A 55,287-nucleotide genomic window follows, 5' to 3' on the forward strand; every position below is an offset into this window, starting at 1 on the left:
GTTTGATGCCGTCATCACCATGGGGTGTGGCGATCAATGTCCTTGGGTGCCGGCGAAGCAGCGCATGGATTGGGCGCTGCCTGATCCCAAGCACATGGAGGACGAAGCCTATCGAGGCGTTCGCGATGACATCGCTCGCCGCGTCCGCGCCTTGTTGGCAACGCTGTGATGAGCCTGGCGCGGAAACTTCTCGCCGAATTCATCGGCACGGGGCTGCTGCTGGCCGTCGTGGTCGGCTCAGGCATCATGGGGGCGGAGCTTGCGGGCGGAAATAGCGCCATCGCACTTTTCGCCAATGCCGCCGCCACGGCAGGCGGCCTCTACGTTCTCATCGCGCTATTCGCGCCGATTTCCGGGGCTCACTTCAATCCGCTGGTCACGCTTGCCATGCGCATCCATGGCGAGATCACCCATCGCGAGGCGGCGACCTATATTGCAGTGCAAGTGATTGCGGCGATTGCCGGAGTCATGCTTGCTCATGCCATGTTTGGCATGCCGCTGATCCAGCCTGGCACGCGTGTCCGCACCGGGACGCCGCTATGGATTAGCGAAGGCGTGGCGACCTATGGACTTCTATTGACGATACTCCTGGGTCGCGCGCATCGTCCGGCGGCGGTCCCCGCGCTGGTGGCGGCTTACATCTTTGCCGCGTACTGGTTCACGGCGAGCACGTCCTTCGCGAACCCGGCGGTGACTTTGGCGCGTTCCCTGACGCAGACGTTTGCCGGCATACGTCCCCAGGATGTCACGGGCTTCGTCTTTGCTCAGTGCAGCGGTGCGCTGCTGGGATGTGCCACGGCGCACGTCCTTCGGGCTGGCCCGCGGCGATCTTTGCCGGCGCCTGACGAAGTCGTTGCGCCGACCGCATAGGGCTTCCCATGAATTGCCCATCAAGTGCCAGGTTCACTTGCCCCGGGTTCAAGCTGGTTACGTCAGGCAAGTGTCGGACTCAAGGCTGCTTCGAGCCTACCTCTTCCATGGGCGGGGAGTGACATTGCGCCCGTTACAGCATGTCTTGCGACGCGGGACGATTTTGGCCCACGTCTCAGTCAATGGCACCAACGCCTACCTTCTTTCCAAGGCGGCTCTCGCTCGCAAAACGTAAATCAGCCGCGGTGACTCTCGGACGGGTCATTCGCCTGGGCGAAGGCGAATTCACGCGGCGATGAAACGGTGCTGGCTAGACTGAGCATTCGGTATCGAACCGCCGATCGATGTGCTGCGCCATTCCATGCGAAGTGGTACTTCGATATGCAGCTTCTTCGAACTTGCGGGCAAGCACATCGCCAGCAAGAAAATGAGCGTGTCCACGAGGGTCAAGCGAGGATCAGCCATGAAGCGCCAGAGAAAGCTCTTTATAGCGGTGGCCACGGCATCGTTCGCCGTCCTGGGCGGCGCGGCGCTTTACGCGCAAGAAAAGAACAATGACAAGTACTCACTGGTGTCGCCGGGTGGCATCGCGTTCGCTGACTTCCGAGGATACGAGGACTGGTCGGTGGTCTCTTCCGCCCGTACCGACGAAGTGCTCAAGGTGATCGTTGCCAACCCGACCATGATCAAGGCATACAAGTCGGGTATTCCGGGCAACGGCCAGCCTTTCCCGGAGGGCTCCAAGATCGTGAAGCTGCAGTGGAAGCCGAAGAAGAGCACGGATGCCCCCTTCGTGGTGGATGTGCCGGACGTCTTCTCGCAGGCGTTCGTTATGGAAAAGGACAGCAAGCGATTTCCGAAGACCGGCGGATGGGGGTATGCGCTGTTCAACTACGAAGTTGCATCCGACACGTTCAAGGTCGATCCCACCGCTCTCGCAGACTGCGGGCACAAATGCCACGTGAAAGTGGAAGCGAAGAACTACATCTTCCACCCCTACCAGAAGCGTTGAGCCACGCTCACCAAAGACGTTCACGGGATCTCAAACCCTGGCTATCGCATGCTGAGATGCGGACCGGCCAGCACGGGGAGCGCCCGTTCTGCCGAAGTGGTCGTAAGTGCATCGCGCGGGGTCCACTCCCGATCCCAGGCGAACTATCTACATCAGCTGTGCAGGGGTTGGCGACATGACAGACATCAACGCACTGATCACCCGCACGATCGCCTCAACCCGCCGCTGCACTACCAGCATCACCGAAGCCATCCGGCATGTGCATCAGGCACGCCAGCTCGCCATCGAGGCAGGTTGCGCGCCCAAGATCACGGCCGCCCTGGAGCGCGCCGAACGGAATCTGCACGACGCGCAGCATGACACCCGGAACCATCGCAGGCATCTGCTTAGAAAAGCCGACCGGATGACGAAGCCCCATGCCTGACTGACAAGCTTTGACTTTCGTAGGCAGCTGGGGATTCGATTGGATGCCTTTGAGCTGAAGACGTTCATGGGGCCCGAGGCCGCGGTGGGGCGCGGCAGGCCCGTCTCAACGGAGCCCTTGATAGGCGAGCCACACTGCGTGATCGGCAGGTGTGTCGATATCGAAGGCGGCTGCAGGAAGGTCGTGACCATCGACGCGGTCGAGATAGTGTTCGAGCAATCGCCGGGCGCCTTTTGTTCCTTGCAGCGAGGCCAGCTCGCCGAAGTAGGCGCGCGGGAACAGGCAAGGCGGTCCCAGATGGCCTTCGAAGCGGGCGGCCCGGATGCGCCCGGGCGCAGAGGCATGCGCTTTGGCCAAGCTTTTTAGGTCCGCGGCACGGATGCCTGGCTGATCTGCCAGCAGTACCAGTAACGCATGCGGCATGGCTTCCATGGCCATGGCGGTTCTGACACCAAGCCCCAGCGAACTGCCCATGCCGGTTGTCCAGTCGGGGTTCTCGGTGAGTTGCACCGGCAAGCCGGCGAGGCATGTCTTGACCGCCTCAGCGTAAGCGCCGGTCACCACGATCACCGGTGATAGGCCGGCCTCGAGTGCGGCCATGGCAGCGCGGCGCACCATGGGAATGCCTTCAATCGGCAGGGTCTGCTTGGCCGCCCCGAAGCGGCTGGCGTTTCCCGCGGCGAGCAGCACGGCGGCTATGCGCTGTCCGTGGCCGGTCATGGATGTATCGGGGACTGGGACTGGGACAAGGGCCCGCCGTTTCGGCCGTTACGCACAGCCAGGATTTCCGCGGCGACCGCCAGGGCAATTTCATGGGGTGTTTCCGACCCCACGTCCAGCCCTGCGGGCGCATGCAGCCGTGCCTGTGCCCGCGGGAAAGCCTCCCGCACACGTGCGGTTCGCTGACGCGATCCGATCACGCCGAGGTAGCCCACTGGCGTTGCCAGCAGGGCTTGGAGGTACGCGATGTCGCGCTCCAGTCGGTGCGTCATCACCACGGCAGACGTGGCGTTGTCCAGCGGTACTTGCGCGATGAGTGCCTGCGGCGACGCGTTGATGCGGTGAATACCATCGGCCTCATCGGTGGTCTCATGCGTGTAGTCGACCAGCGTGGTTTGCCAGCCCAGTCGCACCGACAATTCGGCGAGCGATCGCGCGCTGGCGCCGTCGCCAACAATGACTAGGGCGTGCAGCGGGCGCTGCGATTCGACGAGGACGTCGTAGTGTTTTCCGCCCGTCGCGACCTGCCGGGTGACTGCCGCGATCGCTGGTGTCGCCCCGATCGAAGGCAGCTCAGCAGCGATGCGGTCGCGAAAAGACAGGTCTTCAATATTGCTCCAGTGGATGCCATCTGCCTGTACAAGTCGAAGCGGACGGGGAGCGAGTACTTGCTCATCTACCGCGTAAACGGTGGCCATGACGCCGGCGACACGGCGGGCATGCACTTGCGCGACCGTTTCAAGGAATACGAGGTCGCGCGGCTCTCGTAGCGGCTCGATGAGTACTTCCAGCTCGCCGCCGCAACCGGTTTCAAGCATGACGTCCAGGTTGGCATGGCGCCCGTACTCCACCAGGGCCGGGTGACCGCTTTCGATGACCCGTTGCGCACGCAGCGCGATGTCCCGTTGCGGACATCCACCGGACAACTCGCACACCATGCGCCCGTCGGGCAGCACCAGCATGCTCGCGCCTGCGCGACGGAAGGTGGACCCGCGCGTCTGCGTGATGGTGACCAGTGCCGCACCGTCGCGGCCTGGCCCCAGGGCCAGCGCCCGGGCCGCGCGGTACAGAGAGTCGAACTCTTGGGCGACGTTCATGACTCGAGGCCAAGGAGGGTCTGGGTATCATGTTCCGTCATAAGGCCCGGCCAATGCCAGCGGCAACGGTGGGTGTCGATCGCGCCGACGATGGGCCATGCAGGTGGCGCCGTCTGTGCGACTGCCGCGTCTTCACTTGTCTTTTCTTTCCGCAGGAGGAAGATTTGACGGTGTTTTCACCCGGCACGGGCCGCTTCGAGCGTTGCTGACAGCGCCTTGATGACGCATGGCGGTGGTTCACGTATCCACGGTCCGGGTGAGCCGTGACGACACGACCTCGCAGGGAGATTTGCATGATCGTCCTTTCTATCAATGGTCAGGAATCGCAGGTTGATGTTCCCGATGACATGCCGTTGCTATGGGTGTTGCGTGATGTCATTGGCCTGAACGGCACGAAGTTCGGATGCGGTATTGCCCAGTGCGGTGCCTGCACCGTGCATCTGGACGGCCAGCCGGTTCGCTCCTGTGTATTACCGGTGAGCGCTGCGGTAAGCAAGAAAATCACGACCATCGAAGGCATCGGCGCCACGGAGGTCGGTAAGCGTGTGCAGCAAGCGTGGCTAGGTATCGAAGTGGCGCAGTGCGGCTACTGCCAATCGGGCCAGATCATGTCGGCGGCTGCGCTGCTCACGCAGACGCCGCAACCGACCGATGCGGACATCGATACGGCCATGTCCGGCAACCTGTGTCGCTGCGGCACCTACGTGCGCATACGCGCGGCCATCAAGCAGGCTGCCACTGGAATAATCACGTTGCCGCAGACCATCGCCTGAGATCTTGCAGCGCTGTTGCGTGGACGTTGTTACTGGCTTCAGACACCGACCGAGAGCTAAGTCATGGTTATTCGCGCTACCCCTGTTCAAGACGACGATGGACTGCAGGATCCGTCCCGCCGCGAGCTCATCAAGCGCGGCGGTCTGGTGGTGGCGTTCATGTGGCTGAGTGGTCCCATGCGTGCCTGGGGACTGGCGGACACGGCGCGCATCGACCAGGGCCAGCCGTTGTTTGCACCGAACGCCTTCGTGCGCGTCGGCAACGATGGCAGCGTGCAACTCGTGATGCCAAGCATCGAGATGGGGCAGGGAGCGTATACGGGCCAGGCCACCTTGCTGGCCGAGGAGCTGGACGTGGGGCTCGACCAGATCACCGTCGAGCACGCGCCGCCTAATCGCAAGCTCTATTCCAACCCGCTACTGGGCGAGCAGGCGACCGGTGGTTCGACCACCATTCGCTATTGCTGGTCGGCTCTGCGCAACGCGGGTGCCGCCGCGCGCTTCATGTTGGTGAGTGCCGCTGCGCAGCGTTGGAAGGTGGACCCCGCGCAATGCACGGTAGCGCGCGGGGTGGTTACGCATGCGCCTAGCGGCCGCACGCTGCGCTATGCGGAGCTGGCCGATGCGGCGGCGCAGGTGGCACCTCCCGATAAGGCACCACTTAAGAGTCCCAGCGATTTCCAGCTCATCGGCAAGCCACTGCGTCGCGTGGATACGCCAGGCAAGGTGGATGGCAGCTTGCCCTTCGGCATCGACATACGCGTACCAGGCATGAAGGTGGCCACGGTGCAGGCCTGCCCCACGTTTGGCGGGCGGCTGGACTCGGTGGACGATACGCGCGCTCGCGCCGTGCCCGGCGTGCTCAAGGTGGTGAAGCTGGACAATGCGGTGGCGGTGATCGGTGAGCACTTCTGGGCGGCCAAACAAGGCCTGGACGCGCTGGATATTCGCTGGGATCGCGGTGCCAATGGCAGCTTTACCACGGAGCAGCTGTTCAAGGACATGGCGCAGGCATCCGAACATGGCACGCCGATCGTGGCGCGCGATGTCGGGCATGTAGACGGCGTCAGCGGCAAGCTGGTCTCCGCTACCTACCAGTTGCCGATGCTCGCGCATGCCACGATGGAGCCGATCAACACGGTGGTCCACGTACGGCCTGACGCCTGCGAAATCTGGGTCGGTTCGCAGGTGCCTGCGCGGTGTGTCGATGTCGCTACCAAGATCACCGGCCTGCCGGCCGAGCGCATCATGGTGCACAACCAATACATGGGTGGTGGCTTCGGGCGGCGCCTGTTCGAGGATTCTGTCGAGCAGGCCGTGGCCATCGCCAAGCAGGTGGACTATCCCGTCAAGGTGATCTGGACCCGCGAGGAAGACATTGCGCAGGACCGTTACCGTCCCGCCTATTACGACCGCATCTCTGCCACGCTCGACGGCCAGGGTAAGCCGGTGGCGTGGACACATCGCACCACGGGCGCCTCGGTGTTGGCGACCTTCGCTCCCCCCGCCATGGGTAAGAACGGGCTCGATCCGGACCTGGTGGAGAACGCGGCGGACCTTCCCTACGAAGTGCCGAACATGCGCGTGGAATGGGTGCGGCATGACATGCCCGCCGGCCTGGCGGTCGGTTGGTGGCGTGGTGTGGGGCCAACGCATACCGTGTTTGTCGTCGAGAGCTTCGTCGATGAGCTTGCGCATGCGGCTGGCAAAGACCCGGTGGCCTATAGAAAATCGATGCTCGGCGACCATCCGCGCGCCCTGGCCGTATTGGAGTTGGCCACGCAGAAAGCGGGTTGGGGGCAGGGCACGCTGCCGCCGCGACACGGGCGAGGCGTCGCCCTGGCCGCGCCGTTTGGTAGCTACCTGTGTGTGGTGGTGGACGTGGAGGTGTCGCCGCAAGGCGAGATCCGCCTGCTACGCGCGGTGACCGCCGTCGATTGCGGCATGGTCGTCAACCCGAACACCGTGGAAGCGCAGATCCAGGGTGGACTGGTGTTTGGCTGGAGCGCGGCGCTCTACAGCGGCATCACCTTGAAGGAAGGCGCGGTGGAGCAGCGCAACTTCAATGACTATCGCGTGATGCGCCTCAACCAGACCCCGCCCATGGAGGTGCACATTGTCCCCAGCACGGAGCAGCCGGGTGGCATCGGCGAAACCGCCACCGTCATGTCCATGCCTAGCTTGTTGAACGCGGTGTTTGCGGCGACCGGCGTGCGCATCAGGACCTTGCCGATCGACACCTCGGCGCTGGTGTCGGACCCCAATGCGCTCAAGGCCGTATTGTCGGCGGCGACGCCGTCGCAAGTCCCCAGTGATGCTGCCTCGGTCGCGAGGATGCTTGTATGAAGATCGGTCGCCTCATAGCTGTGCTTGTCCTCCTGATCCTCCTGGGTGTGGTCGGTTTCAGCGCCTATGCCTTGCTCACGGTGCGCAACGGCGGGAACGATCAGGCACTTCAACCCCTCAGCGCCGGTGCCCCGGCCAGCATCACCGACCCGTTGGCGCGCGGCGAATACCTCACGCGCGCAGCCGATTGCGCGGCATGCCACACGGCGCCCGGCGGCCACGCCTTCGCCGGTGGCGTGGCCTTCACGTTGCCGATGGGTACCATCTATTCCACCAACATCACCGCCGATCTCGAGACGGGCATTGGCAGCTGGAGCGACGACGATTTCGTCCGTGCCCTGCATGCGGGCGTGAACAAGGCAGGCCAGCCGCTGTATCCCGCGTTTCCTTACACGTCCTATACGGCGCTCAGCCGCGCGGACATTCTGGCCATCAAGGCTTATTTGTTCAGCCTACCCCCGGTTCACGCGCCGGCGCGGGCCAACGACCTCTCGTTCCCCTTTAACCAGCGTTGGACCCTTAGCCTCTGGAACGCGTTGTTCCTCAAGAAGCAGCGCTTTGTACCAGAGCAGGGCAAATCCGAAGCATGGAATCGCGGCGCCTACCTGGCCACCGCGCTGGGTCACTGCAGCGAATGCCATACGCCCAGAAACAGCGCCTTTGCGCGAAAGGCTGGCGAGGACCTTGCCGGCGCCGAGTTGCAGGGCTGGATGGCCTACAACATAACCTCGGACAAGGATCACGGCATCGGTGCATGGAGTGAGCAGGAGCTGGCCGACTACCTGGCCAAGGGGCATGCCACAGGACGCGGCACCGCGTCCGGCCCCATGGCCGAAGTGATAGAAAACAGCCTGCAATACCTGACGCCGGAGGACATATCCGCCCTCGTGACCTACCTGCGCGAGGTGAAGCCACAGCAGGTCGGCGTCGCACTTCCGGCAGTAGCCGCCGCGGGCAATAAAACGCCGAATGGCACGGCGGGCCTTGGCGAACAATTGTTCGTGGGCGCTTGCGCGGGTTGTCATCTCGACAACGGACAGGGTCGCCAAACCGACTATGCATCACTCGCCGGTCTACGCTCCGTCAGCGATCCTCATGCGAACAACCTCACCCAGGTGATCCTGCATGGGTCGCAGCTGCGCGTGGGTGCTCAACATGTCTTCATGCCGTCGTTTGGTCGCGCGTATTCGGATGCGGAAATTGCTGCGTTGTCCAACTACGTCGTTAGCCATTTCGGCGGGAAGCAGGGCACGCTTAGCGTGGAAGACGTAGCGAAGCGTCGATGAAGCGCCTGCAGCAGTAGCGGGCGCGGCTGGCACAGGGCGTCTGATGCGCCGTTCGATCAGAAGGGCGGCAGAAGGGCGGCTATCACCGCGCATGGATCTTCACTTCGTCTCCATGCGACCGCGGAGTTCGGTGTCGGCACTTTCGTGGCACGCGTTTGGAATGCCCTCTTTGATCCAGGGCAGACGTTCTAAAATGGTATCGGATCGGCTTCGCCCCCAGGTCAACCCCCCAATGAGTCTTGTGTGATCAGGAAGAACCCATGAGCGAGATCGACGCCCGGCTGGCGACCTTGGGCTTGACGCTGCCGCCGCCCTTCACGATACCCGCCGGACTGAGCTTGCCGTTCGAGTTCGTCCAGGTGATCGGCACGAGAGTACTCATCTCGGGCCACGGACCCCAGGGTGGGGATGGCTTGATGGCAGGACCTTTTGGCAAGGTGGGGGCCGAACTCTCGGTCACTGAGGGTTACCAGGCAGCGCGATTGGTCGCGCTCTCCATGCTCGCCAGCCTCAAGCGCACGATTGGCGAGCTGGATCGGGTGGATCGTTGGCACCGTGTCTTTGGCATGGTCAACTCGGCGCCCGGATTCACGCAACAGCCGCAGGTCATCAATGGATTCTCGGACCTCATCCTTGAGCTGTACGGACCTGCGCGGGGCGCCCATACCCGCAGTGCCGTTGGCATGGCGGAGCTCCCATTCAACATTCCGGTGGAAATCGAAGGCGAACTTTCGCTGCGCCCTTGAGGTACGACGGTTGTCGCCTGGCAAATCCTGCGGCCAGCACGACCTCCGCAGGGCATCGTGACTGAGACAGACAGGGATTACATCGCTGGTGTGCGAGCGTCTGAAGGCGAGATCCACCCATGGCTAAAATCATTCATTCCATCAACGCGACGCTTAACGGCAGTTGCTCACACCACGATGCGATAGCTGACGCTGAGCACCACGGCTATGCAGCCGATCTGCTCAGCTCCGCGGATGCACTGCTTTTTGGAAGAACGACCTTTGATCTCTTTGCTGGGTTCTGGCCTCAAGCAGCATCGAGTACCGAGCTTCCGTCGCATACCGTCTCGCTCGGTAGGGCGCTTGGGCGGGTAAAGAAGTACGTACTCACAAAGCGACAGCTGATATCGGACTGGGATAACACATTTCAACTATCGGGCCAGCTTGACCTGGAAATTGAGAGTCTGCGGCGATCGATTGGCGGCACTATTGTGATCTTCGGCAGCCCTGGGCTGGCTTCGTCGCTCGCTGCGATTGATCAGATCGACGAGTATCACATTCTGTTTCAGCCATTCGTCGTCAATTCGCAGCCCAAACTCTTTGAATCGGTTGGCTCGCGATTGTCACTGCGCATGATGAGCGTTACGCCGTTTGCTTCAGGGGTACTGCTCACAAAATTCCTGCGCCAGTGAGTGTCCGCATTCAGACCGACGAAGACATTGCAGATATAGAAAGGGCTTATCGGCAAACCGCATGTATTTCATCGCAGTAGCACGTGGTCGCCTATCTTGAAGCCAGGATCGGTGTTGTGCGTTACGCGCCCCGCAAAGTCGAGGCCCGGAACCAATGCCTCCCTATGCACTCACGTCGGACCAACCCAAGAAGGCAGCCCTCGCGTTGAATTGCGGCTCGGCCACGTTCGCCGGCGGTATCGGCGGCTCGGGTTGCCGTGCGTGAGGTTTGTAAAACGACGGCGTGATGGTAATAAAGCAGTGCCCTTACTGCTGAGCCCGGACATGCACAACCTCCCTCCGTTCCATCTCGCCTTTCCAGTGACCTCGCTGACCAACGCGCGTGCGTTCTATGGCGAGCTGCTGGGTTGTCCGGAAGGCCGATCCAGCGAGAGCTGGGTAGACTTTGATTTCTACGGACACCAGATCGTGGCTCACCTTGCGCCGGAAGAAGCGCGCGCTGTCACCGCGCACGACGTGGATGGCGACGCTGTGCCGGTTCGCCACTTCGGCGTGGTGCTGTCGATGGGCGACTGGCAGGCGCTGGCAGAACGACTGGAAGCCAGGGGCACGCGTTTCGTCGTCGCGCCGCATATTCGCTTCAAGGGACAGCCTGGCGAGCAGGCCACCGTGTTTCTGCTCGATCCCTGCGGCAATGCCCTGGAGTTCAAGGCCTTCGCGGACCGTTCGCGGTTGTTCGCCAAATGAAAGCAGAAGACCTGCAGCGACTGGTGACGATCACCATGCCTTATGGCAAGTACCAGGGCCGCCTGATTGCCGACCTGCCGGGCGCCTACCTCGCATGGTATGCCCGCAAAGGCTTTCCCCCCGGCGACTTGGGCGGCCTGTTGGCATTGGCGCTTGAGCTCGATCACAACGGTCTGAAGTCGCTGCTCGATCCGCTGAGAAAGCGAAAATAAGCCGGACTCGCAAGGCAGGCTTCAACGGGGAATCGTTGCCCAGATCTATGCCGACCGCTTCTGAGCCTTGCTTCGAAGGCGAGGGTGACTCGGGCTTTGCCGTGCTGCCGCGCCTGCAATCCAGGCCCGAGTCTCCGTCAACACTTCATCGGAGAGCTTTGGATCATCGCTCAGCCGGGCCAGGATCAGCGCGCCGACCATAGCCGCCCAGCTACCGATGGCCTGCTGGCGTTTTTCGGCCAACTCCGAACCCGGCGTGCTCTCAGTCAGGCGCTCGATCTGGTGTCGGAGTCCGGCGGTCATCGCCGTGCGAGCCTTGGGCGATTGGCGGATGGTCTCGGCAGCAAGTCCTGCCGTCGCACACCCGCCCGCCAGGTCGTCGCAATGCTGCAGCGACAGGTAGCTCGTGACGTATTCAGCCAGATCAATCTCTTCCCCGGCCCCAGCGGCAAGCGCATACGTCAGGGTCTCGGCAATCAGGTCGTCCTTAGACTTGAAGTACCCATAAAAGCCGCCGTGGGTGAGTCCCGCGGCCAGCATGACCTCGGCCACCGTGACGGCCTCAAACCCCTTGGCCCTGAAGAGCCGGCTGGCGGCATCAAGAATCCTTTGGCGATTCTCGGCGACCTGCTCGCGACTGACTTTCATCTCGATCTCCGTTGACCTCTTGACATCATACATGATGATCATCATGATAAATTACATGATATATATCATGAATAACTTTTCAGCAGAGGATCAACCCATGGCACGCAAACCCTCCGTGTTAGTTACCGGCGCCTCCACCGGCATCGGCGCCGTCTACGCCGACCGCTTCGCCAAGCGCGGGCATGATCTTGTACTGGTCGCCCGCGACCGCAACCGCATGGAGGCACTGGCCGAACGACTGCGTCGCGAGACGGGGGTGGCGGTCGACGTCCTGCAGGCCGATCTCACCGACGCGCATGACGTGACCAAGGTGGAAGCTCGGCTGCGAGAGGACGAGCGCATCGGCATCCTGGTGAACAATGCAGGCACGTCCGTGCCAGGCGGTTTCGCCGAGCAGAGCCCGGAGGCCGTGAGCAAGCTCATCGGCCTCAACGTCACCGCATTGACGCGCTTGGCGAGTGCCATCACGCCACGCTTCGTGGCGGCGGGCGAGGGCGCGATGATCAATATCGGCTCGGTCGTTGGGCTCGCTCCGGAACTGGGACTGACCGTCTATGGCGCAACCAAGGCCTTCGTGCTCTTCCTCTCTCAAGGTCTTCACCTCGAGCTAGGTCCCAAAGGGGTCTACGTGCAGGCGGTGCTGCCCGCGGCGACCCGCACCGAAATCTGGGCGCATGCCGGGAAGGATGTGAACGCCTTGCCGGCAGTCATGGAGGTGGAAGACCTCGTAGATGCGGCGCTGGTGGGATTCGATCGCCGTGAGACAGTCACCATTCCGCCGCTCCCTGACGCGCAACAGTGGAGCGCTTTCGAAGTCGCCCGACAGGCCATGCTTCCGAATTACGGGCAGAGCCAGGCTGCGGCGCGTTACCGCACCGCGGCCTGAGCCGCTCAGAGGCCGGTATCAGGCAGGCTTCGCGCGGACGATGGTGCAAAGGCCATCGTCCACGACGGATTTCCTTCTCGCAGCCTGCCGACTCGTCATCATGTAGAGCTCTTCGTCAGAGGATTGATCGATGGCGCGCAAACCCTTCGTTGCAACGACCGGTGGTTCCAGCGGCATATGCGACGCCTATGCCGATCGCTTCGCCAGGCGTGGGCATGATCTTGTGCTGGTCTCCCGCGACCGTGCTCGAATGGTTGCGCTGGCCGAACGACTGCATCGCGAAACGGGGGCGGAGGTCGACGTGCTGCAGGCGGATCTCGCCGACGCGGATGAGCTGGCCCGAGTGGAGGCGCGGCTGAGTGAGGACGTGCGCATCGGCATCCTGGTGAGCACGGCGGGCACGACAGCTCCAGGCGGCTTGGTCGAAGAAAGCCCGGAGGCGGTATTGGTCTTCAACACGATGCAGGATCGCATCAGCCGTCACCTCAAGGAGCACCTGAAAATCCTCGGCTCCATCGCGCACGATTTGCAGACACCGATCACGCGCATGCGTCTGCGTGTCGAAGCGCTGGAAGAGTCCGCCGTGCAGCAGAAGATCGTCGACGATCTGCGCGAGATGGAACACCTGGTTCGCGAAGGCGTGTCGTACGCGCGCAGCGCGCACGGTGGCGCGGAGGCGCTCGTGCGAATCGATCCGGTCACTTTTCTGGAAAGCCTCGTCTTCGACTATCAGGATATGGGGCGGCCCGTGACGTTGTCCGGCACCGTCGGCGGGCGGGTCATGAGCCGTCCTCAGACGCTGCGACGCGTGTTGGGCAACTTGATCGACAACGCCGTCAAGTACGGCGGGTCGGCAGAAGTCGGCGCGCAGCGGGATGCGGCTGGCGTCTTATGTATCACCGTGTCCGATCGAGGCCCTGGCATTCCTGATGGCAAACTCGAACAGGTCTTGCAACCGTTCTACCGGCTGGCGGCTTCGCGTCACAGTGATACCAGAGGAGCCGGCCTTGGACTCGCCATCGCTGCACAATTGATCAGCTCGATCGGTGGCCATCTAGTCCTGTCCAATCGCGACGGCGGTGGCCTTGCGGCGACCATAGCGCTGCCGTGACGAACATTGCCGAGCTTGCTGGGAAGATCTGCTTTCGACCTGGAACAGCCATCACGACGATGCGCAGCGCCTTTCGCGCGGGACCAGCGTAAGCTGTCACTGCGTCGTGGGTAGCGTGAAATATGCCGACGAAGCGGTGAAGTGACAATCGCCGTGCCGAAGGAAGGCCAGGCCATGCATCTTCGAGCTGTTGTCAGTTGCCTGTTGTGCCTCGCGCTGTCGGCGTACGCGACGGAGTCTGCGCGTCTGGCTGATCAGCCGACAATCAAGCTGGTGTTGGATGGCAAGCCGACGTATGTGTTCGATCAGGCGGCCTTGGCATCGATGCCGCGGGCCAGCGTGAAAGCCGCTGCACCAGGCGAACAGCCGAGCACATGGCAAGGCGTCGCGCTTGAAGACATTGTAAGTCGCACCTGCGTGGCGTCGGGCGACGCGCTGATGGGACGCGCCATGGCAAGGCTCATCCGCGTCACCGCGGCGGACGGCCATCAGGTGGTTTTCAGTGCGGCCGAGCTGCACCCTGATTTTGGCAATACCCAAGTGATCCTGGCGGACTCGAGAGACGGCAGGCCGCTTGCACAGGACAACCCCTACAGGCTGATCGTACCCACGGACAAGCGCAGCGACCGCTGGGTGAGTTATGTCACGACGATCGAAGTGGTGGATGCGTCGACGCCGTGACGGACACGTCCCGTTAGATGCCCCACGCCTCCGGCACAGTTCAGCGCAGAGATCTCATCGGTAACGCAGCGCCTCCACTAACACCGAAAAAGCGGGCGCGGGTTGGCGCCGGCTCGGGTAGTAAAGGTGATAACCCGGAAACGCTGGACACCAGTCGGCCAACAGGCGCCGCATCCTGCCGGCGGCGATGTCCGCCAGGACCATGTCCTCCGGCAGATAGGCCAGGCCAAAGCCATCCAGTGCGGCCACGTGAACCTGACGGATGCTGTTGAAGGCCAGGCGACCTTCCACGCGCACATTCAGAGCGTGGCCATCCTGTTCGAACTCCCATGCGTACAGCCCGCCATGGGTAAGAAAGCGAATGTTGATGCAGTCGTGCCCGGTGAGGTCGCGCGGCGTCTGCACGGCCGGATGCGAGGCGAGATAGCCGGGCGCACCGACCACGGCCATGCGCATCGCTGGACCGATCGGCACGGCGATCATGTCCTTGGCCACTTGCTCGCCCAGGCGAATGCCCGCGTCGAATCGTTCGGCGACGATGTCGGTCATGGCCGAATCGGTGATCACTTCCACGTGGATGTCCGGGTAGCCCGGCAACAGCTTGCGCAGTGCCGGCCACAGGATGGTCTCGGCGGCGTGCTCGGCGGTGCTGATACGTAGCGTGCCGCGGGGCTTGTCGCGCAGCTCGCTCAGGCTCGCCACGGCGGCATCGATGTCCTCGAAATTCGGCGACAGTTCCCTGAAGAGGCGTTCGCCCGCTTCGGTGGGAGCGACGTTGCGGGTGGTGCGGGTGAGCAGACGCAGGCCAAGCCGGGTTTCCAGCCCGCGGATGGTATGGCTGAGTGCGGATTGGGATACGCCCAGTTGCGCGGCTGCGCGGGTGAAGCTCCGCTCGCGCGCCACCGCCAGGAACGCCAACAAGTCGTTGTAGTTCTCGCGAGTCATGCGCGAACCAGGTTCATTGATGAGCTCAAATCATAAAAGCATTCGTATTGCAGCGTCTAATCAAATCAAACGGCTGCGCGCAGACTTGCGCTCATCCCCGTTCCTTGCAGGAGCACCGCATGCAAACGCGCACGCTTGGCCAGAGCGGCCTCACCGTCTCCGCCATGGGCTTCGGCTGCATGGGCCTGAACTTTGCGTACGGTCCTGGCCTGGGCAAGCCAGAGGCGATCGGCTTGCTGCGTGAGGCGTTCGAGGCAGGCGTGAGCTTCTTCGACACGGCCGAGGCTTATGGACCCTTCACCAATGAGGAACTGGTCGGCGAGGCGCTGGCCCCGATCCGCGACCAGGTGGTGATCGCCACCAAGTTCGGCTTCGAGAACGGCAATGCGCAGGCTGGCCTGGACAGCCGGCCCGAGCGGATCCGGGCCGTGGCCGAAGCTTCGCTCAAGCGACTGAGGACCGATCGCATCGATCTGTTCTACCAGCACCGGGTCGATCCCAAGGTGCCAATGGAAGACGTGGCCGGCACGGTCAAGGAACTGATCGCGGAAGGCAAGGTGAAGCACTTCGGCCTGTCGGAAGCGGGGGCGCAGTCGATTCGTCGGGCGCACGCGGTGCAACCCGTCGCAGCGCTGCAGAGTGAGTATTCGCTTTGGTGGCGCGAGCCCGAGCAGGAGGTGCTGCCGACCTGCGAAGCCTTGGGCATTGGCTTCGTGCCGTTCAGTCCGCTCGGCAAGGGATTCCTTACCGGCACGATCGACGTAAACACGGCGTTCGCCAAGGATGACTTCCGCAACGTGGTGCCCCGCTTCTCGCCGGAAGCGCGCCAGGCCAATCAGGTGCTGGTCGATCTGCTAGGCGAGATCGCGGCAGGTAAACAAGCGACGCAAGCGCAGATCGCACTCGCATGGCTGCTTGCGCAGAAGCCGTGGATCGTTCCGATTCCGGGCACCACCAAGCGTCATCGCCTGCAGGAAAATATCGCTGCCGCCGAGGTCGAACTGCATAAAGACGAACTGCGTCAAATCGATGATGCCCTGGCCCAGATCCAGGTGCAGGGCGATCGTTATCCGCCACACCTGGCCGCGCGCGTGGGCAAATGAACCGCGGATGATGATTCGTGAGCATTAAGGCAACGCTGAATAAGTATCGCCGTCGCCACCGGCCCTGTCTGCGCGCAGATCACAGGGGCGGCGGCGACGGCAGACTGGCTGTCTGACGAGTCGGCGCCCCGACGAGATGCGGGCAGACAGGGCCGGCCCAACCGACGGGATTTCAAGTGTTTGGGTGATGTCTGGAAGGCCCGCAGGCTGCGCCGTACGGCTTGGCAAGACGGCCAGTCTTCCCGGCGCCGCACGACACAGCCTGCGGGCCTTCCAGACATCATGGCGACGGCGATACTTATTCAGCGTTGCCTTAAGGGCGGCTCATCGCTTCCAAGTTCCGCCATGGCATGGTTATGCTCGCGCAAATCTCAAGGGTAGACATGCCGTGCGCGAACTGTATCCGGAAATTGAGCCGTACTTGACCTATCGGTTGGCCGTCGACGATATCCATGAACTCCATGTGGAAGAGTGCGGCAATCCGAATGGCTTGCCTGTGGTCTTTCTGCACGGCGGCCCCGGTGCGGGTCTGTCCAGCTACCATCGGCGTTTTTTTGATCCGCAGCGTTTTCGTATCGTGCTGTTCGATCAACGCGGCGCCGGCAAGTCCACGCCGCACGGCGAGTTGCGCAACAACACGACATGGCATCTGGTCGACGATATCGAGGCGATCCGGGAGCACCGTGGCATCGAGCGCTGGGTGGTCTTCGGCGGCTCCTGGGGTTCGACGCTCGCACTGGCCTATGCGCAGACGCATCCCGAGCGGGTACTTGGCCTGGTGCTGCGCGGGATCTTTCTTGGCCGGCCCGCCGAGGTGCGCTGGTTCAACGAGCTCGATGGCGGAGCCTCGTGGATCTTTCCGGAGCGTTGGGCGCAATTTCTGGCGCATATTCCCGTGGCAGAGCGCAGCAACATGGTCGAGGCGTATTGGCGTCGCCTGGATAGCGACGATGAGGTCGTACGCGTGGCGGCCGCGCAGGCCTGGGGGCACTGGGAAGGCGGCAGCACAACGCTGTTGCACGATCCGCAAGAACCGGGAATTTTCGAGGACCCGCAAGTGGCGATCAGCGTGGCGCGGGCCGAGGTTCACTATTTCCGGCACGGCGTCTTTCTGGAGCCTGACCAGCTGCTGCGCGATATCGAACGCGTCCGCCACATTCCGGCCACCATCGTGCACGGGCGCTACGACATCATCTGCCCGGCGAAGAATGCCTGTGACCTGGCCGAGGCCTGGCCGGAGGCGGGCTTGCACATCGTGCTGGCTGGCCACAGCGCCGCTGATCCGGCGATCGTCGACGTCCTGATACAGGCTACGGATCATCTGGCCGATCGCTACGTTTGAATAGTCTCCATGACGAGCATCTTTGCCCGCTCGGTCACTCGGAAAGCAATGGAGTATCGTGGTCTCCTTGTCACAACCGGAGACATGTCATGGTCAAAGTGGCGTTGTTCGTTCGCCTTGAGGCGAAGCCCGGAAAAGAGCAGGACGTTGAAGACTTTCTTTTGAGTGGCCTTCCTATTGTGCAGGAGGAGCCGGCTACCACGGCGTGGTTCGCTATCCGCTTGGGGCCATCGACGTTCGGTATCTTTGACGCTTTCCCGAATGAGGCTGGCCGGCAGGCGCACCTTTCCGGCAGGGTCGCGGCGGCCTTGATGGCCAAGGCGGGTGAGTTGCTGTCCGCGCCACCGTCAATCGAAAAGGTAGACATACTCGCCGCAAAACTGCCCGGCTAGGCAGTCTTCGCGGAATGTCCCGAATGGCTGCGCCTGCCTTGGGCGGTCACGCCGCGATCGTCGTATTCACGGGTCTACCCGCCAGCCACAGCGCGAGATTCCTGACATAGCGCTCGATCGAACGCTGTGCTTCTGGAGCGTGCGCGAGAGCGTCGCCAGGCGCTTCGGTGACAAAACTTGGCGCTCCCATCGATGGGTTCCAGTTGTAGTCGGCAAAATGATGGAAGGTGGACTCGGCAATGGCGGGCCCGCCATCCGACGACGGCTCGAACGCCACCACGAGATTGAACTCGGTTCCACTGAGTTTGCTACAGCCTGTGGCGATCACGCGAGCGGATGGATCGTTGGCGGGTTGGCCGACGGCACCCTCGTGCGGATGCGCCGGCAAGGAATGCACGGTGCCGCCGGGTGACTCCGGATCGCTCAGCACCGCGTGTAGCGGCCCGTGGATGCTTATGTGCTGAAAATCTCCGTTGGCACCGGAGTGATAGTTGGGCCAGAGAATGTCCGGGGTGTATGTGTCATCGCTATGATGATGCGACGCATCGGGATCGAGATGCGTCGAATGGAAGAAATGCGCGGCGCCCACGCCTCCCAGCGTGCATACCGAGGAGCCGAGATCCATGTGGTCGCGCGTCACCAGCAAACCGCCGCCGCGTTGGCGAAAGCGCGTGATCGCCTCGCAGTCTTCCGTCGTGAGTCCGTCGCCCGTGTCCACGGCGAATAGCCACAGCTCGTCGAACGAGGTGGTGTCGAGCTGCGACAACACGCTGTCTGGCGAGCCGGGTGGATCGCGGTCGCGCGCAACGACGTCAAACAAGGTGTCGCCGGTGGCATCGCGCAAGTTGGCGAGATAGTCGCGAAGAAGACTGAAACGTCCGATGTGCCAGTCGTCGTCGACGCTGGGTATGGTCGTCTGCAAAAGGATCCTGCTGGGTGTCGCCATGGCGCCGGCCCTCGAGTCAGTAGTAGCGTGGAAGCGGACCGAGCTGTGGCGTCATGCGGTCGCGCAAGTCGAACAAGACTTCGTCAACGTAGCACCAGCCCCAGCCCTCCGGTGGATCGTAGCCTTCGATAATCGGATGCTGCGTGTGATGAAAGTGCTTGGTCGCATGCCGATTCGGCGAATCGTCGCAGCAACCCACATGCCCGCAGGTGCGACAGATTCGCAGATGAAGCCAGACGTCGCCAGACTTCAGGCATTCCTCGCAGCCACGCGCGCTCGGCGTGACGTCCTGGATGGAGCCGAGATGGCTGCAATGGGTTGTCATCGGAGTCTCCGTCGATAGCGGAAGAGTGCAGCTGTTTACCATAGGGCTGCGTGAAGACACCGCGCCGCGCAGCTTTCGGGTTCGTGCCCACGGCTTAAACGTCGTACAACTGACCTGCTATGGAGGCCCAGGCACCATCATTTGATGCGGCAGGCTCACGGGTCTGCGAGACGATTGCGCCGGCGGATAAGGCAGCGAAGTCGGGGTAGGCGTTCGAGGAATGTGTGTCCGCGGTTTCCTCGCCTCCACGGCTGCAGGTCATTGATCTATTCGTTCGAACGGGTAGCCGGTAGGTCTTTCGCACCCATGACCAAGAGCCATAGCATGAAAGCGAGCTCGCCCTGCAGGGCGGGAAACGCAATGCGGGAGACCACGTCCTCATATTGGGGGAGCAGCAGGCCAGTAAAGCTCAGGGCCAGATAAGCGAAGCCATTGATCGCCAGCCAGACACCCAGGAAGCGGGGGAGAAACCCTGACCGGTACACCAGGATCGCCAAGGGGAACAGCCAAAGACCCCAGAGGATCTCGGCGGCGGCGATTTCCTGGCCATGCATGCGCAGGAATAGCATCGCCAACGCGTCACGCTGAGGTTTTTCGAAGACGGACAGGAAGTCGGCGCCGTGCACGAGTATCAACGCAGCAGCGTCGTTCAGCACATTGAAGAAGTAAATGGCGTCTGGAATGACGCCAAGTACGACCATCAGCACCGCTTGCTTCTGGTCGACGTCCTTGAGCAAGCGGTAAAGAGCCAGCGCGAGGAAGATGCCGATGGTCCCGGAGAACAGATCGGTGACGATGCCGAGACGGAAAAGCGTCTCGTGCGCCGCAATGTTGCTGGCCGTTTTGGTGGCGTCGCCCTGCACGAATAGAACGCTGGGAATATAGATCAGCCTCAAGGGGGCTGCGATCGCCAGCAACAGATAGTAGATGCCCGCAACCCTGGCGTTTCTGCTTTTCAAGCGCATGGATGTGCTCCTGACTCTGCGAAGCATCACACTACACTCGTTGCGGCCATCATGGCGCCGGGGGCGGGCCCATTCAGGGCATTCGCGCCCAATAAGCCCTTGGGTGCGCTCGCCAGCAGCGTTAGAGCAACTTGATCCCAAGGGGTTTTACGGCGAGTGCGAACGCGCCAAAACAGGCGATGGTGAGCACCGCACTGGCCGCCAGGGCCGGCCAGAATCCCCACTTGTTGAACAGCCAGGGAAACGCCAGGAACATGGGCAGTGTCGGCACGACGTACCAGAACGTGTACCACGCGTGATGGGTGATCGTGGCCGCAGGCTGCTTCTCGATGTGCAGCCAGGTAAGCGCGAGGATGGTTACCAGCGGCAGTGAGGCCAGCAGCGCTCCCAGTCGGTCGCTGCGCTTGGCTACCTCGGAGACGACCACGACGATGGCCGCCGTGATGACATACTTGGTGATCAGCCAGGGCATGGCGCATCTCCTTGTTGGGCGGTCTGCATGTTGCGGCCCTGGCCTGAGGGTGTCCACCGATTGTGTCCGCTTTCGCGTCACAAAGGCATGTCGATTTGGTCCGTTTCCGTTCGTCGTAGTGATGGAGCTTGCGCACATGGCTAACCAGCAGTGTGGCTCCTTGGCGTACAGGTTCATCGTTCCGGCGTGATCTGCTCCAGGGCTGGGGAAGCACGCCGGTATCACGACCTATTCATACCGTCCCCACGACCGGAGTAAGCAGCATGCAGTTCATTCCCTACCTCAATTTCGACGGCCAGTGCCGTGAAGCCTTCGATTTCTACGCCGCTGCGCTCAACGGCAAGGTCACCTCGCGCATGACCTTTGGTGAGTCTCCGATGGCTGGTGAACTGCCGTCTGAATTCCACGGTCGCGTCATGCATTCGCAGCTGGAACGTGCAGGCGGCATCCTGATGGGCGCCGATGGTCCGCCGGACACTCCAAACCATAAGGGGCTGGTCAATATCACGGTCGACACGCCTGACGAGGCCGAGCGTGCGTTCAAGGCGCTGGCCGTGGGTGGGGAAGTGGGCATCGATATGCATGAAACGTTCTGGGCCCATCGCTTCGGCATGCTGACGGACCGCTACGGCAAGGCGTGGATGGTCAATTGCCTGAGGACGCCGGGCGGGTGAGAACACATCGATCGGGCCGTGCAGCTTGCGGCCGGATCTTGGCCCGAGAACCGATCGCCGCAGCTCTATGGCGACGATGGGTTGCTTCGCCTGTCCTGTGGGGCATGGCGGCTCGAGGTCATGTGCCAGCAAACCACTTTATGTAGACGCTTGTGTCTAATCCAATTGTTCCAGGGCCACTGTTCTGGATGGCGCCAGCCGTCGCCGCGCGCTGCGGCTTGTCGCCGGGCACGCGTAAAAGGATTGCCGCGGTTTGCGCAAGTGGCTGGCTGCACCTTGCCGTGATGCCCCCCTCGTCACGTACGCTCTGTGGCTTCCCTACGTTGCGCTTCAGCCAGGAGTGGTCGCCATGGAACATCGGATCGTGACGCTGCCATCCTTCACCGTGGTTGGCGTGGATCACCTGGTGCGTGGCTCGGCCGATGGCATTGGTCAGCTGTGGCAACGCTTCATTCCGCGCGAACATGAAATCGCCGGTCGCACCGAGCCGGCCGCTTATGGGATATGCAGCGTGTTGCCCGATGGCAGCGTGCGCTATGTCGCTGGCCTGCCGGTCTCCCGCGACGCATCGCTGCCCGATGGCATGGTGAAGTTCGAGGTGCCAGCGCAGAAGTACGTGGTGTTCACCCATCGCGGCACGGTGGCGCAGATCGGCGACAGCTTCCAGGCCATCCATACGCGGCTGCTGGCCAAGCTGGGGCTGCGCGCCACGGCTGGCGTGGAGTTTGAGCGATACGACACGCGTTTTACCGGGCCGGACGATGCGGCATCCGAAACGGATCTCTATATTCCCATCGAATAACGCGTGCTCAGAGCCTGTTTGGGATCTCAGGCCGCCAGCTGGTTGATGTAGGCGCCGGTCAGCGCCTCGTTGATGGTCGCCACGATGTGGCGTGCCAGTTCGGCATAGCCTTCGGCGCGAGGAACGCGTGCCCGTTTGGGTGCGCCGCCGAGCAGGTCGATCCGATGGCTATTGTCGGCGTCGGAAAGACAGGCGAACACGCAGGCGCGTGGCGAATCCAGAAAGACGCGCATCTCGATGAGCGCGGTGGCGCTCACGCCTTCGGCTTCGTCCGGCTGGATCATGATCGAAAGCGAGCGATTGCCCTTGCGGCGGAGCTGACGGAGACATTCCTCGAGCTCGATGACCAAACAGTGTCCTTCCGGCAGCTGCAGGTCCCGAAAGAAGACCGATTCCATTTCGGCAACGATCTTGCGCACTTCGTTCTCGATACGCCCGAGGAATCCCGTACGCAAATCCTGGCGCGTATAACGCACCGGCATGGTGGACACCTGCACGTCGTTCTTGCGCACCAGGGTGGAGTGGTTGATGCGCGTGAAGCTAAGCCCAGCCTCCTCGTAGCTCTGCTTGGCATTGTTCCCGCTGATACCGGCGAAAGCGGCCCAGGCGGCTTTGAGGTAAGCGATATTCGGCGCCGATGGCAGCATACGTATCCCGTCCTGTTTGGTCCGCGGGTTTGGGGCCTCGGATAGGCGGGCCACGCGGCTCCTCGTTGTGGAGGCATGAACGGGTTATCGGCGCCTGCGCGGCAAACTTCAGTAGGGTGTGGGGATCGGCGCGCCGCTACCGCGATGCGGTCGCATGCCGAAATCAGGTGACCCGCCAAAGGCGCTTCGCCTCCTCGGCGATAAGGTCAGGGAACTCCTCTGGAAAGAACAGCTTCGCTCCGGGCACCAGGCGGATGCCTTGGGACCGTGGGAATGTGCGGTCGAGGTAGTGGGCGTCCGCTTGCGCAAAGATGTCGTCGCTGGCACCCCACACGATGCGCACCGGAACCGTGCTGCGCTTCAGCGCCGCTTCGATGCCGGCCAGCGGATTCGGTTCCAGCGCCATGTGGAACGCGTGGTATTGCGTCCTGCGCAAGGGTGAGCTCACCAAGGGCGTGACGTAGTACTCGATGGTCTCATCGGCGAACTGGCTGGGGTCGCGATAGACGGCCGCGCCAAAGGTCGAGCGTGCCAAGGCCTTATCGGTAAGCCACTTGGCGGTGGCATCGGCCAGCGTGCCCGCACGCGCCATGTCGATGGCCGGCTTGACCTTGGGCGGAGGGCTGTCGGGCTCGACATCACAGTCCGTCAGCAGCATCGACCTGACACGTTCCGGATAGCGGGCCAGAAACAGCTGGGCAACCGCGCCACCGCTATCGCTGGCGACGATATCGATCTTGCCGATGGCTAGCGAGTCCAGCAGTGCCGAGAGCATGGCGACCTGGGCGCTGGGCGCCAGGGACTGCGGCTCCGGAATCTGCGAGTAGCCGAGGCCCATGAAATCGGGCGCGATGCAGCGCCGGTAGGCGGACAGCCGATCGATCGCGCCGCGCCACTGAAAGCCGTTGAGCGGCGCGCCGTGCAGGAACAAGGCGGCATCGCCCGCACCGCGCGCGACGTAGGCGATCTTGCCGAACGGGAGATCGGCGTAACGCCGAGCCGCGGCAAACGCCGCGGCGTTGGTCGGCTGCGAAAGACTGGCGCTCACTGCACCGGTTGCCGCGCTCACGCGCGACACCAGGGTACCGGCGACACTAGCGACGACGGTAGCGCTGGTCAATTTCAGGAACTGTCTACGTTGCATGGCGAGTCTCCAGGCGTTGCGTGCGTTTGCCTTGGGGCATGCTGGCATCGGGGTCGCCATGGCGCGCGCACATACGGCTGGCGCTGGGCACAGAAGGATGATTTTCGGCACTTGAACAAGACGCGCGCGGGTAGAAGGATCGGGCCATGACCGACCGACCCTCGTGCTATCCCGGCCCGCCGGCCGCGCTGCTGTCCAGCGTCGGTCAGGAACGGTTGCCGCTACTCGACGTGCTCACCTCACCGGTTCCCTCCGGATTGTTCGATTCGCCGCGGGACGACCGCCATGTGCTGTGCCTGCATCTGGGCGATCCGGTCCCGGTGACCTATCGTGCGGGTAACTACGAGCGGCGCGGCATGCGCATCCACGGCCAGTTCTGCGTCGTACCCGCACGCGCCAGCACCCGCTGGACGCTATCGGGGCCGGCGCGTTCCTTGTTGCTGCGGCTGACGCCTTCGCTGTTGTTGGATACCGCCGATGCCATGGGCCTGGGCTCACGGGGTGCCGAGCTCGCACCGTCGATCCATGTACGTGACCCCCAGATCGAGCGCATCGGTTGGATGATGCAAGCCGAAGACCATGACGCGTATCCGGGCGGACGGCTATTCGCGGACAGCCTTGCCGCTGCGCTGGCCGCGCGCCTGCTCGCCCTGCAATCGCGCCACGCGGCCTCAAGCGCCAGAGCGGGCCGCGCGCTGCCGGCATGGCGGCTGCGCCACGTGATCGAGTACATCGAGGCGCATCTCGACGAAGACCTCACGCTTGTCGAGCTTGCGAGCGTCGCGGGATTCAGCCTGTCGCACTTCAAGCCGCTGTTCAAACTTGCCGTGGGCATGCCGGTCCATCGCTTCGTCCTCGAACGGCGGGTGGAGCGCGCGCGCACGCGCCTGCTCGAAGGGGGCAGGAGCCTGATGGAGATTGCGCTGGAGGCGGGCTTCGCACACCCAAGCCACATGGCCCGCTGCATGCGCCGGGTTTTAGGGCTAAGCCCGAGGCAAATCGCCGATTCGTCCCGATAAGTCGGTGACGACGGTGGGGCGGCCATCCTTCGCCGGTATGGCGGCCTGCCTATTCGGGCAGGTCAGCGATGGCATGGTTTTGCCGGTGGGTACAGCCGGGCATGACTTCTGCCCTACGGCGGTCGAAGGGGCGCGCAAGCTATAAGTGGATGGTCAGGGATGGCCGAAACCTGTCGCCATCACGGCTTGGCCCGTAACCCGTGCTTGCAAGTTGCAGGGATGACGGTCAAGTACTTATGCGATGAAGGTTACTGCGCCGGCTCGAGCCGACGCGATGAACTGCGTGACCATCAACCCCTGGGGAGTGAAGAGCGGCATGACTCGATTGAAAATGCGGCCACTACTGGCCACGGCCTGCCTGCTGGCCACGTTTGGCAGCGCCATGGCGAGCGGCGAAGAAGCTCACGGCGATGCCGGCATGCTTGGGTTCACCCCCAGCGGCGCGACCGATCAGCACAGCCTGGAGCAGCGCTTCGATGCGCTACTCGATCCCGCCGATCAGCGCGCCTGGCTCAAGCAGATGTCGTCCGAACCGAATCAGGTCGGCGCACCGCACGACAAGGCGAATGCCGAGTTCATGCTGGCGAAGTTCCGCGAGTGGGGCTGGGACGCGCATATCGAGACCTTCAGCGTGCTGTATCCCACGCCGAAGAAGGTCGCATTGGAGCTGGAGGGCCCACATCCTTACACCGCCAAGTTGAATGAGCCTGCGGTCGATGGCGATGCCACCTCCAGCATCAAGGACGGCGTGCTGCCGCCGTATAACGTCTACGGTGGCGACGGTGATGTGACCGCGCCGCTTGTCTACGTCAACTACGGCATGCCGGATGACTACAAGGAGCTGGCCCGTCGCGGTATCGATGTGCGCGGCAAGATCGTCATCACACGTTACGGTGGCGGTTGGCGCGGCCTCAAGCCCAAGCTTGCGCAGGAGCACGGCGCGATCGGTTGCCTGATCTACTCCGACCCCCGCGATGACGGTTACGCCGAAGGCGATACCTATCCGGAAGGTGGCTGGCGTCCCGCTGATGCCGTGCAACGCGGCTCCGTCGCGGACATGCAGCAATACCCCGGTGACCCGCTCACGCCCGGCATTGGTTCGACGCCAGGGGCCAAGCGCCTGGCGTTGAAGGATGCGAAGACCATCCTGAAGATTCCGGTGCTGCCGATCTCTTATGCCGATGCCACGCCGCTGCTGCAATCACTGACCGGCCCGACGGCACCATCAGGCTGGCGCGGTTCGTTGCCGCTGACCTATCACGTTGGACCCAGCACGGTGCCGGTGCATATGACCGTGCTGTCGGATTGGGGCCAGAAGCCGGTTTATGACGTGATCGCCACGCTCAAGGGTTCCACCGAGCCGGACCAGTGGATCGTGCGCGGCAATCACCACGACGGCTGGGTGTTTGGTGCATGGGACCCGCTCGCCGGCAACGTCGCGCTGATGGCCGAAGCCAAGGCCATCGGCACGCTGTACCAGCAAGGCTGGCGTCCGAAGCGCACCCTGGTCTACGCTAGCTGGGACGGCGAGGAGCCGGGCCTGCTCGGCTCCACCGAATGGGCCGAGACGCACGCCAAGGAACTGCAGCAAAAAGCGGTGATGTATCTCAATTCCGATACCAACGGCCGCGGCTTCCTGAATGCCGGCGGCAGTCATTCGCTGCAGCACCTGGTCAACGAAGTGGCGGCCGGTGTCACCGATCCGGAAACCAAGGTGAGCGTGCGGGAACGCATGCGTGCGCGCATGCTGATGGAAGGCGACAACAAGAACGCCAAGCCCGAGGCCAAGGATTTCGCGAATCTGGCGGCGCAGGGCGGCGATGTGCCGATCGAAGCGCTGGGTTCGGGCTCCGACTTCAGTGCGTTCCTGGAGCACCTTGGCGTCGCGTCGCTCGATCTCGGCTTTGGCGGCGAGGACGAAAACAACGGCATCTACCACTCGCGTTACGACTCGTTCGATCACTTCGTGCGCTTTGGTGATCCAACGTTCGAGTATGGCGTGAGCTTGTCCAAGGTGGCAGGCCATATCGTACTGCGCACGGCGGATGCCAGCGTGGTTCCGATGCGTTTCGCTGATTTCAGCGACACGCTCGGTCGTTATGTGGACGAGTTGCACAAGCTGGTCGACGACAGCCGCAAGGACACCGAGCAACAGCATAAGCTGCTGGATCAGCATGTGTATGCGCTGGTCTCCGATCCAACGCGCCCCATGGCGCCACCGGAACGCGACTCCGACGTCGCGCAGATCAGCCTGGCGCCACTGGATCAAGCCACCAAGCAGCTCAAGCAAAGCGCGCAAGCCTACGAGGCCGCCTATAGCGAACGCGCCGCTGCCGGTTTCAACCTGCCCGAAGCACAACGGCGTCAGTTGAACGCGCTGATGGGGCAAATGGAACAGTCCCTTGGCGATCCCGCTGGCTTGCCCACGCGGCCGTGGTTCAAGCACATGATCTATGCGCCTGGCATGTTGACCGGCTACGGCGTCAAGACCGTGCCCGGCGTACGCGAAGCACTCGAGGCGCGCCGCTGGAGCGAGGCAAATCAGTACGCGGTCGTGACCGCCAAGGTGCTCGACCGCTACCGCAGCCAACTCGATCAGCTCACGGCGTTATTGAAGAAAACGTCCTAACTCATCGGCTGAGGGTTAACCCAGAAGCGAAGGCGATCCAGGGATGGGTCGCCTTTTTTTTGGGGAAAGGGGTCGAGTCCGGTCTTATGTTGAATGGTCGGTGCGGTATCGAGCGAAAGCAGAGGTCCGTCCGTCAACGGTGAACGTTTCAAATCGGCCTGGTCCCGAGCGACGGGAGGCGATCGCGGGATCGGCCAGGGTCATGGTCTGGGTGGCTAAAAAACCGAACGCCGCCTTAAATTCGGCTGCCGTCGACAAGCGTCACAGGCCCGCGAGATAAGTGTTCGGTTCGGTCAACGCCTTTGCCCAAGGCCGGTGATTTGACCGGGTCGACATATCCATTCGCGACCCGTGGCGGAGCTCGGATATTTCTGAGAAAGTCGCGCATCGAAGCTCGCCGCCCGGCTTTCGCCCATGACGCAAAATATCTACGACAACCAGGATTTCTTCGACGGCTATAGCCGTCTTAACCGCTCAGTCGAGGGCCTGGACGGCGCGCCGGAATGGCCAGCGCTAAGGGAACGGCTGCCGAGCCTGCGAGATGCAAACGTGGTGGATCTCGGCTGTGGTTACGGCTGGTTTTGTCGTTGGGCGCGCGAGCAGGGGGCGAAGCACGTGCTTGGCCTGGATGTGTCGGAAAAGATGCTCGAGCAGGCACGGGCGCTGACCACGGACGAGGCCATCACGTACGAGCAAGCCGACCTGGAGTTGCTGGACCTCCCCCAGGCCAGTTGCGAGCTGGCCTACAGCTCACTGGCCTTCCATTACGTCGAGGACCTGGCCTGGTTGTGGAAGAACGTTCATCGCGCCCTGGTACCGGGAGGCCGGATGGTCTTCTCCATCGAGCATCCGATCTATATGGCGTCCATGCATCCGGGATGGATCGAAGGCGCTTTCGGTCGCAAGGTCTGGCCCGTCGACAGCTATCAGGCCGAAGGTCGGCGAGTCACCGACTGGCTTGGCAAGGCGGTCGTCAAGCAGCACCGCAGGATCGATTCACTGCTCAATCTGCTCGTCAAGACCGGGTTTTCCATTGCCCATGTCGAGGAGTGGGGGCCGACCGAAGCGCAAGTCACGTTGCGTCCCGAGCTCGTTGAGGAAAAGGAGCGTCCGATGCTGTTGCTGGTGGCGGCGGATCGATAGCGACGCCCTGCCAGGAGGAAGGCTTCGATCGTGCTCGACTGTGCGGCATGCCCATGGCATCGCCGCCACAACCCGAGGCTAGCCTTCGCCCGTCGAAGCCGACAGGTAGGCCACTTTGCGGTGCTTCGGTAGCTGCTTGATCTCCCACTCGGCGCGCGACGCCGCGGCCCGGTCCCCATAAGGTTTCGCACCGAGCAGTCGTAGTGGCGGATGCGCGCGGGTGTAGCGCGCGCCGCGCCCGGCGGCATGCGCCTCGTAACGGGCGACGAGGTTGTTGGTGATGCCTGCATAGAACGAGCCGTCCTGGCATTCGATCAGGTAGAGGCACCATTGGCGCTGCTCCAGCGGCGCGGCTTTCTTCGTCGTCAGCATGCCCGCTTCGCTATGGGCGCGAAAGCGAGGGGCTGTCGGCCAAGCTCCTGGACGTCAGGAATATCCTGGCGACCACGGCCACGATCCAGCCGAACACCAGCATGGCGGCGAGGTTGGCGATAAAACTGTACGTGGTGAAATGCGGCGTGACATGCAGCGCCGAGAACGGCACCACCACATAGTTCATGACGAAGAAGATCACCACGCCGTAGGCGATGCCCCAGGTGGGCCAGTTGCGCGTCCGGCCGATGCGGCGGCGCGTGGCGAGCACGAAGATGGCGGCGATGATGAACGACATGCCCCACTGCAGCAGCAGCCCAAGTATGGCAACGGAAGGACCACCCGCCAGTGCGCTTTTGCCGAGCACGCCGCATGCGATGTATTTGAGGATCACCAGCGGGTTGTAGCCACTGATCACCGAAGCGGCACCGATATCCAACGTGCCGGCAATGAAGCCGCCCCAGAGTGCGGCGGCGAGAACGGGGTGGCGCGTACGGGTCATGGGAGTCTCCAAGGGCCTACGTCCAGGGTCGTTACTCTAATGAGCCGTCATGTCGTTGGCGATAGGCCTTCCTTCAGGGGCCATCATGGCTTCACCGACGCGTTCGCGGCCAGGTTGAGCGAGGGCGCTTACAAGCTGGCGTTGGCGCGGAGTCCCTGGGCTGCCATCCAGGGCAGGGCGACCATCGCGGAGGCATGGTGAATGATGTTGCCGAGTTTGTCGGCGGCGTTGCTCTCGATAGCCTTGACGCCCAAGGCCATCAGGTCGAAATCGACCATGCCGGCCGGATTGATGCCTCGATACCAATGATGGGTATCCGCCTGCGCAGCCTCTAAGCGCTTGGCGCGATCTTCAAGCAGCGCTACCAGTACGTCCTGCGCGGGTCCGTCGAATTCTCCCTGGGCGGCGGCATCCCATACGAGCAGATAGTCCGCTACTCGCAGGTCGCCGATGGAGGCGGTTGCCGCGAGGTCATCGAGGCAACGTCGGGCGTAGTGCCGTACGAACGTCACGAGCTCGTGCGCCTGCGGATCATTCGGCAACTCAGGCAGGGACTGATAGAGATTGAGTAGTTGGCGGGGCGACCAGGAGGCCACAGCGAGGTAGGCGCGCCCCTTGGCGCGAGGGGATGGGGTGGTGGTGTTCGTGAAGCGCCAATCGAACAGGCGCGCGATCTGTCGGAGATCGGCCTCGTACCGCGTCACCCAGGCGGAACCTTCGGAAAGATGAAGCAGAAGGTATCCGGCAAACAGTCCGATTCCGGCCCAGGCGTCGCCAGCGGCGCGCAACAGGACGGTCGCCTGCTCGTACTGTTCGAGCGTCAGGGCGAGCGATGCCGCATCGCGCAACAGGGTGCCCCGGCAACCTTGCCTGACGGAATCGGCAACATAGCCGTTATGGCTTTGCGCCTCGGCGCGCGCTTCCAGGAAGGCGATGCGGCGCTTGGTATCCATCGGCGGATCCTGCAGGACTTCCATCAGAAGTACTCCCGCATATGGGTCATGGCCGAGGGAGGTGCGTACTGGGGGTTCTCATAGACATCGATGGGAGCGGTGGTGTCGCTCGATGGGTCCCACCATTCGATGCGCTCGATCTGGTTCGCCGGTATATGGATCTTGGCGGTAATTTCGCCTTCCAGCTGATAGCGGGACCAGCGATGGTAGAGGTTGAGATCCCGTACGGATTCGGCGACGGCGGATACATCCACCGCGGGATTCAGCCCGACGATGACCCAACCGTAGAACAACGTGCCAGGGTGTCCAAAAGCGTGGGTGGCAAAGTCGAGTGCGGTGTCTTTGGCCGAATACATGAAGTTCGCGCCGAGCAAAGCATCGCGTTCGATGCAGCCCGAGGCCAGCGAGATGAAAGGGCTACGGTGGCCGAAGTTGTCGTAGTCGTGAAGGTGACGATCAAGCTTGTGATCGGTCAGCTCGGGAACGACATCGGACGGCTGGAACACACCATTCTTGACACTACGCAGCCAGTTCGACTGGATGCCGGTATCGCCATCGAGCCATTGCCGTGCTTCTGCCCAACTCAGTCCCCGGGTGTCCTCCCCCGAAATACCCTTGATGAACTTCTGGATGTACATGCGTCAGCTCCTCAATCGGGCCAGCACGTCCGAAGTGAACACGGAAGCTATTCCCAAGGCCGTGATTTCCACGTTGAGCCGGGGCGAGGCGGCGCGGCAGTTGAGACGGCCAATTTACTTTCCCGTGTTGCGCCGACACCATGCCATCCATGTTGCTTTCAGATACCGGGAACGGACCCTGCGAAACGCTCGTCGCAGAACTGCGCGACTACCCCGAATGGCACCGGGGTAGGGCGCGTTACGGCGTATGGTTAGCGCCGGTGTTCGACCGGGCATTGCATGACTATATTCGTGCGCTGCGGCAGCGGTTGTCCGACCTGTTATACCCCAGCCCGCAACGACAGCTGCACCTGACCCTATCTGTCTGTGGCTTCGAACAGCCGACGAGCGTGATGGATGATGATTTCACGCCAGCGCAGCTGCGCCGTCAGATCGAGCTATTGGGGCGAGCGCGTGGCGGACCCTGCGCGTTGCCCTTGGGGCCGGTGGACAGCTTCGCGAGTGCGGTTTTCATTCCCGTCGGCGATCCCGAGGGGCGACTGTCGCGATGGCGCCATGCACTGGAACACGCCGGCCGCGAGATACGGCAAGCCGCCTACGTTCCCCATATCACCCTGGGCCTGTACCGGCGCAAGGTAGCAGCGAACGACTTGCGGGCGCGCCTGAGTGAGATCGACTTACCGCCCGTGTCGCTCATGGTGACCGAGCTTCACTACGCCACCTACTGCGCACGAACTCACTTCGGCCCGCTGGAGAGCCACCATCGTATGGCGCTCCATTCGGTGACTGGATGTGGCAACCCCCTAGACCCTCTTGCGGTGGAATAGCCCCACTTGGCCCATCAAGGCGATGCGCTGCGAAAGGTGTTTCCTCACGCATCGGCGTTGCGTCGAAAACGATTTCTGTCGATCCGCTGGTCGCGCCGGTGCCCTGTCGAGGCCATCGGGCTTTCAGGTAAGCATGGTGTGCGCATGAAACGGCAGGTGCGTGGCGCCGGTGCTCTCCACGGCCGGTTCCGCTAACGAAAGGCGTTCCTTGTTGCCATCGATGACCACCAGGATTCGCCCTGCGGCGATCTCGGCCTTGAACTTGCGATGGATGACATCCGGTACTTCGGAGCCGACCAGGGCGCCCGTCCAGCAACCCATGGCCGCGGCGGCAACGGCAATCGCTCCGGCACCTGCGAGCGTGACACCCAGTGGCGGAATCGCCACGGCAACCAGGCCAAGTACCACGCCGGTACCGCCACCGCAGGCGACGCCGCGCAGGGCCGCGGGGTAGAAGTCGGTGCGGCCGGTCATCAGGTGATCGGGGATATCGTCATGCTCAATATCGTCGCGGGCGATCAGCGAGATGTCGTTGTCGGGAATCCCTGCACGCAAGGCGGCTTCCATGGCCGCGCGCGCCGCGGCGAGGTCGGGCGTGCTGAATACGCAACGGGATTTCATAACAACCTCCAGCCATGTCGGGGCAAGGCACCCGCATGCCGGAGGCGCAGACCAGCTGACGCGGCGGTTGGCATCGGGTCGAAGAGGCTATGGGCATTCTTGCGCGATAGTGGGAACGGTGCGTGATGACATTGTTATCACGCAATAGGGTAGGCCACGCGCCAGTTCGGCGACTCCCGTGAGGTGCCGGTGAAGCGCGCACCCCACGGGACATTCCTCGGACAAGCCGGTGAGATCAGCGGGCTGACATGAAGTCGATCCTATCCAGTCCCTGGTTCTTGGCATCGGCGATCACACGGGCCACGGTCTGGTACGACACACCATCCGCCGGGTCGACCAGGAGATTCGGCGGCATCTTCTGGTGGGCGGCCATACCCATTTGCGCGTTCAGCGTGACCCGGTCGACCGGTGCGTCGTTCCAGTACATCGAGCCGTCCGCATGGATGGACAGCCGGACCATGTCGGGTGGCGTCGGCTTGTCCGCCCTATTGGGCTGCGGCAGATCCAGCCTCAGTTTATGCGTGACGATGGGCGAGGTGATCATGAAGATCACCAGCAGCACCAGCAGTACATCGACCAGCGGGGTGACGTTGATCTGGGCGATGGGGATACTCGATACACGTGCAGAGAAAGCCATGGTTCTTCCTCCTGACGGCGTGGTACTGCTGGATGTGGGATGCCGGGCGTGGGGACGCCGCGGCGACCTCAGCTTACGCCGCGGTCGCTGCGATTCGCCAGGCCCAAGGCAGTCCGACCGGGACCTTGCAGGACGCCGACGCGTCCCACGTCATTCGAGCACGAGCGGTTTGCGGTATGTTGTCGTGCTTTCCTTTTCGATGTTTCGCGCATGGGCCCTCGCCGTTCCTCGCCTCCCGAAATACAGCCTGATCTGCTGGGAGGCGGGTCGGCTGCGCCCGCGGCGATCCACCGACTGTTCTTTGCCTTGCTGCCGGGCGAGGCGGTAAGCGGGCGCATCGAGCGTGCTGCCCACGACGTGGCGGCGACCCAACATCTGCGGGCGCGGCTTATCCGTCCCTCGCGCTATCACGCCACCCTGCATTTTCTTGGCGACCACCCCGTGCTGCGCAGCGACATCGTCGGTGCGGCGATCACCGCGGCCGGCAAGGTGCACAGCACGCCGTTCGAGCTGGTGCTGGACCATGCGGCAGGATTCCACGGTCGCGAGCCTCCTTGCGTGCTGCGTTGCTCCAGCGTGCCGTCGACACTGCAAACGCTGTGGCAGGACCTGCGCCAGTCCTTGATGCTGGCCGGGCTGGGGGCGCAACTGTCGCGGAATTTCACCCCGCACGTCACGTTTGCCTATAGCCGCGGTGCAGTACCCCAGGCGGCCCCGATCGATCCCATCGCGTGGCGGGTGGAAGGCTTTGCGCTACTGCACAGCGTGGTAGGGGGAGGGGAGTACCGTACCCTGGATGCATGGCGGTTTTCAGCGCTCTAGCGACCGGCTGACGACCACTCGGGACGGTGTGAAATATCTTTGAAACGGGTCGTGCATCCCGGTGCAGGAACACGACATACTCACGGCTCCTTCCGGCGCTGGCGAGATGATCCATGTTCAAACCGTTGTTCGCTGCACTGCTGACCCTCCCGGTCGCCATCGCCGCCCAGGCAGCCACACTGGACTCGAACCAGGCTCAGGCGCGCGATATCTTCAGCCACCTCATCGCGTTCAAGACCGAAATCGGGCAAGGGCAGGTGCCGGTGATGGTCAAGTACCTTGCCGACCAGTTCCGTGCAGCAGGCTTTCCGGAGTCGGATATCCACATCATTCCGCATGGCGAGACGGCGGCCATGGTGGTGCGCTATCGGGGCAACGGCACGGGCGGCAAGCCCATCGCCTTGATGGCGCATATGGACGTGGTGACGGCTAAGCCGGAAGACTGGCAGCGCGACCCGTTCAAGCTGACCGAGGAGAACGGCTACTTCTTCGGCCGCGGCACCGAAGACATCAAGAGCGGCGTCACGGTGTTGGCGGCAAATTTCATCCGCCTCAAGAAAGAAGGGTTCGTGCCGACGCGCGACCTGATCATCGTCTACACCGGCGATGAGGAAACCACGCAGGACACCATGCAGGACCTGGTCGAGCATCATCGTGACCTGGTGGATGCCGACTTCGCACTGAATACGGATGCGGGCGGCGGCGAGCTGAGCGAAGCCGGCAAGCCCCTGGTGTATGGCCTGCAGACGGCTGAGAAGGCTTATGCAAGCTTTGAGCTGACGACGCGCAACCCGGGTGGCCACAGCTCGCTACCGCGCCCCGACAACGCCATCTATGAACTGGCTGACGCCTTGAAGAAGGTCCAGGGTTATAGCTTCCCGGTCATGTGGAACGACACCACGCTGGCCTCGTTCAAGGCGCTGGGAGCGACCACGCAGGGCAAGGTGGGGGAGGCCATGCGCGCCTTTGCGCAGGATCCGCACAACACGGCCGCGGCTGAGGTGCTGGCCGCCGAGCCGTCGGAAGTGGGCAAGACCCGCACCACCTGTGTGGCGACCCTGCTGCGTGGCGGCCATGCCGACAATGCGCTGCCGCAGTCGGCCACGGCCACCATCAACTGCCGCATCTTTCCCGGGGTGGCGGTCAGCACCGTGCAGAAGACGGTGCAGGACCTGGTGGGTCCAAAGGTCGAGGTCAACCTGGTCGGCAAGGCCATCTCCAGCGATGCCTCGCCGCTGCGTCCCGATGTGCTGGCGGCGGTGACCAAGGCCGTGCATACGATTCGCCCTGGCGTCGCGATTACCCCGGAACAGGAGTCGGGCGCCACCGATGGCCTTTACTATCGTGCCGCGGGTATTCCCACCTATGGCGTCAGCGGTCTGTTCATGAAGAACAGCGACGCATTTGCGCATGGTCTCAACGAGCGTATTCCGGTGAAGTCGTTCTATAACGACCTGGCCTACTGGCATGTGTTGCTGACCACCGTGGCGGGTCCGTCCTCGGCCAAATAAGTCGTGGAAGCGTGTTCACGCTCCGCGCATGTCATGGCGTGGATCGTGATCAGGCGCTTATGCCAAAGGGCATGGCGCGGGTTACCCTGTAGGGGCGCACAATGGCGCCCCCCACCTGACTACGGAGTTCCTCATGCGTCCGACCGTTCTTGCAGTGCTGGTTGCTCTCGCTTTCCCCGTCACCGCGGCGGTAGCCGCACCACAGGCCCCCGCAGGTGGCGCCGTCCCGGCGTATGTCACCGCGGCCATCAACGATCCGGCGCGCAAAGACGATACCGCCAACGACGATCGCCGCAAGATCGCCGCCCTGGCCACCTTCGCCGAGGTGAAGCCGGGCCAGAAAGTGGTGGATCTGATTCCCGGCAGCGGTTATTTCACGCGCGTGTTCAGTGCCATCGTCGGGCCGACGGGGCGCGTTTATGCCGTGTGGCCGAATGAATACGGCAAGGAGGCCAAGTCAGACGTACAGGCTTCCAAGGCGCTGGTGGCCATGCCGCATTATGACAACGTCGGCGTGCTGATGGTGCCGGCGGCCCAGTTCAAGACGCCGGAGAAGGTCGACCTGGTGTTTACCTCGCAGAACTACCACGACTACCCGGACGCATTCATGGGCAAGGTCGACCCGGTGACGTTCGACAAGCAGGTGTTCGATTCGCTCAAGCCCGGCGGCGTGTTCGTGGTGGTGGACCACGTGGCCGAAGCGGGCTCCGGCATGCGTGACACCGACACGCTGCACCGGATCGATCCGGCCATCGTGAAGAAGCAGGTCGAGTCGGTCGGTTTCGTGTTCGACGGCGAAAGCGACGTGCTGCGCAACCCGGCCGACCCGCACAACATCAAGGTATTCGACAAGTCGATACGCGGTCATACCGACCAGTTCGTCTATCGTTTCCGCAAGCCCGGATAATCGTTTGACTGATTCAGAACGACCCCTTGCAACGGAGGGCGCGTCTGCGCCCTCCGATGATCCGCCCCCGGTAAGGCCCGTAGAACCCGATGCCGGCGACTGCTGCGGCCAGGGCTGCGTGCCTTGCATCTTCGACTTCTACGAAGATGCTCTGACGCAGTACTACGAAGCGTTGGCAGCGTGGAAAGAACGCCATCCGGGGCACTCGCCGGATTGATAGACCTCTTGTGACGGGCTAGCTATTCGAGGTTCCTTGGGGGCAAGGACCACGGCCTACATGAAGGGACCATGTAGAGCCATGTGCACACCATCTCGTGGATCGCGGCCATATGCGGCAAGCTATGCGACTGTGTACAGGCGTGACTTCGGATGAGGCGTCACGATGCCGACCCGCTACTTGTCGTAAGGATTATCCAAGATGCGCCACCCATCGCTGCGCGCTCTCGCTTTCGCCGCACTGTTTTTCGCCACGCAAGCATCGATGGCGCAATCGACGCCGAAGACCGTCCTGCTGGAGAATCTGACCTGGACGGAAATTCGCGATCAGGTGCAGGCAGGCAAGACCACCATCATCATTCCTGTTGGCGGGACCGAGCAGAGCGGACCTGGCATTGCCGTCGGCAAGCACAACGCGCGGGCGGCGTATCTGTCGCAGAAGATCGCCGAAGGGCTGGGCAACGCCCTGGTCGCACCGGTCGTCGCTTACGTGCCGGAAGGAGGCTACGCGCCTCCGTCGTCGCATATGCGTTTCCCTGGCACCATCACGATCTCCGATGCAGCCTTCGAGCAGATGCTGGAGTCCGCGGCACAAAGTTTTGCCGCACACGGTTTCCGCAACATCGTGTTCCTCGGTGACCATGGCGGCTACAAGAAGGATCTCGAACAGGTCGCCGCCCATCTGAACAAGGCCTGGTCCGGCTCCAAGGTACGCGCCATCGTGCCAGCGGAATACTACGAATCATCATCCGACGGCTACGCGGAGATGCTGCGCCAGCGCGGTTTTCGTGATGACGAAATCGGCACCCACGCGGGTCTGGCGGATACCTCGCTGCAACTGGCCGTCGCGCCGCAAATGGTCCGGCTGGACCGCCTCCAGCACGGCCCCAAGCTGGGCCCGGCCGATGGCGTGTATGGCGGCGATCCGCGCAAGGCCTCGGCTGAGCTCGGTCAGATCGGCATCGATGCTATTGTGTTACATACCGTCGACGCGCTCCGAAAAGACACCCAGGGCCGCTGATTCCCTTGCGGGAACGACACCCGAATTCCCCTAACTCATACGTTGTTTGCCCATGGCCATCGCTAACTCACTGCGCTCATCCCGTCTGTTCCGCCTGTCATCGTTTGCGCTTGCCGCAGCATGCGTGGGCGGCACTGCCCTGGCGGCATCGTCCGTCACCACCGTTCCCGGCATGCCGCCGGTGATCAATCCCGCCAATATGTACAGCGAGGCAGGGCTCGATCACCTGAGCCCCGCCGTGGCGAAGGACCCGGCGCGGATCTATGTGCCGAACCTGCGCTCGAACGACGTCTATGTCATCGATCCGACCACGTACAAGGTCGTCGACAAGTTCAAGGTCGGTCGCAGCCCCCAGCACGTGGTGCCGTCGTGGGATCTGCGCACCTTGTGGGTGACCAATAACGCCGAGCGCGGCACCGATGGCAGCCTCACGCCGATCGACGCCCGCACCGGCAAGCCTGGCGCGAACGTTGCGGTCGACGACCCGTACAACATGTACTTCACGCCGGACGGCAAGGAAGCCATCGTCGTGGTCGAGGCGCATGCGCGCCTGGATTTCCGCGACGCGCACACCATGGCGATGCACGCCAGCCTGCAGGCTCCGGAGTGCAAGGGCATCAACCACGCCGAATTCGCCATCGACGGTACCTACGCGATCTTTACCTGTGAATTCACCGGCAAGCTGACCAAGATCGACCTGGTCAAGCGCCAGGTGGTGGGCTATCTGGACCTGGCCAAGCGTGGCATGCCGCAGGACATCCGCTCGTCGCCCGATGGCAAGACGTTCTATGTGGCCGACATGATGGCCGATGGCGTCTACCTGATCGATAGTGCCAGCTTCAAGCAGGTCGGTTTTATCAAGACGGGCGTGGGCACGCATGGCCTCTATCCGAGCCGTGACGGTTCCAAGCTCTACGTATCCAACCGCGGTTCCAACAAGGTCCATGGCCCGCGCAATGGCAAGGGCAGCGTCTCGGTGATCGACTTCGCCACGCAGAAGGTGGTGGCGAACTGGCCGATTCCCGGTGGCGGCAGCCCGGACATGGGCAACGTCAGTGCGGATGGCAAGACCTTGTGGCTGTCCGGCCGCTTCGACGACGTGGTCTACGCGTTCGATACGACCACGGGCCAGGTCCGCTCCATCAAGGTGGGCCAGGAGCCGCACGGTCTTACCGTGTGGCCGCAGCCGGGTCGTTATTCGCTGGGCCATACCGGCATCATGCGCTGAGCATGCGTGCCGATCCCGCTGCGCTGATCCAGCGGCAGTTGCAGGCTTACAACGACAAGGATGTCGATGTCTGGCTCGCAACCTACGCACCCGACGCCGCGCAGTATGTGCTGCACGGCGAAAGGCTGGCGCAGGGGCATGACGAGTTGCGCCGTCGCATCCTGGTTCGCTTTACCGAGCCGGATCTGCACGCCCGGCTGCTCAGCCGGGTCGTGATGGGGCAGGTGGTGGTGGACCTCGAACAGGTCACCCGCACCTTCCCCGAGGGCAAGGGCAGCATGGAAATGCTGTGCATCTACGAGATCGCCGAGGGCTGCATTGCCAAGGCATCGTTCGCCATGGGCGCGCCGCTACTGCACGATTGATGCTCAGCTGGTGCGCAGTGGCGCGCCAACTGGCTGGGTAGCGGCCGCAACGGCCAGCGGCCTATGCTTTCTGGCCTATTTTCGGTTAAGCCCGACGACGCCCTAATGAGCGCCGCCGCCCGGCAGTTGCTCCAACAAACTGATACGCCATGACGTAGGACGCGTCGCTTCGGCTTGGCCGGGCGTATTGCATCCGTTGTGTTGCCGACCGGGAACGATAAACGTCATGCGCCGTATGTCGCCGTTCGGTGTCGATCCTCTCCCTATGCGTCCATGCGTAGGCGGTTACAGGTCATCGCAAGCAAGTCACTCCTGTTATGAGTTGCCTTCGTCGTGGGCGGTCTTCGCGTCCTGCGGGTGCCGTTGTCAAACCAACCCAAACCATTGGGGGCCCAGGCCCTGAGGGAGATTTCATGAAGAGCACGAAATTTTGGCTGGCGTTAGCGATCGCACTTTCAGGCATGTCGTCCGTGCATGCGCAAGACGCGGGCAAGGCGAACATCATCCGGGTGTACACCGACGTAGTGGCGCCAGCGGATCAGCAAGCCTATGAAGCCGGCACCAAGGCGTTCAACCAGTGCCTGGCCCAACACGGTTTCAAGTTCGGGTGGGATGCCTGGGCGCATGAAACCGGCGATACCTACAGCTATTCGTATACCTCGCAGCCTGTTACCTGGGAAACGTTCGATGCGATGCAGGCCGCGGGAAAGGCATGCGATCAGGCGCTCCGGACCAACGTCAATCCGCATCTGAAGAGCGAGACCAGCGCCTTTGTCGAGGTGATGCCGGACATGGCTCATTTGGCCAAGGGAGCAGGCATTGCAGCGCCTTTCATGCAGGTGACGTACTTCAAGCTCAAGCCGGGCCATGAGGCCTCGGAAACTTTCACCGACGTCGCGAAAAAGATCGCCGCTGCCGCCAACAAGGCGAACTGGCCTGGACACTTCGTGGTCGGCAAGGTGCGCGAAGGTGCCGAAGGCTCGCCGGATTTTATCGTCTTGTGGCCCGCCAAGAATTGGGGGGAAGTAGGCAATGAAACCAATCCGACCTTGTGGAAGATGATGGAAGGCGTCTATGGCAAAGACGATACCGCGGCACTACGCAAGTCGTTGAACGATGTCGTGCAGGAATCGTCTTCGCATGTCGACAGGTACAACGCTGATCTGACTTACAAGCCGGCCAGCAAGTAGGCAAGGGGGAGCGATGCGTTGGCGGCCCACCTTGTGGGCCGCTTTTTTTAAGCGATAGCATTGAACATCGAGTCACGCCACGCCGAGCCACCGCTCGTGCGCCGTCCTTGCTGGCGTCCCGGTTATCGAAGACGCGCAGGCTAACGGCTTGCTGCTGCGTTGCCGGCCAAGGGTTTGACGAAACGCAGCGTCATGCGGTCGGATTCACCGATGATTTTCATTTTCGCGTGTTCATCCTCGGGGCCGGCCAGGTCCGGCGGCAGGCGATGGATATTGATGTCTTCCGGGTCGGTGGGGTTCGCATTGATTTCCGAGACACCGGAAAGTTGGAAACCGGTCTTGAGCGCCAGCGCGATCAGATAGTCCTCGGGGATGCGGTGCAGCGCGCCCGCAGTCACGCGTGCATCGCCGAACGGTTTGGCGCGGTGTTCGGTCAGTCCGAAGACGCCGCCGGGCTTGAGTACGTCGAACGCGGATTTGAACACCGCTTCCAACGTGTCGGGACTGTTGATCAGCCAGTCATGGGTGTTGCGGAACGTGAGCACCATGTCGGCCGAGTTCGCGGGGCCGAGGCTTACGTGGTCGGGCGGCGCGAAAGGAACCATGCCGGCGATATGTCCGAACACGGCAGGATTGCTCTTGAGCTTGGCAGTGAATTTTTCCGCTTTCGGCGGAGCGGCTTCGATCAGATGGCCGCGCTCATACAGAAACGGCGCGAGTATCTCGGTGTACCAGCCACCACCGGGCGACAGTTCGATCACCGTCATGTCCGGGCGAATACCGAAGAATTGCAAGGTTTCGACCGGGTGCCGGTAGGTGTCGCGCGCCTTGTTCGGTGCCGAACGCCATGCACCGTCAACCGCCTTCTGCAGCAGGACGGTGGTGTCGTCGGTGGAGGCGGCGCTGGCCGCGACGGGGAGCAGCAGGATAACGGCAAGCAGGGCAAGCGCTTTGCAGGTTCGGCGGAGCATGGTGCGACCCTCCCGACGATGGTGCGCAAAGACTACGCCTAAATGAGCCGTGCGGCAGGCTGGGAGGCAGGGGTGGCATTTGCGACGGGTGTCCCCACATCGGTGACTTCCTTGCCGAGGACGCAGCATGATTCCCTTTTCTGTACTCGATCTGGCGCCGGTCACGGAGGGCAGCAGCGCGACCCAGGCATTTGCCCATACGCTGGATCTGGCCCGGCGCGCCGAGCGCCTTGGCTATACGCGCTACTGGCTGGCCGAACACCACAACATGCCCGGCATCGCCAGTGCGGCGACGGCGGTCTTGATCGGCTATGTGGCGGGCGGCACGTCGACCATACGGGTGGGGGCGGGCGGCATCATGTTGCCGAACCATGCGCCACTGCAGGTAGCCGAGCAGTTCGGCACCCTGGCGTCGTTGTATCCGGGCCGCATCGACCTGGGTCTGGGGCGCGCGCCGGGTACCGACCACGCGACCGCGAGGGCATTGCGGCGTTATTTCGACAGCGCGGATGCGTTCCCCGCCGACGTCCAGGAGTTGCTCGCCTATTTCGAGCAGGCCACGCCGGACCAACCCGTGCGTGCGGTGCCGGGAGCCGGCGTCGATGTGCCGGTGTGGTTGCTGGGATCGAGCCTGTTCAGCGCGCGCCTATCTGCGGCCATGGGGCTGCCGTTTGCGTTCGCCTCGCACTTTGCGCCGGATGCGATGGATGAAGCGCTGGCGCTGTATCGCCGCGACTTCCGGCCGTCAGTGCGGCTGCATGCGCCCCACGCCATGCTGGGCATCAACGTGGTCGCCGCGGCCAGCGATGCCGAAGCGCGGCGCCTGTTCACCACCCAACAGCAGAGCTTTATCAATCTTCGTCGTGGACGGCCCGGGCTGATTCCGCCGCCCATCGACGATATCGAGAATTACTGGACGCCCACCGAGAAATTCGGGGTGGAACGTGCGCTTGCCTGCGCCGTGATTGGCGATGCGGCGACGGTGAAGCAGGGAATCGAAGCCTTTGTGGCGCGGCACCAGCCCGACGAATTGATGGTCACCGCCAACGTGTTCGAGCACGAAGCGCGTTGCCGTTCGTTCGAGATCGTGGCGCAGGTCAGGGCGAGCATCGCGGCCGCTGGCTGAGACGGTGGGATGGGCTCCGTGCCATGCGCGGGCCGGTCACTGGGTAGCGAAATTCTTGCGCAGATCCTGCTGGCACCGCGCCAGCAGCATGGACGGAAACTGGGTAATCGAGCCGTCGGTGTAGTCCGCTTCGGCGTCCACTAGTCGATGTTCGGCAAGCAGCTGGTGCATGGCCAGTCGCTGCGCCGCGTGCAGCACGCGACTCATCGGCAGGGTCATGGCGTTTCGGGCGGCGTCGGCATGTTCGATCAGGGCGTCCAGTACCGGCGGCGGCAGGTCCCAATGGTGGCCGACCTGCACGGTGAGCTGGGTGGCGACCTGGGCACATCCGGCGATGAAGGCCGGCGAGCTAGTCGACAGCGTGACACCGAGATCCTTTTCCAGCAGGCGGGCCACGGCACCCAGGCCGCTATAGCCGACCAGGCCGGCGAGATAGGCCTCGAAGGGATCGCATTGCCCCTTGCTGAGAAACACGGCGGCATGCGCGCAGCGTTCAGCGTGGTCCCATAGGCGCTGGCCCACCAGTTGTCCGCTGGCGCCCGCGCTGGCCATCAGGATGGGCTTCATCACATAAGACGTCACCACGTGGCGCAGGCCGATCTGGCCGAGCAGTACCACGGCGTGCTGCAGACTGCCGACCGGGTGCGCGGTGCGGTAAGCGATGCTGCCGGTGACCCGCATGACTTCGCCCACCAGGACCGGGTCGCGCCGGATCAGGTTGGCGAGCTGGGCGCCATTGAGGTTGTCGCTCTTCATGGCGCGCATCAGCTGGGGCAGCACCGTGGGCATGCGCGGCAGGGTACGCACGTCGAAGCGGCCACCGTCGCAGAACTCTTTCAGGCGCTGCAGCAAGGCCTGCTCCCTGGCGGGTGCGGCGCTGTCTCCCACGAGCGGCGGCAGGTTCAGGATGAAGCGATGGAAGTGTTCCTCGACCTCGTCGCCTGACACCGTGCCATGGGAGGCCTCGATGGCGTTTGGCGCGTTGCGCTCGAACGCCGTCTGACGCGGCGCCGGTGTTGCCGGCGCGCGCGTGGGTGCGAAGAGTCGCCACCAGTTGCCCATCATCTTGCTTACCGCTCCCCTTGCACGCCTTCGCGTCGCTTATGTATCGGCACCCGGCCTGAAAGATGTAGCGCGAATTTCCGGGCTTGCGACGCCTAGCTCAGTGATCGTCAACAGGCTCCAAGCCAGGCGGCAGCGCTCTTGCCGGCAAGGTGGCCGCTGGCGAAGCAGGCGGTGAGCAGGTAGCCGCCGGTGGGCGCCTCCCAGTCGAGCATTTCGCCGGCGCAGAACACGCCGGGCAGGGCCGTGAGCATCAGTTGGTCGTCCAAGGCCTCCAGCCGGACCCCGCCGGCACTGCTGATCGCTTCGGCGATGGGGCGAGCCCGCGTCAGCGTGAGCGGCAGGCGCTTGATGGTACGTGCCAGCACCTCGGTGTCGTAGAACTGTTCCCGGCTCAGCACCTCGTGCAGCAGGGCCGCCTTCACACCGGTCAGGCCGGTCTGACGGCGCAGGTGGTCGCTCATCGAGTGACTGCCGCGGGGCTTGGCGAGATCGCGCCGCAAGCGTTCGAGAGGGCGGTCGGGGGCCAGGTCCAGCGCTAGGGTGGTCCCGCCATGCGCGGCAATGGCATCGCGCAACGGACCGGAGAACGCGTAGATCAGGCTGCCCTCGATGCCGGTGGCGGTCATCACGCATTCGCCCTGGCGCGTGTGTTCGACGCTCTTGGCGTCGCGAAAGTAGATCGCCACAGGCTTGAGCGGTGCGCCTGCGAAGCGGCTGGCCAGGTGTTCGCTCCAGCCGATATCGAAGCCGCAGTTGGACGGCACCAGCGGAGCCACCGCCGCGCCGCGCGCGGCCAGCCACGGTTGCCATGCTCCGTCGGAACCCAGCTGCGGCCAGCTGCCGCCACCCAGGGCCAGCACCACGGCGCCGGCCTGCATGCTGCGTTCGCCGTCCGGGGTGGCCATGCGCAGGGCGCCATCGTCGGTCCAGCCCAGCCAGCGCTGATGCACGTGGAAGCGCACGCCGCGCTCGCGCAGGCGATGAACCCAGCCACGCAGCAAGGGCGCGGCTTTCAGATCGCTGGGAAAGACCCTGCCGGAGCTGCCGACGAAGGTCTCGACACCCAGGCCGCGCGCCCAAGCACGCAGTGCATCGGCATCAAAATGCTCCAGCCAGGCACCCACCTGTTGCGCTCGTGCGCCGTAGCGCTGCACAAAGGCGGGCTTGGCTTCGCCATGCGTGAGGTTCATGCCGCCCTTGCCGGCGATCAGGAACTTCCGGCCGACCGAGCCCTTCGCCTCGTAGACATCCACCTCCACGCCGGCCGCGCGCGCGGTTTCCGCGGCCATCAGGCCGGCCGGACCGCCGCCAATGATGATCAGGCCGGGTAGGGATGACGATGCAGGCATGAGCGGGCTTCGCGACAAGGGGGAAGACGATACGGCGACGCTACCCGGCTGACCAGCCGGGCCGACAGGCTCAGTTGGCCGGGGCCATGCGCGTCTGCGGCTGCACGGCGGCGCCGGTGCCGGCGGCATCGCCCATCAGCTGCAGCTCGCCGTCCTGGATCAGGCATTGCAGGCGCAGCGTGCGTTCGGCCATGGCGGTCAGCGTGGCCACCGTATCGGCAGGCACGTCCAGCACGGTGAGATTGCGGTGACGGGCCAGCGCGCTGGCGTTCTTCTCCCACCAGACATCGGAAGCGCGGCCGCCGTAGTTGATCACCACCACCTGCTCGGCACGGCCGCAGGCCTTGCGGATACGCGCTTCATCCGGCTGGCCCAGCTCGATCCATTGCTGGATGTCGCCGCTGTAATCCTTGCGCCAGAGGTCGGGCTCGTCTTCCGCACTGAGTCCCTTGCCGAATTCCAGCCGCTCATCGGCGTACAGCGCGAAAGCGAGCAGACGCACCATCAGGCGTTCCTCGGTCTCGGAGGGATGGCGCGCCAGGGTCAGCGCATGGGTGGCGTAGTAGTGCCGGTCCATGTCGCTGACCTGCAGCTCCGCTTTGTAGATGGTGGCATTCAGGGCCATGAGGGCGTCCGGTAAGGTCAACCGCCCATTGTACGTGGCTCTGGTGCTCTCAGGGCTTTCGCTACTTGGGGGTCAACCGGTCGATCAGCGGCTTGATCAGGTCCATCGGCAACGGAAAGACGATGGTGGAAGCCTTGCCGCTGTTGGACATGTCCGACATGGTCTGCAGATAGCGCAGCTGCAGCGCCTGTGGCTCCTGTGACAGCATGGCGGCGGCATCGCGCAGCTTTTCCGCGGCCTGCAACTCACCGTCGGCGTGGATCACCTTGGCGCGTCGTTCGCGTTCGGCCTCGGCCTGGCGGGCGATGGCGCGCACCATGGTTTCGTTCAGATCGACGTCCTTGATCTCGACATTGCTCACCTTGATGCCCCAGGGGTCCGTGGCCTCGTCGAGGATCTGTTGCAGGCTGTGATTGATCGAGTCGCGTTGGGAGAGGATGTCGTCCAGCTCGTGCTGGCCCAGCACCGAACGCAACCGCGTCTGCGCCAACTGGCTGGTGGCCTGGAAAAAGTCGGCGACCTGCAGCATGGCCTTGTCCGGTTCCACCACGCGGAAGTACACCACCGCGTTGACGCGCACGGATACGTTGTCGCGCGAGATCACGTCCTGCGGCGGCACATCCATCACCGTCACGCGCAGGTCGACGCGCATCATTCGCTGCACGATCGGTACCAGGATCACCAGGCCCGGTCCCTTGGTGCCGGTATAACGGCCCAGGGTCAGCACGACGCCGCGCTGGTATTCCGGCAGCACCTTGATCGACAGGAACAGCAGTGCCGCCACCCACACCACGATCACACTCACGAAGCCAAGCATAAGCGTCTCCATTTTGGCCATCCGGATATCAGGCAGGCGTTACCCGCAGCAACAGACCATCACGACCCACCACCCGTACACGCGCACCGGCAGGCAGCGCAGACTCACATCGTACGCGCCATTGCTCGCCACCGATCCGCACCCAACTTTCACCGCCGGCATCCACCGCTTGCAGCAGTTCTCCCGACGCCAGCAACATTTGCGCGTCGCCGTTGAATGGCCGCGCTCGCCGTGATCGAGTGACCAGTCGAAGCAGCAGGGTGAGCAGCGCCGCCGCGGAAAACGCAATGCCGCCGATCACACCTAGATTCACCGCATAACCAGGCACACCGGTGTTGAACAACATGATCGAGCCGATCACGAAGGCCACCAGCCCGCCGATGCCGATCGCACCCACGGAAGGCACCAGAGCCTCGGTAAGCATCAACCCGACACCGAGCACCATCAGCGCGAGTCCCGCGTAGTTCACCGGCAGCAGTTGCAGCGCGTACAACCCGATCAGCAGGCAAATGGCGCCGGCCACGCCGGGAAACAGCGCGCCAGGGTGAAACGCCTCCAGCACCAGCCCGTACACGCCAGCGAGTAGCAGCATGTAGGCGATGGTGGGGTTGGTGATGACGCCGAGGAAATGCGTGCGCCAGTTGGGCGCGTAGTCGCGCACGGGCAGGCCGGCGGTCTTGAGGACGAAGTCGCTTCCGGCCACCCGCACGCGTCGTCCATCGGCGTGGGCCAACAGGGCATCGGTATCGGCGGCGATAAAGTCGATCACGTGCTTCTGCAACGCCTCGTCGGCGGTCAGCGTGGCTGCGCCACGCACCGCCTGCTCCGCCCATTCGGCATTGCGGCCGTTGAGCTGGGCCAGCGAGCGGATCGAGGCGATGGCGTCATTGATGACCTTGGTCTGCTCGGCATCGGACGCGGGTTTCGCCGCCGAGCCAGCCGGGGCAGGGGCGTTTCCCAACGGCAGCGGGTTTTCACCGCCAAGCTGCACCGGTGTCGCCGCGCCAAGATGCGTCGCTGGAGCCATGGCCGCAATCTGGCAGGCGTAGAGAATATAGGTGCCCGCGGATGCAGCGCGCGCGCCCTCCGGCGCGACATAACCCAGCACAGGACGCTTCGCCGCCAGGATGCTGGCGATGATTTGTCGCATCGAGTCGGACAGGCCTCCTGGCGTATCCAGTTGCAGCACGATGGCTGCTGCCCCATCGCGGGTGGCCCGATTCAGGGTGTCGTCGACGTATTCGGCGGCGGCCGGACCAATCGGGCCGCTGAGTTCGATGCGCGCCACGAAGCCGTTCGTGCGCACGCCACCGCCAGCAGCTTGTCCGGCTGCTGTGGACACGGCAAACGCCACGACGAGCAGGGCGCTTGCCAACATCCCGATCCATCGCGTCACGCGGCGCCTCCTCAAAGGTGGCGATATCAGATTGCGCCGAGAGATGTTGTCTCGGTGTGAGACGGGAAGGAGTCAAACCCACCCACCATAGGGCCATGTAGGAGCGCACCCTGTGCGCGACAAACCGGCAGGAGTGCCGGTTTGCACAGCGCCAGCTGCCCGCAGGGCGAGGGCCAAGGATGGCCCGAGTGAAAAGCCTACGTAGCGGTGACGCCGTGATCGCGCACAGGGTGCGCTCCTACAACCGGCAAGCGCCATTGCCCCATGCGGAACGGTCCGTTCCAAGCGCAAATCAATGCTCATTAATCTGCGACTTCTCCAGCAGCACATTGAGCTTCCCCGCGGCAGCGGCCATTGATAAGACGATCACGGCGCTTGCGCACCAGGTGTACACCTCAGCCCTCCATAGCATCCTTGGTGTACTGGCGGCACTCGCCATTCTGACGGCCGTGGTCTGCATCTTTATGTTGCGGTAGTCATTGGATGAGCAAGGCACTGCACTCGAAACCAGTCGCAAGTAGATGCACGTACCACTCGCAGCACAGGGCTTGCGGGCGTTACGCAAAGCTCGATGACAGCGTGGGATTCAGCTTGCTGCCGTGGCGGCCGGTGATCGAGCGGTGGTGGCAGCAGACCGCCGCGACCGTGCGCGGTAGAGGGGGTGTCGTGGGAGATTGGGCGGTGGTAGCGGGGGCCGTCCGTGGGATAGCCGACGACTCACTTGTTCCGTTTGACCATGGCCAGAATGATTTCAAGCAGCTCATCCAGCGCTTGCCCGGCGGTAATCTCCCCGGCAACGGCTGCATGCGAAAGCGAGTCAGCCGCGCCGAGCATCGCCCACAGGCTTGCCAACGAAATTTCTTGATATCCGCAGAACGGCGCAAGCATCTTCTGGCACTTTTCGATGAAGGCTTGCTGGTACTGCCTTTTCACGGCAACCAGTTCTGGCGAGCCGTTCAGCGCGGCAAGAACGCCCGGCATCTCTCGCCCTTGGGTCAACACGCACTCGACATAGGTCGACGCGATGACCCTGGCCTTGTCCTTCAAGCTTGGTTTGCTGGCTGCGATGGCGGCATCCATGATCGCGGTCTGGCGCGCATCGAAATCTTGGTAGAGCGCTGCCAACAGTCCATTGCGGGTGCCGAAGTGGTCATAGACGACGGGCTTGGTCACGCCAGCCTCTTCGGCGAGGCGCCCCAGGGTCAGGGCGTCCGTACCTTCATCGCAGATCAACTTCCACGAGACATCCACAAGCTGGCGCCAGCGCGCCTGCCTGGACAATCGGCGACGTGGGGAATCCTTAGAGGCAGCAGGGGTTTTCGAGTGGCTTGACATCGCTACATACCAAAAGTAACTTACTGTTTGTAAGTTACCAAAAGTATATTGAATGCCGATCCGGGGAGCAATCGGGTCGCGTCCGCATCGAGCACACGACCATGAACATGACCACTTCATCGGATGCACCATCCGCCGGCCGCAAGGCATGGCTGGGGCTCCTAACCGTTCTCGCCCTGGTTCTGCTGGTGGCCATGGACGGTTCGGTGCTCTACCTCGCCATGCCGCGCGTCACCTCTTCGATCTTGCCTACGGTGGATCAGGCACTTTGGATGCTCGACATCTACGGCTTTGTCGTCGGCTCGCTCCTGATCACCTTCGGCAACATCGGGGACCGCTATGGGCGGTTGAAGTTGATCATGGCCGGGGCCGTCGTCTTTGGCCTGGGATCGTTGGGCGTCGCGTATTCGACCACCCCCGGGGGCATGATCGCGTTCCGGGCGCTCATGGGGCTGGGTGGGGCCACCTTGCTGCCCTCGGGGCTGGCTATCGTCAGCGCCCTGTTTCCCGATCCTCGGCAGCGGGCACAGGCCATCGGCATCTTCGCGGCGACGTTTGCGGCAGGCTTTGCCATCGGCCCGATCATTGGAGGGGCCTTGCTGCAACGGTTCGAGTGGGGCGTGGTCTTCCTGATCAATGTCCCGGTGGTGGTGGCCTTCCTGATCGCCGCACCGATCCTGCTGCGTGAGGTTCGCTCCCCGGCTTATGGGCGTATCGACGTCCCGAGTCTGCTGCTGTCGTTCGCCGGCATCCTGCTGTTGACCTACGCCATCAAGCGCGCGGCAGCCGTGGGCTTCTCACCGCAGCCATCCATCGCGGGCGTGGCCGGCCTCTTTGCCCTGGCGATCTTCCTCCACCGGCAGACGAAGATCGCGTTTCCCCTGATGGACCTGAGCCTGTTCAAGGATCGTATTTTTTCGATGGCCATCCTGACCGGGCTGCTGTCGTTGGTCGTCTGGTCTGCCGCAAGCTACCTGTCGGGTATCTATCTGCAATCGGTACTCGGCTTCGAGGTGTTCACGGCAGCGCTACTGAGCCTGCCTGGCGCAGTGGTTCTCACCGCAACGTGTGTCGGTACGAGCCGCATCGTTGAACGGATCGGGCGCAAGCCTGCCCTGGTCGCCACGCATTTCCTGATCGGCGTGGGCGTGTTCTTGCTGCTGTTCACGACGACCGAAGTGGGGGTCGTTCCGTTTATCGCTTCGACCATGATGGCGGGCGTCGGATACGGCTTGTCCTTCAGCCTCGTTGCCGAGATCGCCGTGTCGGCGGTGCCGACCGAGCGCGCCGGGGCGGCGGGTTCCATGGCCGAAACCAGCAACGAAATCGGCAATGCACTGGGTATCACCCTGTTGGGTTCGCTCGCGGCACTGAACTTCAGGCTCTTCGGGCCCGGCGTGGCGGGCACCTTGAACGAAACCCTGGATCATCCAGGGATCACGGCGGACACCGTGCTTCAAGCCAAGGAGGCATTCCTGTCGGGGCTGCATCTGGCGGTCGGCGTTGGCGGACTGCTCACGCTGTTGGCTGGCATCGTGACCTGGCTCTGGTTGCCGCGAAAACTGCCGGAATAGGAAGATGCACCGTGGAGATCGGGCATCTTCGGTGCTTCCTGGCCGCTGCTGAAGAATCTCACGTCGCCGGGCGGCTGTATATCGGGCAGTCGCCGTAGTCGCACGCCATCAGCGAATACATTGAAGTGTTCCGCCTCGGCAACGCTCATGGCCTCTATTGGCGATGTTCAGCCCCGCGGCCACGGCCGGCGCCAGCCTTCGCTGGGGCGACGAGGAAGCCCGGCCGAAGCAGCGACTCCACCGGGGCCGCCGCATCAACCCAACCACAAATCAGTGCTCATTAATCTGCAACTTCTCCAGCAGCAAATTGAGCTTCCCCTTCATGGCGTCTTCCGGCCGCGGCCCGTCCACCCCATAGAACGCCGTATACAGCACGCCCGGTTTCGCATCCGCGGACGCCGGCGTGCCGCCCACCGTACCGATATAGGTCATGTCGTTTTCGCTATACGGCACACCATCGTCCGGATGGCTGCGGCGCAGCACCTTGCCCCAGTAGTTGCGGTAGCTGTCGTCGAGATCGTCGGACGGCGCAATGTGGCGGTTGACGCTGATCTTCTCGGCATTCTCGATATTGGATTTCACCACCACGTTGGAAACGTCCCACACCACCTTGCCGTGGTCTTCGAAGTAGGACATGCCCAGTACCAGCTGGCTGTCCTTGTCGATCTTCTGCAGGGCCGGCGTATAGGAGAAATCCATGCGCCTGGACTGATAGCGGAAGTCGTTGTCGTAGTCGAAGTGGATCGCGATATCCGACAGCACCGCTGGCAGCAGTTCGGTATTGGCGAGGTATTCCTTCCACTGCGCCAGCGTGCCGCCGTAGGCGACGTAGATGAAGTTGGCGAGCGCCTTGAGGTCGCCTATTTCCTCATGTTCGGATTTGGCCGTCACCACACGGACCATCGCGGCGTAACCATCGGGTACCGGCAACAGGAAGGCGACGAGCTTGGAGTTGTCGTAGGCCATCGGCCAGACACGCACCTGCCAGCGGCGCTGGTAAGAGTCGGTGAACATCTTCTCCTCGGTGGGCTTGCCCAGCGAGGTCACCTTGACCTGTTCCGAACCGACGCGACGTTGCAGCGGTGCGCCCTTGAGCAAAAGATCCATGACCAGCTTCGGATCGCTATAGAGCTGCTTGCTCGACACGTCATCGGGCTTGCGCAGATGGAACATCAGCTGATTGCCCACGACCGCCTTGGACACATAGCCGTTGTGCGGCAGCGTGCCCTTGCTTTCGCTGGTGTTGGTGGCCACCCAGGTGCCGCTGCTGTTGCGGTGAAGCAGGGTCGGGAACGGATTGAGCGTGGAGCTGCTGTGCAGCATGCGGCTGGAACCCGAACCTTTCGGGAACATCGTTTCCGCGTTTTCCGCCAACAAGTCGTGCAGCTGTTGGTCGACGTAGGCGTCATAGGACTTCTGAAACGTCGCGCTGAAATCCGCGAAGCTCTTGGGCAGCGGGAACTGCACCTTGAACGTGCCCGAGTGTTTGTCGTCGATGGCATCCAGCTGATACAGCTGGCGCGTGTCCGCGACGGCGAGATTGGCCGGTGCCTGCAGCACCATGTCGATGGGCAGGGCGTAGTTGAGATTCTCGTCGGGTGATTTCATCAGCACGACGCCGATGACCTTGCCGTCCCTGTCGAGCAGCGGGCCGCCGCTGTTGCCTGGCGAGGCCGCGGCAGAGAAGCGCATCCATTTCCAGCGACCGTTTTCCTCCTCGGGCGTCTGCGAGGTGTACAAGCCATCGCGAATCACGATGCCCGTACCCAGCGCATTGCCGACGGCGTAGACGACATCGTTCATGGCGGGCTGCGTGTTCACTTCCAGCGGCGCAATCTTCGGTGCGTCCTTCAGCGTGAACTCGACGAAATCCTGCTGCAGCGAGAAGCGCGTGATCTTGTCGATGGCAAAGACGTGTCCGCTGGCATCGCGCAGCGCCGGTTCGCCCATCAGGTTGCTGATGCCGATGGCCAGCACGTGGCCGGCGGTGACATAGCGGTTGTCACCCACCGCGAACGCCGTGCCGACGGAGTAATACTTGTCGTTGCGCAACTGGAACGGCAGCTGGTCCAGTGGCAAGGGCTTCTCGTAGGTGAGCGTGTCGTTCACCGGCTTGGGCACCACGACCTCGAAGGTGGCGGCCTGCACCCTGGGCAAGACTGCCGGGTCGAGCGTCGCGGCAGCGGCCGCCGGGGCGACCCACAGGGCCAGCCAGGCGAGCCAGGCGATGGCGGGCCGCGATACCGGCTGATTCGGGGAGAACACCTTCCGCGCGCGGTCTACCGGCTTTTCCATGTCGTTCCCCTGTCTTGTATCCGTGGCGCCTTGGGGGCGCCATCCCCGGGCCCGTGCCCATTCGAAGGGAAGTGTAGCGAAGGTTTTGGTTCGCGAAACGAGATGCACGCAGGTGTTGGCAGGATGCAGCGAAAGCGCCAGCGGACTGCCACGCCAGCGGGCGCGAAAGCCTGCGGCAAGCTATAAGCTGGGCTCTCCTTGGTGGAGCCGCGCATGTCCCGTTCGATCGCCGCCAGCACGTTCCATCTGCCAGCCGGACCTTGGTCGACGGTGCTGGATGGCTTATGTGCGCAGTTTGCGCAAATCCCGCGCGCGCACTGGCTGGATCGGTTTGAGCGGGGGCAGGTGCAGGACGCGGAAGGCCGCGCCCTGGCTGCGGACGCGCCTTACCGTGCCGGACTTTGCGTGCGTTATTTCCGCGAGGTGCCGGACGAGGCGCCTATTCCCTATCGCGAGACCCTGCTGCACGTCGACGCGCACCTGGTGGTGGTCGACAAGCCGCATTTTCTGCCGGTCACGCCGGCTGGCAGTTTTGTTCAGGAAACCGTGCTGGCCCGGCTCGTTCGCACGCTCGACAACCCCGATCTGGTGCCGCTGCACCGTATCGATCGACATACCGCGGGCCTGGTGATGTTTTCCGCCGATCCGGCCAGCCGGTCTGCCTACCAGGCCTTGTTTCGGGAGCGGCGCATCGCAAAACATTATCGGGCCTGGGCTCCCGCCTTGCCGCAACTCGAATTCCCCCAGGTTCGGCGCTCGCGCATCGTTGCCGGCGAGCCGTTCTTCCGGATGCAGGAGGTCGAGGGTGAGGCCAATAGCGAGACGCGAATCGATGTGCTGGATCGCGCCGGTCACCAGTGGCTTTATGCGCTGCAGCCGGTCACCGGCAGGAAACACCAGCTGCGCGTGCACATGAGCCATCTCGGTGCGCCGATTCGGCACGACCCGTTCTATCCCCAGCTGACGGAGCAGGCGGCGGACGACTATGCGCGACCGCTGCAATTGCTGGCGCAGGCGCTCTCCTTCGTCGATCCGCTAAGCGGCAAGCAGCGTCAGTTCCTTAGCGAGCGCGAGCTGCTTTCACCCGAGTGAAAGCGTTTCGTCCGGCGGGCAGCTAAAATGCCGTTCTTCCGACGAGCTGGAACCCCCCCTCTTGATGACTGCCGTGTTCTCCGCTGCTGCTCCCGATGCGGCGCTGGAGGCTTTGTTCGTTCCGTTTGAGACGGGACTGCTCAGCCTGCCGGCGGACGGACGCGTGCTGTTCATGCGTGCGCGCGACGGCTTCCGTTTGCGCGAGATGGCGCGTCCGGGCTGGGTGTGTGAGCAGAGTTTCAGGCCATTCGCCGACGCGCTGGAACGCAGTGGACTGCGGCTTGGCAACCCTGAAAGCGACGAACGTTTCCCCCTGGTGCTGGTGTTGCCACCACGCCAACGGGACGAGGCGCGCGCGCTGTTCGCACAGGCCATGCGGCGTGCCGCTCCGGGTGGAGTCGTGCTGGCGGCGATGCCCAATACCGAAGGCGCCAAGTCGGGCGAAGCAGACCTGGCTCGCCTTGCCGGGCGGCTGCAGGTGATCTCCAAGCACAAATGCCGCGTGTTCTGGACCGCGCCGTTGCGTGATGCGGCGGATCCTGCGCTGCTCGACGAATGGTCCGCGCTGGATGCTCCGCGACGCAACGCCGCCGGTTATGTCAGCCGCCCGGGCTTGTTCGCCTGGGACCGGGTGGATGCCGCCTCAGCCTTGCTGGCCGGGCATTTGCCAGCCGATCTCTCGGGGCGCCTGGCTGATCTTGGTGCCGGCTACGGTTATCTCGCCACCCAGGTGCTTGCGCGTTGCGTGGGCGTAACCGGCCTCGATCTGTACGAAGCGGAACGGCGCGCCTTGGAGCCGGCACGTCTCAATCTCGAAGGTGCGCAACGCGCGTGCGGCAGGCCCGTGGCGTTCGCCATGCACTGGCACGACGTGACCCAGGGACTGCCGCATCGCTACGACGCCATCGTCAGCAATCCACCGTTCCACCAGGGCCGCGCGGACCTGCCCGAACTGGGGCGCGCGTTTATCGATACGGCGGCCGGCGCGTTATGGCCGCACGGACGCCTGTGGCTGGTGGCCAATCGCCATCTGCCCTATGAGGCCACTTTGGCC

Annotated in this window: 59 protein-coding genes (2 of these 59 running past the window's edge); 35 read left to right on the top strand and 24 right to left on the bottom strand. The window is 63.2% G+C overall.

The window, feature by feature from the left end; genetic code table 11:
• The 4 genes from ACT01B_RS06395 to ACT01B_RS06410 form a co-directional block, all read left to right on the top strand.
• Positions 1-169: the end of an arsenate reductase ArsC gene (locus tag ACT01B_RS06395; RefSeq protein WP_445146540.1), read on the top strand. It extends 215 nt beyond the left edge of the window; only the last 169 of its 384 coding nucleotides appear in the window; its start codon lies beyond the left edge, outside the window; it ends in the stop codon at positions 167-169.
• Positions 169-870, top strand: coding sequence for an aquaporin (locus tag ACT01B_RS06400; RefSeq protein ID WP_445146541.1), 702 nt, complete (start codon positions 169-171; stop codon positions 868-870). Before ACT01B_RS06395 ends, ACT01B_RS06400 begins: the two co-directional genes overlap by 1 nt.
• Before the next feature lie 346 nt (positions 871-1,216).
• Positions 1,217-1,882 carry a cytochrome P460 family protein gene (locus ACT01B_RS06405; protein ID WP_445146542.1) on the top strand — a complete coding sequence of 222 codons (666 nt, stop codon included), beginning with the start codon at positions 1,217-1,219 and terminating at the stop codon, positions 1,880-1,882.
• Between the two features lie 175 nt (positions 1,883-2,057).
• Positions 2,058-2,306, top strand: a complete 249-nt coding sequence (locus tag ACT01B_RS06410) for a hypothetical protein (protein WP_445146543.1) — start codon at positions 2,058-2,060, stop codon at positions 2,304-2,306.
• 105 nt (positions 2,307-2,411) lie between these two features.
• Here ACT01B_RS06410 and ACT01B_RS06415 read toward each other — a convergent pair whose 3' ends face one another.
• Positions 2,412-2,996, bottom strand: a complete 585-nt coding sequence (locus ACT01B_RS06415) for a nucleotidyltransferase family protein (protein WP_445146544.1) — start codon at positions 2,994-2,996, stop codon at positions 2,412-2,414.
• A gap of 26 nt (positions 2,997-3,022) precedes the next feature.
• Positions 3,023-4,123 (bottom strand): XdhC family protein, encoded by a 1,101-nt coding sequence (locus tag ACT01B_RS06420; protein WP_445146545.1) that lies wholly within the window; start codon positions 4,121-4,123, stop codon positions 3,023-3,025.
• A 293-nt stretch (positions 4,124-4,416) separates the two neighbouring features.
• On the opposite strand from ACT01B_RS06420, the gene ACT01B_RS06425 reads away from it, so the two are divergent.
• The 7 genes from ACT01B_RS06425 to ACT01B_RS06455 all read left to right on the top strand — a co-directional run bounded on the left by ACT01B_RS06425 (position 4,417) and on the right by ACT01B_RS06455 (position 10,904).
• Positions 4,417-4,896, top strand: coding sequence for a (2Fe-2S)-binding protein (locus ACT01B_RS06425; RefSeq protein ID WP_445146546.1), 480 nt, complete (start codon positions 4,417-4,419; stop codon positions 4,894-4,896).
• A gap of 63 nt (positions 4,897-4,959) precedes the next feature.
• On the top strand, positions 4,960-7,242 hold the full coding sequence (locus tag ACT01B_RS06430; protein ID WP_445146547.1) for a molybdopterin cofactor-binding domain-containing protein: 2,283 nt from the start codon (positions 4,960-4,962) through the stop codon (positions 7,240-7,242).
• Positions 7,239-8,528, top strand: coding sequence for a c-type cytochrome (locus ACT01B_RS06435; protein WP_445146548.1), 1,290 nt, complete (start codon positions 7,239-7,241; stop codon positions 8,526-8,528). The genes ACT01B_RS06430 and ACT01B_RS06435 overlap by 4 nt, the downstream gene beginning before the upstream one ends.
• A 260-nt stretch (positions 8,529-8,788) precedes the next feature.
• Positions 8,789-9,274: a RidA family protein gene (locus tag ACT01B_RS06440; protein WP_445146549.1), complete on the top strand. Its 486-nt coding sequence runs from the start codon at positions 8,789-8,791 to the stop codon at positions 9,272-9,274.
• Positions 9,275-9,393: 119 nt separating this feature from the next.
• Complete coding sequence (locus ACT01B_RS06445) at positions 9,394-9,945, top strand: dihydrofolate reductase family protein (protein ID WP_445146550.1); 552 nt, start codon at positions 9,394-9,396, stop codon at positions 9,943-9,945.
• Between the two features lie 324 nt (positions 9,946-10,269).
• The gene (locus tag ACT01B_RS06450; protein ID WP_445146551.1) at positions 10,270-10,692 is read left to right on the top strand and encodes a VOC family protein; all 423 of its coding nucleotides are present in this window, start codon (positions 10,270-10,272) and stop codon (positions 10,690-10,692) included.
• Positions 10,689-10,904, top strand: coding sequence for a DUF3820 family protein (locus ACT01B_RS06455; RefSeq protein WP_445146552.1), 216 nt, complete (start codon positions 10,689-10,691; stop codon positions 10,902-10,904). The genes ACT01B_RS06450 and ACT01B_RS06455 overlap by 4 nt, the downstream gene beginning before the upstream one ends.
• Before the next feature lie 45 nt (positions 10,905-10,949).
• On the opposite strand, the gene ACT01B_RS06460 is transcribed toward ACT01B_RS06455, so the two are convergent.
• Positions 10,950-11,597 (bottom strand): TetR/AcrR family transcriptional regulator, encoded by a 648-nt coding sequence (locus tag ACT01B_RS06460; RefSeq protein ID WP_445146553.1) that lies wholly within the window; start codon positions 11,595-11,597, stop codon positions 10,950-10,952.
• 52 nt (positions 11,598-11,649) lie between these two features.
• Between ACT01B_RS06460 and ACT01B_RS06465 the strand changes: the two genes are divergently transcribed.
• From ACT01B_RS06465 to ACT01B_RS06475, 3 genes are all read left to right on the top strand, one after another.
• Complete coding sequence (locus ACT01B_RS06465; protein WP_445146554.1) at positions 11,650-12,438, top strand: SDR family NAD(P)-dependent oxidoreductase; 789 nt, start codon at positions 11,650-11,652, stop codon at positions 12,436-12,438.
• A 130-nt stretch (positions 12,439-12,568) separates the two neighbouring features.
• Positions 12,569-13,549 carry a sensor histidine kinase gene (locus tag ACT01B_RS06470; RefSeq protein ID WP_445146555.1) on the top strand — a complete coding sequence of 327 codons (981 nt, stop codon included), beginning with the start codon at positions 12,569-12,571 and terminating at the stop codon, positions 13,547-13,549.
• A gap of 174 nt (positions 13,550-13,723) precedes the next feature.
• A complete protein-coding gene (locus ACT01B_RS06475; protein ID WP_445146556.1) occupies positions 13,724-14,230 on the top strand; it encodes a molybdopterin-dependent oxidoreductase in 507 nt (168 codons plus the stop codon).
• Between the two features lie 54 nt (positions 14,231-14,284).
• Here ACT01B_RS06475 and ACT01B_RS06480 read toward each other — a convergent pair whose 3' ends face one another.
• Positions 14,285-15,175 (bottom strand): LysR family transcriptional regulator, encoded by an 891-nt coding sequence (locus tag ACT01B_RS06480; RefSeq protein ID WP_445146557.1) that lies wholly within the window; start codon positions 15,173-15,175, stop codon positions 14,285-14,287.
• A gap of 119 nt (positions 15,176-15,294) precedes the next feature.
• On the opposite strand from ACT01B_RS06480, the gene ACT01B_RS06485 reads away from it, so the two are divergent.
• From ACT01B_RS06485 to ACT01B_RS06495, 3 genes are all read left to right on the top strand, one after another.
• Entirely contained in the window at positions 15,295-16,278 is a 984-nt protein-coding gene (locus ACT01B_RS06485; protein ID WP_445146558.1) for an aldo/keto reductase, read from the top strand.
• Between the two features lie 388 nt (positions 16,279-16,666).
• Positions 16,667-17,620 carry a prolyl aminopeptidase gene (gene pip, locus ACT01B_RS06490; RefSeq protein WP_445146559.1) on the top strand — a complete coding sequence of 318 codons (954 nt, stop codon included), beginning with the start codon at positions 16,667-16,669 and terminating at the stop codon, positions 17,618-17,620.
• 89 nt (positions 17,621-17,709) lie between these two features.
• Positions 17,710-18,012, top strand: a complete 303-nt coding sequence (locus ACT01B_RS06495; RefSeq protein ID WP_445146560.1) for a putative quinol monooxygenase — start codon at positions 17,710-17,712, stop codon at positions 18,010-18,012.
• A gap of 46 nt (positions 18,013-18,058) precedes the next feature.
• Here the strand turns inward: ACT01B_RS06495 and ACT01B_RS06500 are convergent, their stop codons facing one another.
• The 4 genes from ACT01B_RS06500 to ACT01B_RS06515 form a co-directional block, all read right to left on the bottom strand.
• Entirely contained in the window at positions 18,059-18,934 is an 876-nt protein-coding gene (locus ACT01B_RS06500) for a hypothetical protein (protein WP_445146561.1), read from the bottom strand.
• A 40-nt stretch (positions 18,935-18,974) separates the two neighbouring features.
• Positions 18,975-19,283, bottom strand: a complete 309-nt coding sequence (locus ACT01B_RS06505) for a UBP-type zinc finger domain-containing protein (RefSeq protein WP_445146562.1) — start codon at positions 19,281-19,283, stop codon at positions 18,975-18,977.
• Positions 19,284-19,549: 266 nt separating this feature from the next.
• Positions 19,550-20,248 (bottom strand): DUF4386 domain-containing protein, encoded by a 699-nt coding sequence (locus ACT01B_RS06510; RefSeq protein WP_445146563.1) that lies wholly within the window; start codon positions 20,246-20,248, stop codon positions 19,550-19,552.
• A gap of 121 nt (positions 20,249-20,369) precedes the next feature.
• Positions 20,370-20,720: a DUF3147 family protein gene (locus tag ACT01B_RS06515; protein ID WP_445146564.1), complete on the bottom strand. Its 351-nt coding sequence runs from the start codon at positions 20,718-20,720 to the stop codon at positions 20,370-20,372.
• Positions 20,721-20,983: 263 nt separating this feature from the next.
• Between ACT01B_RS06515 and ACT01B_RS06520 the strand changes: the two genes are divergently transcribed.
• Positions 20,984-21,394: a VOC family protein gene (locus tag ACT01B_RS06520; protein ID WP_445146565.1), complete on the top strand. Its 411-nt coding sequence runs from the start codon at positions 20,984-20,986 to the stop codon at positions 21,392-21,394.
• 349 nt (positions 21,395-21,743) lie between these two features.
• Entirely contained in the window at positions 21,744-22,196 is a 453-nt protein-coding gene (locus tag ACT01B_RS06525; RefSeq protein ID WP_445146566.1) for a GyrI-like domain-containing protein, read from the top strand.
• Between the two features lie 26 nt (positions 22,197-22,222).
• Here the strand turns inward: ACT01B_RS06525 and ACT01B_RS06530 are convergent, their stop codons facing one another.
• Together ACT01B_RS06530 and ACT01B_RS06535 are read right to left on the bottom strand one after the other, a co-directional pair.
• Complete coding sequence (locus ACT01B_RS06530; protein WP_445146567.1) at positions 22,223-22,843, bottom strand: hypothetical protein; 621 nt, start codon at positions 22,841-22,843, stop codon at positions 22,223-22,225.
• Between the two features lie 163 nt (positions 22,844-23,006).
• Positions 23,007-23,987, bottom strand: a complete 981-nt coding sequence (locus ACT01B_RS06535; protein WP_445146568.1) for an alpha/beta fold hydrolase — start codon at positions 23,985-23,987, stop codon at positions 23,007-23,009.
• Between the two features lie 146 nt (positions 23,988-24,133).
• Between ACT01B_RS06535 and ACT01B_RS06540 the strand changes: the two genes are divergently transcribed.
• From ACT01B_RS06540 to ACT01B_RS06550, 3 genes are all read left to right on the top strand, one after another.
• Positions 24,134-25,006 carry a helix-turn-helix domain-containing protein gene (locus ACT01B_RS06540; protein WP_445146569.1) on the top strand — a complete coding sequence of 291 codons (873 nt, stop codon included), beginning with the start codon at positions 24,134-24,136 and terminating at the stop codon, positions 25,004-25,006.
• A gap of 316 nt (positions 25,007-25,322) precedes the next feature.
• The gene (locus ACT01B_RS06545) at positions 25,323-27,635 is read left to right on the top strand and encodes a transferrin receptor-like dimerization domain-containing protein (protein WP_445146570.1); all 2,313 of its coding nucleotides are present in this window, start codon (positions 25,323-25,325) and stop codon (positions 27,633-27,635) included.
• A 414-nt stretch (positions 27,636-28,049) separates the two neighbouring features.
• Positions 28,050-28,778 carry a class I SAM-dependent methyltransferase gene (locus tag ACT01B_RS06550; protein WP_445146571.1) on the top strand — a complete coding sequence of 243 codons (729 nt, stop codon included), beginning with the start codon at positions 28,050-28,052 and terminating at the stop codon, positions 28,776-28,778.
• A gap of 78 nt (positions 28,779-28,856) precedes the next feature.
• Here ACT01B_RS06550 and ACT01B_RS06555 read toward each other — a convergent pair whose 3' ends face one another.
• From ACT01B_RS06555 to ACT01B_RS06570, 4 genes are all read right to left on the bottom strand, one after another.
• Entirely contained in the window at positions 28,857-29,150 is a 294-nt protein-coding gene (locus ACT01B_RS06555) for a GIY-YIG nuclease family protein (RefSeq protein ID WP_445146572.1), read from the bottom strand.
• A gap of 10 nt (positions 29,151-29,160) precedes the next feature.
• Entirely contained in the window at positions 29,161-29,652 is a 492-nt protein-coding gene (locus tag ACT01B_RS06560; protein WP_445146573.1) for a hypothetical protein, read from the bottom strand.
• A gap of 128 nt (positions 29,653-29,780) precedes the next feature.
• Positions 29,781-30,629, bottom strand: coding sequence for a hypothetical protein (locus tag ACT01B_RS06565; RefSeq protein ID WP_445146574.1), 849 nt, complete (start codon positions 30,627-30,629; stop codon positions 29,781-29,783).
• Positions 30,629-31,243: a hypothetical protein gene (locus tag ACT01B_RS06570; RefSeq protein ID WP_445146575.1), complete on the bottom strand. Its 615-nt coding sequence runs from the start codon at positions 31,241-31,243 to the stop codon at positions 30,629-30,631. Before ACT01B_RS06570 ends, ACT01B_RS06565 begins: the two co-directional genes overlap by 1 nt.
• A gap of 149 nt (positions 31,244-31,392) precedes the next feature.
• Here ACT01B_RS06570 and ACT01B_RS06575 point away from each other — a divergent pair, with 149 nt between their 5' ends.
• Positions 31,393-32,070, top strand: a complete 678-nt coding sequence (locus tag ACT01B_RS06575) for a 2'-5' RNA ligase family protein (protein ID WP_445146576.1) — start codon at positions 31,393-31,395, stop codon at positions 32,068-32,070.
• Between the two features lie 123 nt (positions 32,071-32,193).
• Here the strand turns inward: ACT01B_RS06575 and ACT01B_RS06580 are convergent, their stop codons facing one another.
• Both ACT01B_RS06580 and ACT01B_RS06585 read right to left on the bottom strand, forming a co-directional pair.
• Entirely contained in the window at positions 32,194-32,691 is a 498-nt protein-coding gene (locus ACT01B_RS06580) for a hypothetical protein (RefSeq protein ID WP_445146577.1), read from the bottom strand.
• Between the two features lie 235 nt (positions 32,692-32,926).
• Complete coding sequence (locus ACT01B_RS06585; RefSeq protein ID WP_445146578.1) at positions 32,927-33,328, bottom strand: ExbD/TolR family protein; 402 nt, start codon at positions 33,326-33,328, stop codon at positions 32,927-32,929.
• Between the two features lie 210 nt (positions 33,329-33,538).
• Here ACT01B_RS06585 and ACT01B_RS06590 point away from each other — a divergent pair, with 210 nt between their 5' ends.
• The 8 genes from ACT01B_RS06590 to ACT01B_RS06625 all read left to right on the top strand — a co-directional run bounded on the left by ACT01B_RS06590 (position 33,539) and on the right by ACT01B_RS06625 (position 40,588).
• Positions 33,539-34,150, top strand: a complete 612-nt coding sequence (locus tag ACT01B_RS06590; protein WP_445146579.1) for a 2'-5' RNA ligase family protein — start codon at positions 33,539-33,541, stop codon at positions 34,148-34,150.
• 113 nt (positions 34,151-34,263) lie between these two features.
• The gene (locus ACT01B_RS06595; protein ID WP_445146580.1) at positions 34,264-35,661 is read left to right on the top strand and encodes a M20/M25/M40 family metallo-hydrolase; all 1,398 of its coding nucleotides are present in this window, start codon (positions 34,264-34,266) and stop codon (positions 35,659-35,661) included.
• Between the two features lie 133 nt (positions 35,662-35,794).
• Positions 35,795-36,568 (top strand): class I SAM-dependent methyltransferase, encoded by a 774-nt coding sequence (locus ACT01B_RS06600; RefSeq protein WP_445146581.1) that lies wholly within the window; start codon positions 35,795-35,797, stop codon positions 36,566-36,568.
• Positions 36,569-36,686: 118 nt separating this feature from the next.
• Positions 36,687-36,785 carry a hypothetical protein gene (locus ACT01B_RS06605; RefSeq protein ID WP_445146582.1) on the top strand — a complete coding sequence of 33 codons (99 nt, stop codon included), beginning with the start codon at positions 36,687-36,689 and terminating at the stop codon, positions 36,783-36,785.
• A 264-nt stretch (positions 36,786-37,049) separates the two neighbouring features.
• Positions 37,050-37,805, top strand: a complete 756-nt coding sequence (locus ACT01B_RS06610; protein WP_445146583.1) for a creatininase family protein — start codon at positions 37,050-37,052, stop codon at positions 37,803-37,805.
• A gap of 52 nt (positions 37,806-37,857) precedes the next feature.
• Positions 37,858-39,033, top strand: a complete 1,176-nt coding sequence (locus ACT01B_RS06615) for a YVTN family beta-propeller repeat protein (protein ID WP_445146584.1) — start codon at positions 37,858-37,860, stop codon at positions 39,031-39,033.
• Between the two features lie 2 nt (positions 39,034-39,035).
• Positions 39,036-39,398, top strand: a complete 363-nt coding sequence (locus ACT01B_RS06620) for a nuclear transport factor 2 family protein (protein ID WP_445146585.1) — start codon at positions 39,036-39,038, stop codon at positions 39,396-39,398.
• A 413-nt stretch (positions 39,399-39,811) separates the two neighbouring features.
• Positions 39,812-40,588: a hypothetical protein gene (locus tag ACT01B_RS06625; protein WP_445146586.1), complete on the top strand. Its 777-nt coding sequence runs from the start codon at positions 39,812-39,814 to the stop codon at positions 40,586-40,588.
• A gap of 140 nt (positions 40,589-40,728) precedes the next feature.
• Here the strand turns inward: ACT01B_RS06625 and ACT01B_RS06630 are convergent, their stop codons facing one another.
• Positions 40,729-41,559: a class I SAM-dependent methyltransferase gene (locus tag ACT01B_RS06630; RefSeq protein ID WP_445146587.1), complete on the bottom strand. Its 831-nt coding sequence runs from the start codon at positions 41,557-41,559 to the stop codon at positions 40,729-40,731.
• A 127-nt stretch (positions 41,560-41,686) separates the two neighbouring features.
• On the opposite strand from ACT01B_RS06630, the gene ACT01B_RS06635 reads away from it, so the two are divergent.
• Complete coding sequence (locus ACT01B_RS06635; protein ID WP_445146588.1) at positions 41,687-42,685, top strand: LLM class flavin-dependent oxidoreductase; 999 nt, start codon at positions 41,687-41,689, stop codon at positions 42,683-42,685.
• A gap of 36 nt (positions 42,686-42,721) precedes the next feature.
• On the opposite strand, the gene ACT01B_RS06640 is transcribed toward ACT01B_RS06635, so the two are convergent.
• The 6 genes from ACT01B_RS06640 to ACT01B_RS06665 form a co-directional block, all read right to left on the bottom strand.
• Complete coding sequence (locus tag ACT01B_RS06640) at positions 42,722-43,750, bottom strand: HDOD domain-containing protein (RefSeq protein ID WP_445146589.1); 1,029 nt, start codon at positions 43,748-43,750, stop codon at positions 42,722-42,724.
• A 107-nt stretch (positions 43,751-43,857) separates the two neighbouring features.
• Positions 43,858-45,099: a TIGR03862 family flavoprotein gene (locus ACT01B_RS06645; protein ID WP_445146590.1), complete on the bottom strand. Its 1,242-nt coding sequence runs from the start codon at positions 45,097-45,099 to the stop codon at positions 43,858-43,860.
• Positions 45,100-45,169: 70 nt separating this feature from the next.
• Positions 45,170-45,724, bottom strand: coding sequence for a YaeQ family protein (locus tag ACT01B_RS06650; RefSeq protein ID WP_445146591.1), 555 nt, complete (start codon positions 45,722-45,724; stop codon positions 45,170-45,172).
• Between the two features lie 61 nt (positions 45,725-45,785).
• A complete protein-coding gene (locus tag ACT01B_RS06655; protein WP_445146592.1) occupies positions 45,786-46,541 on the bottom strand; it encodes a slipin family protein in 756 nt (251 codons plus the stop codon).
• A gap of 28 nt (positions 46,542-46,569) precedes the next feature.
• Positions 46,570-47,937, bottom strand: a complete 1,368-nt coding sequence (locus ACT01B_RS06660) for an NfeD family protein (RefSeq protein ID WP_445146593.1) — start codon at positions 47,935-47,937, stop codon at positions 46,570-46,572.
• A gap of 717 nt (positions 47,938-48,654) precedes the next feature.
• Positions 48,655-49,272 (bottom strand): TetR/AcrR family transcriptional regulator, encoded by a 618-nt coding sequence (locus ACT01B_RS06665; RefSeq protein ID WP_445146594.1) that lies wholly within the window; start codon positions 49,270-49,272, stop codon positions 48,655-48,657.
• A gap of 101 nt (positions 49,273-49,373) precedes the next feature.
• Between ACT01B_RS06665 and ACT01B_RS06670 the strand changes: the two genes are divergently transcribed.
• Positions 49,374-50,846 (top strand): MFS transporter, encoded by a 1,473-nt coding sequence (locus ACT01B_RS06670; protein WP_445146595.1) that lies wholly within the window; start codon positions 49,374-49,376, stop codon positions 50,844-50,846.
• A gap of 270 nt (positions 50,847-51,116) precedes the next feature.
• On the opposite strand, the gene ACT01B_RS06675 is transcribed toward ACT01B_RS06670, so the two are convergent.
• Positions 51,117-53,141, bottom strand: coding sequence for a trypsin-like peptidase domain-containing protein (locus ACT01B_RS06675; protein WP_445146596.1), 2,025 nt, complete (start codon positions 53,139-53,141; stop codon positions 51,117-51,119).
• Between the two features lie 213 nt (positions 53,142-53,354).
• Here ACT01B_RS06675 and ACT01B_RS06680 point away from each other — a divergent pair, with 213 nt between their 5' ends.
• Together ACT01B_RS06680 and ACT01B_RS06685 are read left to right on the top strand one after the other, a co-directional pair.
• The gene (locus ACT01B_RS06680; protein WP_445146597.1) at positions 53,355-54,233 is read left to right on the top strand and encodes a pseudouridine synthase; all 879 of its coding nucleotides are present in this window, start codon (positions 53,355-53,357) and stop codon (positions 54,231-54,233) included.
• A 64-nt stretch (positions 54,234-54,297) separates the two neighbouring features.
• On the top strand, positions 54,298-55,287 hold the 5' portion of the coding sequence (locus ACT01B_RS06685) for a class I SAM-dependent methyltransferase (RefSeq protein ID WP_445146598.1). It continues 78 nt past the right edge of the window; the window shows 990 of its 1,068 coding nt (coding positions 1-990); it begins with the start codon at positions 54,298-54,300; the stop codon falls past the right edge of the window.

The organism is Dyella sp. Tek66A03 (assembly GCF_052567735.1).

Bases quoted from the DNA above. Each gene is read 5' to 3' on its own strand.
- ACT01B_RS06545 (WP_445146570.1), top strand. From the start codon at position 25,323: ATGACTCGATTGAAAATGCGGCCACTACTGGCCACGGCCTGCCTGCTG.
- ACT01B_RS06580 (WP_445146577.1), bottom strand. From the start codon at position 32,691: ATGAAATCCCGTTGCGTATTCAGCACGCCCGACCTCGCCGCGGCGCGC.
- ACT01B_RS06505 (WP_445146562.1), bottom strand. From the start codon at position 19,283: ATGACAACCCATTGCAGCCATCTCGGCTCCATCCAGGACGTCACGCCG.
- ACT01B_RS06420 (WP_445146545.1), bottom strand. From the start codon at position 4,123: ATGAACGTCGCCCAAGAGTTCGACTCTCTGTACCGCGCGGCCCGGGCG.
- ACT01B_RS06535 (WP_445146568.1), bottom strand. From the start codon at position 23,987: ATGCAACGTAGACAGTTCCTGAAATTGACCAGCGCTACCGTCGTCGCT.
- ACT01B_RS06530 (WP_445146567.1), bottom strand. From the start codon at position 22,843: ATGCTGCCATCGGCGCCGAATATCGCTTACCTCAAAGCCGCCTGGGCC.
- ACT01B_RS06550 (WP_445146571.1), top strand. From the start codon at position 28,050: ATGACGCAAAATATCTACGACAACCAGGATTTCTTCGACGGCTATAGC.
- ACT01B_RS06425 (WP_445146546.1), top strand. From the start codon at position 4,417: ATGATCGTCCTTTCTATCAATGGTCAGGAATCGCAGGTTGATGTTCCC.
- ACT01B_RS06470 (WP_445146555.1), top strand. From the start codon at position 12,569: ATGGCGCGCAAACCCTTCGTTGCAACGACCGGTGGTTCCAGCGGCATA.
- ACT01B_RS06665 (WP_445146594.1), bottom strand. From the start codon at position 49,272: ATGTCAAGCCACTCGAAAACCCCTGCTGCCTCTAAGGATTCCCCACGT.
- ACT01B_RS06510 (WP_445146563.1), bottom strand. From the start codon at position 20,248: ATGCGCTTGAAAAGCAGAAACGCCAGGGTTGCGGGCATCTACTATCTG.
- ACT01B_RS06485 (WP_445146558.1), top strand. From the start codon at position 15,295: ATGCAAACGCGCACGCTTGGCCAGAGCGGCCTCACCGTCTCCGCCATG.
- ACT01B_RS06445 (WP_445146550.1), top strand. From the start codon at position 9,394: ATGGCTAAAATCATTCATTCCATCAACGCGACGCTTAACGGCAGTTGC.
- ACT01B_RS06400 (WP_445146541.1), top strand. From the start codon at position 169: ATGAGCCTGGCGCGGAAACTTCTCGCCGAATTCATCGGCACGGGGCTG.
- ACT01B_RS06680 (WP_445146597.1), top strand. From the start codon at position 53,355: ATGTCCCGTTCGATCGCCGCCAGCACGTTCCATCTGCCAGCCGGACCT.
- ACT01B_RS06650 (WP_445146591.1), bottom strand. From the start codon at position 45,724: ATGGCCCTGAATGCCACCATCTACAAAGCGGAGCTGCAGGTCAGCGAC.
- ACT01B_RS06475 (WP_445146556.1), top strand. From the start codon at position 13,724: ATGCATCTTCGAGCTGTTGTCAGTTGCCTGTTGTGCCTCGCGCTGTCG.
- ACT01B_RS06515 (WP_445146564.1), bottom strand. From the start codon at position 20,720: ATGCCCTGGCTGATCACCAAGTATGTCATCACGGCGGCCATCGTCGTG.
- ACT01B_RS06625 (WP_445146586.1), top strand. From the start codon at position 39,812: ATGAAGAGCACGAAATTTTGGCTGGCGTTAGCGATCGCACTTTCAGGC.
- ACT01B_RS06495 (WP_445146560.1), top strand. From the start codon at position 17,710: ATGGTCAAAGTGGCGTTGTTCGTTCGCCTTGAGGCGAAGCCCGGAAAA.
- ACT01B_RS06675 (WP_445146596.1), bottom strand. From the start codon at position 53,141: ATGGAAAAGCCGGTAGACCGCGCGCGGAAGGTGTTCTCCCCGAATCAG.
- ACT01B_RS06435 (WP_445146548.1), top strand. From the start codon at position 7,239: ATGAAGATCGGTCGCCTCATAGCTGTGCTTGTCCTCCTGATCCTCCTG.
- ACT01B_RS06410 (WP_445146543.1), top strand. From the start codon at position 2,058: ATGACAGACATCAACGCACTGATCACCCGCACGATCGCCTCAACCCGC.
- ACT01B_RS06640 (WP_445146589.1), bottom strand. From the start codon at position 43,750: ATGATGGGCAACTGGTGGCGACTCTTCGCACCCACGCGCGCGCCGGCA.
- ACT01B_RS06635 (WP_445146588.1), top strand. From the start codon at position 41,687: ATGATTCCCTTTTCTGTACTCGATCTGGCGCCGGTCACGGAGGGCAGC.
- ACT01B_RS06600 (WP_445146581.1), top strand. From the start codon at position 35,795: ATGCGTCCGACCGTTCTTGCAGTGCTGGTTGCTCTCGCTTTCCCCGTC.
- ACT01B_RS06430 (WP_445146547.1), top strand. From the start codon at position 4,960: ATGGTTATTCGCGCTACCCCTGTTCAAGACGACGATGGACTGCAGGAT.
- ACT01B_RS06655 (WP_445146592.1), bottom strand. From the start codon at position 46,541: ATGCTTGGCTTCGTGAGTGTGATCGTGGTGTGGGTGGCGGCACTGCTG.
- ACT01B_RS06570 (WP_445146575.1), bottom strand. From the start codon at position 31,243: ATGTACATCCAGAAGTTCATCAAGGGTATTTCGGGGGAGGACACCCGG.
- ACT01B_RS06615 (WP_445146584.1), top strand. From the start codon at position 37,858: ATGGCCATCGCTAACTCACTGCGCTCATCCCGTCTGTTCCGCCTGTCA.
- ACT01B_RS06585 (WP_445146578.1), bottom strand. From the start codon at position 33,328: ATGGCTTTCTCTGCACGTGTATCGAGTATCCCCATCGCCCAGATCAAC.
- ACT01B_RS06440 (WP_445146549.1), top strand. From the start codon at position 8,789: ATGAGCGAGATCGACGCCCGGCTGGCGACCTTGGGCTTGACGCTGCCG.
- ACT01B_RS06560 (WP_445146573.1), bottom strand. From the start codon at position 29,652: ATGACCCGTACGCGCCACCCCGTTCTCGCCGCCGCACTCTGGGGCGGC.
- ACT01B_RS06455 (WP_445146552.1), top strand. From the start codon at position 10,689: ATGAAAGCAGAAGACCTGCAGCGACTGGTGACGATCACCATGCCTTAT.
- ACT01B_RS06595 (WP_445146580.1), top strand. From the start codon at position 34,264: ATGTTCAAACCGTTGTTCGCTGCACTGCTGACCCTCCCGGTCGCCATC.
- ACT01B_RS06450 (WP_445146551.1), top strand. From the start codon at position 10,270: ATGCACAACCTCCCTCCGTTCCATCTCGCCTTTCCAGTGACCTCGCTG.
- ACT01B_RS06520 (WP_445146565.1), top strand. From the start codon at position 20,984: ATGCAGTTCATTCCCTACCTCAATTTCGACGGCCAGTGCCGTGAAGCC.
- ACT01B_RS06620 (WP_445146585.1), top strand. From the start codon at position 39,036: ATGCGTGCCGATCCCGCTGCGCTGATCCAGCGGCAGTTGCAGGCTTAC.
- ACT01B_RS06460 (WP_445146553.1), bottom strand. From the start codon at position 11,597: ATGATGATCATCATGTATGATGTCAAGAGGTCAACGGAGATCGAGATG.
- ACT01B_RS06555 (WP_445146572.1), bottom strand. From the start codon at position 29,150: ATGCTGACGACGAAGAAAGCCGCGCCGCTGGAGCAGCGCCAATGGTGC.
- ACT01B_RS06670 (WP_445146595.1), top strand. From the start codon at position 49,374: ATGAACATGACCACTTCATCGGATGCACCATCCGCCGGCCGCAAGGCA.
- ACT01B_RS06610 (WP_445146583.1), top strand. From the start codon at position 37,050: ATGGCGCAATCGACGCCGAAGACCGTCCTGCTGGAGAATCTGACCTGG.
- ACT01B_RS06630 (WP_445146587.1), bottom strand. From the start codon at position 41,559: ATGCTCCGCCGAACCTGCAAAGCGCTTGCCCTGCTTGCCGTTATCCTG.
- ACT01B_RS06465 (WP_445146554.1), top strand. From the start codon at position 11,650: ATGGCACGCAAACCCTCCGTGTTAGTTACCGGCGCCTCCACCGGCATC.
- ACT01B_RS06645 (WP_445146590.1), bottom strand. From the start codon at position 45,099: ATGCCTGCATCGTCATCCCTACCCGGCCTGATCATCATTGGCGGCGGT.
- ACT01B_RS06480 (WP_445146557.1), bottom strand. From the start codon at position 15,175: ATGACTCGCGAGAACTACAACGACTTGTTGGCGTTCCTGGCGGTGGCG.
- ACT01B_RS06525 (WP_445146566.1), top strand. From the start codon at position 21,744: ATGGAACATCGGATCGTGACGCTGCCATCCTTCACCGTGGTTGGCGTG.
- ACT01B_RS06540 (WP_445146569.1), top strand. From the start codon at position 24,134: ATGACCGACCGACCCTCGTGCTATCCCGGCCCGCCGGCCGCGCTGCTG.
- ACT01B_RS06565 (WP_445146574.1), bottom strand. From the start codon at position 30,629: ATGGAAGTCCTGCAGGATCCGCCGATGGATACCAAGCGCCGCATCGCC.
- ACT01B_RS06575 (WP_445146576.1), top strand. From the start codon at position 31,393: ATGTTGCTTTCAGATACCGGGAACGGACCCTGCGAAACGCTCGTCGCA.
- ACT01B_RS06590 (WP_445146579.1), top strand. From the start codon at position 33,539: ATGGGCCCTCGCCGTTCCTCGCCTCCCGAAATACAGCCTGATCTGCTG.